The sequence below is a fragment of the Bacillus sp. MUM 13 genome, from assembly GCF_001866725.1.
In the GTDB taxonomy this organism is placed as follows: Bacteria; Bacillota; Bacilli; order Bacillales; family DSM-1321; genus Peribacillus.
In genome coordinates, this window is sequence record NZ_MLYQ01000017.1 from 1 (window position 1) to 57,671 (window position 57,671).

Sequence of the window (57,671 nt, forward strand, 5' to 3'; positions counted from 1 at the left end):
GAGTGTAAGGTGCGAGACTCCTGTGGGATTAGCGGGAAGGTGAGACCCCGCAGGCGAAGCCGAGGAGGCTCACCGCCCGCCCCACGGAAAGCGAGCATCCTGGAACGGAAATCAACCCCCTTGTTCCAAAGCAGAAAAATTTATGAAAACAGCCTTATTTAAAAATATCCATTATTAATGGATTATGTGTTTTAAGAGGGCTGTTTTTTGGTATATATACTATAGAAAAAATATTCCGCTATAACGGAGGTGTAACAAGTGATCGAAATAACAGTTAAACTGGATTATCAGGGAAAGTGCTACCAGACAAATGTAATAGCACGCAGGGAAACAGCACAGGAGGAAATTTACCAAACCGCACTGGAACAGATACAGAAACAAGTTGCTAATTAACTTAAAGCAGGCATCCAAGAGATACCTGCTTTTTCATTGGTATATACTATTTAGTTTTATGAAATAATTATTTTCTTTCCATATTATAGAGAAATTTCAATTGCAGAGTATGGCTTCCTTTGATTCAGCCATGCCAGGAAATTAGAATGCCGTTTGATGATATTCATTATTTTCTAAAAAGTTGGATAATTTAATCATTTCAGTTATATCAGAATATTGATTTACAAAATATCAATACTAAACAACCATCATATTTTACTTACTTAAATATATCCAGCATTTAGTTTCTGCTTCCAATTGTTCACCAATAATAAATGAACTTTTTGTGACACTCCGTAACTTTAGATTGTATTTTTTCTCCTATGGGAATAAGATAGATACGTCAGTTTGTGAAATGTTTAACACTTTTTCTGAATAACTAACAAATTGTTTTAACCATTATATAAGAAAGGGGTACATTATGAAAATGAAATGGGCTTTCCTGTTTATAATTTTCACTATTGCCACAGTGCTTTCAGGCTGCGAAAATTCTTTACTAATCTTTGATCCAAAGGGTCCGGTCGCTAAAACGCAATCTGACACGATTATTTTCTCCATCTTAGTCATGATTTTCATCTTACTTGTCGTGTATGTACTTTTTGTAATTATGTTAACCAAATATCGCGCTTCTAAAGCGGATAAAGATTATGAGCCTCCGCATGACGAGGGCAGCAAGGTTCTTGAAACAATCTGGATTGCAATTCCGGTTATCATCGTTGCTGTACTGTCAGTTGTAACGGTCCGTACGACGAATGCAGTTGAAACGACTCCTAAGGGTTATGAATCACAAAAACCTGTTGTTATCTATGCTGCATCATCTAACTGGAAATGGCACTTCAGCTATCCGGAAGAAAATATCGAGACAGTTAACTATGTAAACATTCCTACAAACCGACCAATTGAATTCCGTCTCTATTCTTATGGTCCGATCTCAAGCTTCTGGATTCCACAGCTTGCCGGACAAAAATATGCAATGAGCGATATGGTGAATAAACTTCGTTTAGTTGCTAATGCACCAGGCTCTTTCATGGGCAGAAACTCCAACTTCTCAGGACGGGGATTTGCTGACATGGATTTCGAAGCACAGTCACTTTCACCGAAAGATTATAAGAAATGGGTTGCTGATGTGAAAAGTACAGCCCCTAAACTGACTGAATCTAAATTTAACAAACTTCTTAAGGCTGAGCACGTTGGCCGTGAGACTTTCACTTCTACTCACTTAAAATTCAACCCGGCACCTGAGGGTAAAAATGCCAGCCACCACCATGGCGGAGATGCAGATATGAAGTCTTCTGACATGGATGGAATGGACATGGGCAACGACAAATAAATAATGTGGCTTAATATGAACCACTATTCTAGCAACAATAAGAAAGGAGTCACAAACGTATGAAATGGGACGAATTTTTCGTAACCGGTGAACCGATGATTTACGGAGCCATGGTCAGTATCGTTGTCGTTTCAATCGCTATTCTTGCAGGATTAACCTATTTTAAGAAATGGGGATATCTTTGGCGCGAGTGGCTGACAACTGTCGATCATAAACGTATCGGTGTCATGTACATTTTAGCCGCCTTGCTTATGCTTTTCCGCGGAGGCGTCGACGCACTATTGATGCGTGCTCAAACTGCTATGCCAGATAATGGCCTGCTTGATGCACAGCATTATAATGAAATCTTTACAACTCATGGGGTCATCATGATCCTGTTCATGGCTATGCCATTTATTATTGGGTTAATGAACGTTGTTACTCCGCTTCAAATCGGAGCGCGTGACGTTGCATTCCCTCGTTTGAACGCTGTAAGCTTCTGGTTTTTCTTTGCCGGAGCTATGTTATTCAATATTTCCTTTGTTATCGGCGGTTCTCCTGACGCAGGCTGGTCTGCATACTTCCCGCTTGCAAGCAAAGAGTTCAGCCCTACAGTAGGAAATAACTATTACTCTCTATCACTTCAGATTGCCGGTATCGGTACATTGCTGACAGGTATTAACTTCCTTGTCACCATTCTGAAAATGAGAGCACCTGGCATGACTTTAATGAAAATGCCAATGTTTACTTGGTCTATCCTTGTTACAAACGTAATTATCGTTTTCGCTTTCCCTGTATTGACTGTAGCACTTGCTCTTATGATGTTTGACCGTCAATTTGGCACACAGTTCTTTACAATGCAAAACGGCGGTATGGATATGCTTTGGGCCAACCTATTCTGGGTATGGGGACATCCTGAGGTTTATATCGTTATCCTGCCTGCTTTCGGTATTTACAGTGAAATTATTTCAGCATTTTCACGCAAAAACCTTTATGGCTACAAATCCATGGTAATAAGCATGGTTGCCATTTCATTGCTTTCTTTCGTAGTATGGGCTCACCATTTCTATACAATGGGGCACGGAGCAATGGTTAATGGATTCTTCTCCATTACAACAATGGCTATCGCGGTTCCTACCGGGGTTAAGATATTCAACTGGCTCTTCACCCTTCGCAAAGGGAAAATCACTTTCACTACACCGATGCTTTATTCATTGGCATTCATTCCGATTTTCACAATCGGCGGTGTTACAGGCGTCATGCTAGCAATGGCAAGTGCCGATTATCAGTATCACAACACAATGTTCCTTGTAGCGCATTTCCACTACGTATTAATTCCAGGAGCAGTGTTTGCGGTAATCGCCGGGTTCCACTTCTGGTTCCCTAAAGTTTTTGGTTTCAAATTGAACGAACGACTTGGAAAGCTTGCTTTCTGGTTTATCGCAATCAGCTTCAACGTGGCATTCTTCCCGCTATTCATTCTTGGGCTTAACGGAATGGCACGCCGTATGTACACTTACTCAGCAAGCACAGGCTATGGCCCGTTAAATATGGTATCTTTCGTGGGTGCACTTGGACTTGCGATCGGTTTCTGTATCCTTGTTTACAATATCTATTACAGTATCCGCAAGAGCCCAAGAGAAACTACTGGTGACCCTTGGGATGCAAGATCTTTGGAATGGGCTACTCACAGTCCGATTCCGGTTTACAACTTTGCCATTACACCAACAATTGAAAAATTGGATGCGTTCTGGTTCTCTAAAAAAGGTGAGACACCTATTTTCCAAGGCAAATATGAGCCAATTCATATGCCGAACAACACAGGCGTTCCTTTCGTCATGGGTGTAGCAATCTTCTTCGGCGGATTCTTTGCAGTATTCAGCTGGTGGATTCCAGCAATCGTTGCTGTAGCAGTAATCTTCGGTACTATGATCCACCGTTCATTCGAACGTGACCATGGCTACCATATCTCTGTAGAAGAAATTGAAAGAACAGAAAATGCACTGCGAGGTGACAGAGCATGAAAATAGATAACTCACTTCCTCTTGAGTACAGCACAGAGGAAAACAGGTTAAAGGTACTGGGGTTTTGGATCTTCTTAGGGGCTGAAATTGCCCTCTTCTCCACCCTTTTCTCCGTATATTTCACGCTTTCAAACCGTTTTGGTAATGGTCCAAGCGCACATGAATTATTCGAGATTAAAGGTGTACTAATTGAAACTGCCTTGCTTCTTACAAGCAGTTTCACCATCGGCCTTGGAATTAACGCCATGCGCCATGGTTCCAAGAAAGCCATGATGACTTTCTTTATCATCACATTGCTGTTGGGCCTTGGGTTCTTAAGCACTGAGATCACTGAATTTGTCACATATGTCCATGATGGTGCAACAATTCAAACAAGCGGTTTCCTTTCTGCATTATTTACATTGCTTGGAACACACGGACTTCACGTTACTTTGGGTGTATTCTGGGGCCTTGCCATTCTGATTCAGGTGAAAAGGGAAGGCTTCACGGCAGGTACAGCCAACAAAGCGTTTATCTTCTCTCTTTACTGGCACTTCTTAGACGTTGTCTGGATCTTCATCTACAGCTTCGTCTATTTGAAAGGAATGATGTAATATGAAACAATTATTCCCTGCTCACCATGTAATGGGATTTGTTTTCTCATTAATCCTATCAATTGTTGCCTTGGCGGTTTACTATTTTGACCTTTCTTTTACAGCTGGCATGATTATCTTGCTTATCACTGCTATTGCACAGGCAAGCGTCCAGCTTCTTATGTTCATGCACGTAGGTGAATCACGTGATAAGTCTCATATCTACTTGAATGTCGCTTATGCTTTATTCGTAGGTATTGTAACGATCCTTGGTACACTATTCGCCATGATCTGGGGATACAAGTACTAAACTACAACTAAAAAGCTGCAGGGCCTTGCGCCCTGCAGCTTGATGCTAAAAGAAAAAACCCTGAACGGGCCGTTCCCGTTCAGGGTTTTTTTACATATTGCTTATCTTTATTCATTACTTTATTCTTTGCTTAAATGGTCCGCCCTCACTGATTAGCAAAATCATAAGAGCTCCTCCAAAGACAAAAACAGAGCTAAGTGCGATCATAATTCCCGTAATGGATACTATGTGGTTGTAATTGAAACCGCTTGCAAACATGCCAATTACAAATAAACCAAAACCTAATAAGCAGCCAAGGATTGCAGCAGTTCTCACAATATTCAGCGCTTTCATTTTGTTTTCATCCATATTTTCCATCTCCTTTGTACTTTCTATTTTACTTCTGTTCACAAATTTGTCAAATAGTTTTCATATATAATTCATTATATGCTATTGCATTTATTTTATTATTGTGCATCAGTTTATTTTTTCAAAAAAATTAATTACCCTATATATATTTGAAACATGAAGTGTACAAGCAGGCCTGGTATTGTTTACAGATAATTCAGATTTAAGATCGTTGGAATAATACTATTTCAAAGGAATGAATTTTTCCTTAATCACCATAAAAAAATTTTTTTCGCAGGGCTCTGCCACACTTCACATTGCTGCTTTCCGTTCCAATTAGCAAGGTACTATAGTAAATCTTGCAGCCGCCCCTATGCGGACCTCAAAGCTTTATTAATTCCTGATATCTAAATAACAGCAAAAAGAGAGCAAATTACTTCTGCTCTCTTTGTTTATGGTAATTTAATTTCCAAGCTGCACAGTTACAGTTTTTTTAATATCGCCCCGGTAAACACCCAGGGTTACTTTATCATTTGAACCAACCTTCGTGTACAGATATTTTCTTAGCTCCGACGAATTCGCGACTTTCTTTCCATTGATTGAAACAATGATATCCTGCTCAAGGATACCGCTTCTCGCAGCAGCTGATTTAGGATCGACTCCTGTAACCATTACACCGCTTTTCAAGTTCTTAGGTGCATTCTGGAGATAATACTGCGGCAGTTCATCCAAGTTTGACAAGCTCACACCGATATATGGACGCTTCACCTTTCCGTCTTTAATCAATTGATTAACAATTGGAAGCACATCGTTGCTCGGCAGTGCAAATCCTAAGCCCTCCACGCCGCTTTCTGAGATCTTCATGCTGTTGATGCCAATTACCTCTCCATTTGAATTAATTAAGGCTCCTCCGCTATTTCCAGGGTTAATGGCTGCATCTGTCTGTATAACGTTCAATTCCCATTCACCCTGTGAGGTGGAAACGGGTACTGTCCTTCCTACGGCGCTTACAATACCTTCTGTAACTGTACGAGATAAATCAAGTCCAAGAGGATTGCCGATTGCAATCACTTGGTCCCCTGCTCGCAGGGAATCGGAGTCCCCAAAGCTGAGCGCATCAGGAGCCTTGCTTCCGTCGATTTTTAATACGGCTAAATCGGATAAAGGATCTGCTCCAACAATCTTCGCTTTAGTTTTTACTCCATTAGAGAGTGCAACCTGCACTTCCTTGGCATCCTCAATAACATGGTTATTGGTAACAATATATGCACTTCCATTTTCTTTTTTATAAATGACACCTGAACCTGAACCAGCTTCAACGTTTTGGCTTGTTGTATCCTGTGAAAAAAGGTCTCCATTATTCCCAGCCTGCAAGTTAACAACACCGACTACTGCCTTTGATGATTTCTCTACCATATCTGCAATATTTGATGATCCTTTATTATATGAGGTATTTTGGACATTTAGTTTTGAATTTTGGCTGCTGCTTTGTACTGCCGTTTTCGGCTGTGCTGCATTAGAGGCTGTATGCGTATCATGAAAATAGTTACCTCCAGCCAAGAAAACCGTACTTGTCACAAGTGAGCCGACAATACTTGAAACGCCTGAGTAAAACCATATTGACCGCCCATTTTTAGGCTTCTGCCTTTGCTGCTGAGTATAATTTTCTTCTTCGTGCAAATTGTTTTCCATGATTTATTCCTCCCCTGATTACCGATTATATTTTTATCATAACCAGTAATTATGACCAAATTATTAACAAAGAATGAAACGATTATTAATAATTCAGGAGATCACGCATAATGAAAGGCATCCATTTTCCAGACAAAAATAAGCAGGCTGCCTATACTGAGCAGCCTGCCTTTACATTTATGAAAGAATAGAAGAAATGACATCGACGATCAAGACAATATTAAGCGTTAGAATGACAGCCGCAAAAATGCAGGCAATAACCGTAGTCGTTTTTTTGTTGACAAGATTGCCCATCAGTTCCTTTTTCCTTGTAAAGTAAATTAGCAGGACCAATGGAAGCGGAAGCACTATGCTTAGTATAACCTGGCTCACAACCAGCGTTTGTGTAGGATCTAGTCCAAGTGTAACAACTATGGCAGCAGGGACCATTGTAATGACTCTGCGGAGCCACACAGGAATGGTGAAATTAACGAATCCCTGCATAATCACCTGGCCTGCCATCGTTCCAACCACTGAGCTCGAAACCCCGGAAACGAGCAAGGAAACAATAAATACAGAGGCGGCAGCATGCCCAAGCAGAGGAATTAGAGTTACATAGGCCGTTTCAATGCTTCCTACAGAAGTATGGCCTGATTCGTAGAAAACGGATGCTGCCATGACCATCATTGCCAGATTCACAACACCAGCAAGGCCCATTGCCAGGAATATTTCAATTGTGCTGTATTTTTGAAGTTTTAATTTTTGTGCATCATTTTTAGGTACAACACGTTTTTGCGTTAAGCTGGAATGAAGGAATACCGCATGAGGCATAATCGTGGCCCCGATGATTCCAACTGCAAGCATGATGCTTTGGCTGTTTCCAATCCATGGTACAATGCTATGGTACGCCACCTGGTCTATCGGGGGCTTGGAATAAAACATTTCTACAATATAGCATAAGCCGATTAGAAGTGCGAATGCTGTAATAATCTTTTCCAACGGCCGGAAACCATAGCGCTCCATGGCCACAATAACATACGTTATAATTCCGTTAATAATAACGGCGATAATCATCGGAATATCAAACAGCAGATTCAGTGCAAGGGTCGCACCAAGAAACTCAGCTAATTCTGTTGCCATGGAGGCAAGCTCGGACAATATCCACATGATGATAGCCGACTTTTTCGGAAAGGTTTCCCTGCAAAGCTCCGGCAGGTTTTTTCCGGTGGCAATGCCAAGCTTCGCCGACATATTTTGAAATAAAATCCCCATGATATTGGCAATGACTATGACCCATAATAATTTAAACCCAAATTGGGCACCACCCGAAATGTTCGTCGCGTAGTTGCCCGGATCGAGATAAGCAATCGACGCTACAAAGGCGGGCCCGATAAAAGGCAATAGAGCAAACAGCCCTTTTCGATTTCCTGAAATGGAGTCATCTGCGGCAGAGTAAGTTTTCTTATTAGACATGGCCTTTTGCTGCGTATTCATGTTTGTTCACCTCATCCCAAAGCTTTTATTTAACCTGTACTATATTTCTTTCCTATACCCAACTTTTAGTTCATTATACAACTTCCACTTGAAAAAGGTGAATAATCCTGATTAAATAAAAAAATATTTATTATCATTTCATTATTATTCAGAATGCCTGCCTTCTTTATGCTCTCTACAGGCAAAACAAAAGCGGCCGGAATATATCCGGACGCGGGGTGGTATTTATTCAGGCAGGCGAATAACAAACTTTGTGCCTTTTCCTTTTTCGCTTGTCACATCAATTTCGCCGTTATGGAGCTGGACCAGCTGTTTGACAATGGATAGGCCGAGCCCAAATTCTCCATAGGGGGTGCTGCTTCTCGAAAGGTCTGCTTTATAGAAACGCCTCCAGATAGACTCAATTTCTTTCGGATCAATTCCCTTTCCAGTATCTTCAATCTCAATGACTGTCTGATTCATTTCTGATTTCCCTCTGAACCAAATGGTTCCATTTTCAGTAAACTGGATGCTATTTTTCGCAATATTAATTAAAATCTGCGTTAAACGGTCATAATCGGCATAAACCTTGGCATTACTGTCTGCTTCTGCTAAAAGCACGTTATTTTTTTCTTCAGCCTGAAACAAAAGCTGTTCCTTGATTATTTCAAGCATTTCGGAAAGCTCGATATGCTCCTTATTCAGCTTGATTTGGTTAGATCGGATTTTTTCATAATCCAAATTCTCATTCACAAGCCGAATCAGCCTCTTTGTTTCCTTGCTTGCGAGCTTGATTCCTTTTTCCCTGTCTTCCTCGGGAATGATGCCATCCTGTAATCCCTCGATCATTCCCCTGATTGTAGCAAGAGGCGTCCTAAGTTCATGAGAAACATCCGCCATAAACTGCCTTCTCCTGTTTTCCAGCACCTCGATTTCTTCATACGAAGCCTTCAGTCTTTCAGCCATTTTGTTAAAGTCATTTCCAAGATCGCCAATCTCATCCAGCGCTGATGAAGGTACATGGACATCATACTTTCCTGAAGAAATCATTGAAGTCGCCTCCCTGATTCTTTTGATCCGGGAAACATGGATTCTAGAGAGAACCCAGCTGAACAAAAAGGAAACGGCGAGCGCTATCAGCACTGTATAAAGCAGGTAATGGTTGATTTCACTGATCATTTCCGCAGAACCGCTGATAGGGGAAATCAGCAGGATTCCACCCAGGAGGTTTCCATTTCTTATATAAGGAAGCACAACCATTGAAACCTCCTGTCCGAAGCGCTGGTTTTCCCTTTTAATGACAACGGTCCTTCCTTCAGAAATCTGTTTCCACTCATTGCGGGTCGGAACAAATTTAGATAGCCTTCCAGTAAAAGGGTACACAATGTTTTGATTTTCATCGAAGATGCTGAAGTTGATATTACGGGCATTCAGGACGGTATAAAATTGCTCAAGCGTCGCTACAGGGCCTTGTGGATTTTTCTCAAATTTATCAAGAATGCTCCTCCCATAGGTGATCAATTCATCCGTCTTATTCTGATAAACCAGTCTTTCTACATAATTTGCAAAAAGAAGACTCAGCACAATAAACGCTACGAGCAAGACACTGATATGGCTTCCAAGCATTTGATAGATATAATTAACCCTTAGTTTCTGAAGCAGCAAGATCATTCTATTCTTCATGGGCATCCGCAGCTTCATCGAATTTATATCCCACTCCCCACACCGTATGAAGCATAGGCTTTCGTTGGGACCCTATTTTATTGCGAAGCCTCTTTATATGTACATCCACTGTTCTTTCATCTCCATAAAACTGGTAGCCCCAAACCCGTTCCAGCAGCTGTTCTCTTGAAAAAACCTGCCGCGGGTTGGTAATCAGATAATACAAGAGATCGAATTCCTTGGGGGTGAGGTTCGAAACAGGGGCTCCGTCTAAAAAGACTTCTCTTGTTTCTTTGCTTATTTTAAAATGGCGGGTCTTTATATAATGGCCCTCCCTGTCCCCCTCATTGCTTTCCTTTTCATATCTTCGTGAAACGGCCTTGATTCTTGCCATTAAGGCAAGCGGGCTGAAGGGTTTGGTAACATAATCATCTGCCCCAAGCTCAAGCCCCAGCACCTGGTCTGATTCACTGTCTTTAGCGGTCAGCATGATAATAGGAATCCTGCTGCCTTCCTCTCTGATCTTGCGGCAAATGGTGACCCCGTCCATTCCAGGCAGCATCCAGTCAAGGATAAGCAAATCCCAAGATCCGGATTTATAACGCTCATATCCATCCTTTCCGTTTGTAATAAATTCCCCGTTCAGCCCCTCTTTAGCAAAAAACATTTCCAGCATGGAACTAACACTTTCATTATCTTCTATTACAAGGATATCCATCTTGCATTCTCCTTTAGATTGTAGTTCTTTATCTTAAATTAAGACTATCATCGAAGATTAGCAAATAATTTATTCTTTGCAGCGCATAAAAAAAGAGACAGGAATGTCTCTTTCAAATTGCCGGCATTATTCATGTAATGTCTGACTGCAGACTTTTTCTATAAAGGCCAGTGACTCTTCAATAATCAGGGTCTGGTCAAAGTCCAGTGTTGCCACATGATAGCTGTTTTGAAGAGTCACAATCTTCTTCTCCTCAGAAGAAATGCCTTCATAAATCACCTCAGCATTATCCGGTGGCACTACATGGTCTTCCTCGGATACAAAAATAAGTGCGGGACATGATATACGGCTAAGTTCAGCTCTCACTTCATCTGTTAAAGAAACCAGCTCCATCAGTGATTTTACAGGTGTTTTCTCATAAGCGAGCTCTGAAACAGCCGGATTCTTAATATCCGAACCAATAGCATCCATATATCTTGTATTGCTTAAATCCTTCCCTGCGCCCATTTTTTCCAAATCTATTGCTGCATTGATTGGTATCACAGCCTCAATTTCAGGATGTTTTTCTGCAAGATAAAGAATCAATGTGCCTCCCATGGAAAGACCAGTGACTGCAATCCTGTCACAGCGCTTTTTCAGCCATTGATACCCTTCTTCCACCGAAGCCATCCAGTCGCCGCGTGCAGTTGACTCCAGTTCTTCATAATGGGTGCCATGTCCTTTAAGCCTTGGCAAGCATACCGTATATCCCTTGGCAGCATAAGCCTCCGCAATTGGCCGCATACTTTGCGCCGTACCTGTAAAACCATGGGATATGAGAATGCCCGTCCTGTTTCCTTCAAAATAAAATGGCTCTGCTCCTTTTAAGATCGGATATTGTTCAGCCATATTTCTGTCTCCTTTCTGATTAAAGTAGCAATCATAATAGAAGTTCGCCGATCTGCCCTTTATTTCCTGCAAAACTCATCTGTGCCGGGGCACTTGGTATTTATATTAGCAGGGGGGCTGTTTTCTTAAAATTTGTATTAGCTGATCGTTTAACAAAAATTGTGTCAGGCTATCAAGGATTATTTAAGCTATTTAAATGGCCTCATAAACCTTTTTAGTCTTTGGGTTCACTCCATACCATCCCCATGTGGCTGTATGCCCTTCCTTGGTTTTAGGATTATCGATGACTACTTCAAATACATGGATGATATAATCTCCATTGTCTGCATCATGATCATACTGTGCTTTGATGTTTGAAGAATTCTCCATGTGCAAAAAGCTTTTCACAAGCTTTTCTGCTTCGCTGTGTGTCAGGCTTTTAGCCGTTTGGCCATGCTTGTCATCGTTTTTCTTGCCTGCGGAGGGTTTAGGCTCATTCGGTTTTGGCGCTGATTCTTCCTTTTCCTTAGGGACCTCCGCTGCCGGCTCCTTTTGTTCTTCTTCTTCTTTAGAACCGTCCTGTTCCTTTACTGAGTCATTCTTTTCTTTTGAACCGGCCTGTTCTACTGAGTCATTCTTTTCTTCTGAAGGCTTGATGGATGCTGTTTTACTGTAAGCCTGTTTTTGGTCAGCGGCCTGTTTGATCAGAGCATTGGCTTCTTCTTTAAGAGAAGGATCCGCTGATTTTTCAGCAACCTCCTGAAACTGTTTGCTTGCTTCATCGAATTTTTTTTGATTCAGGGCTGTTAGCCCATCACTTAATTTGGCTTTCAGTTCAGTGCTTTGTCTGTCTGCAAGTACACCTTTTTCCATCCATTCTTTTGCTTTCTTCTTAAGGTCCTTGTCTTCCTGCTGCTCTGCCTTCATATCCAGAACCTTTTTAAAAAAAGAAACCGAGACCTTAAAGTCTCCTTCATTAAAAGCTTTTGTGCCTTCTTCCATATATTTTGAAGCCTTCATAAGCTCTTTTGCCTCATTTGTCCGATTATCCTTAAATGCTTTGCTGAAGGCTTCAGAAGCTTCCTGATAATGTCCATCCTTCAGCTGGTCTTTCCCAAGCTCCATATTGCTGCTGTATACTTTTGATGTGCAGCCTGTCAATAGAGCCAGTGAAACCAATAATAAACCTGCTTTTTTCATGCGATGTCCTCCCGATTATGTGTCCCGCTCCTTGATTTAAATCTGCTAGTGTTAGGGATTATTAATAAATAAAGGCTCTTTTCTTAAAGATTGTTGTTTCTTAATGAGTTCTGTGAAGGCCGTCTTATTATTAAATAAGGTCGGGTGCGGGACTCCTGCTTAGATTAGCGGAAATCAGCACCTTGCTCCATAGCAACAATGTTTACGAAAACAGCCTAAATAAATTATATCATGTAAATTAACCCTATTTTATCCATTATTTTATAATCTTTTGCCTTTGGCTGATTTAGGGTTATCTTGATTTAATTTGTGGTAGAGAACAGGTAAGAAAAGGAAAAAGGAGATGGATGTAATGGATTCCGAAAAAAGAACATACTATGTGGATCTTGTTGGGGGAGATGTGCTTCTTGAGTCTATCAAAGAAGAAAATCCGAGTTTTGTCATTGAAGCAAACGACAGTGAAGTAAATGAACTAAAAAGCTATCTCGAAAAAAATCATACGGCTGACATGAAAACATATGTCCGTTCACATATTCCTTATGAGGAATATCACAAGGATTCTCAAAACGGGAAATATGACCGGACGATTCAGAATATCTACGCCATGATTTATAAATTGGGAAATGAACAATCGCGGAGGTTCATTGAAGAAATGGGAATACTCGAAGATGACAATTATCAGGAAAGAAAGGATATGCAGCGCTTTAAACAATAGTATTATCTTGAAGCAAGCCCATTGCTGAGTACCAAAGACTATTACTGGAAAAGGCTGGCTGATTAATAGTGGAGTTATGACAATACGGTCATCCCAAAAAAAATGTTTCCGCGATTTGCGGAAACATTTTTTTCTATTTGCCTGCATTCATCATCCATTCATATTGACGCAGTTTAACCTCATATAATGTAATGGGATCCAGATATACTTCAGGGTTTTCCCTCATTTTATCAAGTGCTTCCTGGCTTTCCTTGATTTCTTTATGAGAGGCGGTAACCGCTTGGTTTAATACATTCAAAGGGTATCTGAAGAATAGGGAAATATCACGGTCTAACGATTTTTCAAACAAATCAAACTGTGATAAATATTTTTTTGCAATGCTCTCTGCTACATCGTCATAGTCCATCGTTTCAAGGAATTTTTTATACCTTGTATACAGCGCAGACTTATTTTGGGCAATGGCCCCTAACAGCTTCCCTGCTCCTTTAAGAAGAAGCTGTGAAGGAGTATGCCGCATCAGAATATTGACTTCATCGCTATAAACCCCGCTTGTCATCCGGTCTGCATCGCGTCTCCAGTCATCCAGAACTTTGAAATCACACTCCAGCTGAATCCGGTCATCTCCATACAAGGTGTTAAAGCCATCTGACATTTCCTCAAGATAAAACTGGCTTTGAGAAAACTCTTCCTGCGAAACAGCAATCCAATCCTGCAGACTGCGATAAAATTTAGGAGATACCGTCTGATTAATAAATTCCTGGATTTTCGAGTTCATGGCATCATTCAAATCAATATGCACACGGCGGAAATCACTGTCTTCATTCAAAAGATTTGCACACTTGCGCAGTATTTTCGGAATTTCAGTTGTCAGGTCATTTTTCACTTCTTCTTTAATTGCCCTGTAGGATGATTTAAGTATTCTCATTTTTTCTTTTTCATTATCATGAAGCTGATTAATGGCACCATTAAGCTTTACGGCCATTTCTTCATTCCATTGGATAGAATCTATATAGCCATTCTCCATGTCCCTTCGTCCTTCCAGCAGGTCAGATAATGTTTTTCTGGTAAAGTATAAAATCCGTTCTGTCCGCTCCTCTGCCAGATTTCCCTTAGGGAATCCATAGGCAAGGAACTCTGCAAGATCATTCAGCTGTTTTTGACCCTGGTAATTTGCGGACCACGCAAAAACAGATGCTGCAGGAAAATACTCGCGAATTCGGGCTGTGGTTTCTTCCAGTACACGAATTGCATCTTGTTCATTATAAATCTTCTCCATCCTGTTTAGGATAAAGTGGATGTGCTGATAAGGGGACTCTTTCTTAATATCAAGCAAAATCGTTCGTTCTCTTTCCGTAAACGGAGCACTTGCATCAAGTACATAAAGTATTCCATCTGCGGCATGTGTGCTTTCCAGCAATTCTTCTCTTATCCCTGCCTGCCCGTTTAATACGGGTGTATCAATCAGACCAATTGATTGGCTCTGCAGAAATTCAGAAGGGAATTTCACTTCAAATACAGAATCCCGCTGGCGCCGGCTGAGAGAGATCGCTTCTAATTCATCCAGCGGTATAATGCCGCTTGGAGATATCTCGGTGATTTGTGCTATGTCGCTATCACTTATTGAAGTGAAAACAGATGTGTCTGGTTTTGTAATTTCTTCGCCGCTCAGAAAATTAACAAACAGCGATTTATCTGACTCTCCAGTTCCTGCAACAAGAATCTGTTGGATTTGAATATTCGATAGGAGATCTGCCATCCACTTGGTTTTCTCCCCGATTTGCAGTTCATGCCTGCTCGCCCAATGGAGGATGCTTTCAAAGAGAGCTTTGCTCTCGCGAAGCGAATCCGGGTGTTTTCTTGACTTCATCAATACCGTTTCGGCATCATTGGCCACGCTGTCTGGGATGCTGCCTTGAAAATTCTCGCTCCATGAGAGAACAGCAGCAGCTGCGAATAATGCGTTTTGGTCTTCTGAAAGCTTCAGCCAATTCATTAATACCTGAGGAACTGCAAACTGTATGTCTTTAATCAAATAGCTTCCGTCAATCAGCTCCAGGTATGTTCTTTGATAAACCTGCGATAAATCTGTCCATGAATCAAATTGATTGATTTCAGCTTCGGATATAAGAGAGTTAATAGATGCAAGCCATGCAAAGTACGTATCCTGTTTCCTGTATATACCCCATAGTGAGAGCACAACTTTTTCAAATCGGTTCCTGTCTGCATCATAAAGCGACTTCAGCATAGGGATGAAATAATCAGGAGGCAGATCTTCCGTATATCCGCTGTCGATATACCCTAGAAGCACATCGAACCAATGAAGATATCCTGTACGCATACTTTCGCTCATCGCAAGCTCGATGCCGCTGTTCCAATCCTGCTGCTCCTCAAAAAAGGCACGCGCCACTTCTGATACATTGGGATAATCCGGATAAAACGAGACAACATCTTTAATTGTTTTTGAAGCCAGATCGAACCTTTTTTCTTCTATGTATAGTGAAAAAAGCTGAAGAGCGACTTCTGCCCTTAGCACAAGATCGTCTGTTGAAATGGACTTATACTTTTCTTCAGCCATGGAAAGCATTTCAAGCTCATAATAAGCATCAGCTATATTTTTGTTTGCCCATGAACTTAATTCAGAGTCAATGTTCTCCCATTTAAAAACTGCCGTTTCATAGTCCTTAGAGTGAAAATAAACCTCCCCCTGAGCAAACCGTATGGAAGCAAGCTCCGGAACATCACTTTTTTGCCGTTCAAGATACGCCTCTCCCAATATCTGAATGGGATGTGCTGTTTCGCTTTCCCCAATCAATGTTTCATAAAATTTCTTATTTATTAATAAATTTTCTGAAATCATTTCTGTCCCCCGCCATGTTAATGTAATATATTTTTGCAGCTCCCCGCCATATACTGCAGTGAACTGTCCTTACCAATCCATTACCTTCTTTAACTGTAAAATAAACACCAATTTTATAAACTAAAAAGATAGACTCCTAACATATTATTTTAGCAAAATAAACAGCTCTATAGATTTCATTTACCTTACAATTTAGCGTCAATGTTTTCCTGTAATGGAAATACATCAAAGGATTTTTACATGTAAAAAGAAAATCAATAAGTTATTCCAGCAATAATATTATTACAGCGCAGGAGCCCTCTGCAGGAGAATGGACAGCGAAAGTAGATGCCAAACCGGGACTATGGTTCTGAACCTTACAGAAACGGCCATTAATCACCCTTCAACGGACTTAATGATATGCTCGTAAATTTCCCTTGATTGATTAACCATAGTTTCAGCGGCTTTCCGTGCCGCCTCTTTAGATTCATATCGTTCAGTGGACAGAAATTGGCGGCCAGCCGCTTCTTCCCATAGTGACCACTTTTTCGTTCCGGCTATCTGCGCTATGCAAATGGTAGTTTCTTCTCCATGAATAGGGACTGTTTTTCCCGCTTCTTCTTTTGTGTCAATTGCAATATTAAAGTCACCCATCTTTATAATTTCGTGATCCTTTACATGGCTGTACCTGACAATATTTTTTTGCTTTTTCTTTTTACTATTCTTCCCCATGAATTTAAAACTCCTTATTTTATAGTTTGGTTCCTTCTATTTTAACAATAAGACTTTAGAAAAGAACAAAATGAGGCTCACCGCTCTCACATACCATTATCTATTAGTATCCAAACTGTTTGCCTTTTAGCCAAATGCATTGCTTTGCCAGACAGGCAACCCGGAATACGCCCGCCTTCTTATACTTGTTTCTGCTTCAAAATATAAGGCTGTTTTTCGTGCTATGAAAAAAGACACTCTGATTTCCGTTCAAGGATACCCGCTCCAATCAACCAGACTTAACGGGGAATAATAAAACACATTGGCAATAAGAGGCGGACTGCACGTGAAAGTCTGATTGAAAAAGCCAGCCATCGGAAATGGCTGGCTCATCTTTACAATTTACTACCCTTGCTTTTGCGGCTCCATTTCATAACAGGGGGGTCATCAATCTTCATCTCCTGCTTATGCTCCCAGTCCGTTTCTTCGGGACCAAAGGGTTCTTTGTCCTCTAGGTCATCAATAAGCCATTTTTTGTTTTCAGGGTCATATTGCAGAGAGTAGCTGCGGATTGATTTATAAGACAAATCCTGAACCCTGGCATTTTTGTATTTCATGCCGCTATTATAGGAAACCAAGGCTTTCGCACTAGCGCTCCACTTATTGTCAAAATATGAGATATCCAAATCATCTAAATTAACAACAGCCCCTAAATATTGAGAGTGTATTTCGTCCACATAATTCTTTACCAGTTCGAAATTATTCTTTAAATAGGCGCTACCCTCTTTAATGGTATTCGTCACATTTGTCAGCTTGGAAGTATCAAAGTTTGATGTTTCATAAATGGTCAGATCCCTATTAAACTGGTCCAATGCCTCCAGGATATCTTTTTGGACTCCTTTATCGTTCTGAACCAGCTTATCTTCATCAATAATAACACTAACCTCTGAATTGCCCCAGGCATCCGTCTTTTTCTTTTCTATAAACGTGCCCAGCTTGTTATTTACGGTTATTACAAGCGGATAATTACCAGGAAGAACCGGACCATAAAGGCTGTCTTTCTTCTTTTCAAGTGTCATGCTTCCTTTATCGGCTGCCATGCTGATCTTATCTTCTTCATTCTGTCCGGTCACCTTGATGCGGACGGTTTTAGCCTTCAGTTTGTAATCATCAAAAATGCCCCATGTTTTCCCTTGCTTCACAAGGCTGATTTGCTGGCTTGCATCTGTAAAATCCTTATCCTCTGCTTGCTTGTTCAGACTATCTTTGATAGTTTCGTAGCTATCATTGTTCTTCTTCAGATAATCCGTCATTGCCTTAAGAGATCTGTCGTCTACTTTAGCGCTGTTTTTGTCTGCTATAATAATCCCTTTAAGCTGATCAGGCTTATTCTGCTCCACTGCAGACTCAAACTGCTCAACAATCTTTCCCGGCTTGCCGGATTGCTGTATAAAAACGACTGCAATTGCAATAATGATAATAACCGCCGCAGCTGCTATAGCTGCAATTCCCCGCTTTTTACCAGGCATGTTCATTGCTCCTTAATAAATATATCCTTTTGCAAATACATCTACCAATGAATCGGAAAACTCATCAGATCTATCGATTGTCCACTTTCCATCTTTTTTCACCATTTTGACATCAACTGGATTCCTGTTTGATTCAATATCGAGCGAATTAAGCACAAGGTCCAGCTTAGAAAGTGCATACTGGTCGCCTTTATCAGTATCATAGATGCCTGTTTTTTCACGGAAGGCACTTTTGTATTTATAAACTTCTTTATAGAGGTCTTCCAGGGAGACGGATGAATAATCCAATTTTACGATTGCTTTTCCATTTGCATTCCCAGTGGTTGTTGCCTTCATTTTAGCCTTTTGAGCCAAAATTGATTTAAATGTAGCATAATGCTTATCCGCTTCACTGTCCGAAATACTATCACCTACACCATCCTTCACTTCATTTCTGAAAGTTTTTTGTGCTTCGTCCTGCAGAGCTGCTTTATCTGCAGTGACATATTTTTCATAATCCGCATTATCTTTGTCAAGATAAATGGTATCAATATAAGCAATTAAGGCTTTTTCAGGATCCTGGAGAGCATCAAAGCTGTCTGCGTATTTTTTTGTATTAAGCTTCAGCAGAACTTCATTCGCTTCCTTCATTGAATCAGAAAGGCGGGGCTTCAGTCCGATTTTATATTCCTTATCCTTTTCTACATCAAAGAAATAAGTTACTTTTTGTACCTTCCCAGGACCAATTTCGCCGCTTGAAGTGTCGTAACTTAAGTCTAGATTGGAGTTGGCCACACTATCTTTAGGTTTTAACTGCTCATCTCCATCATAGAATTTAACACCGTCATATGAAGAAAGCCGAATAGATGATTTAGAAACATTCTTTATTTTTAAATTCACTTGAAGAATTCCGCTTTTTTGGTCACCTTCAGATATGCCGTCTTCTTTTCCAGGCAATATGTATGAAGCACCTTCAATACCCGCTTCTATTACATCACTTTTACCGTCTGCCTCTGCTTTTTCACCGTTCCCGCTGCATGCTGCAAGCGAAAGCAGCAATGCCACGAATAAAATAGTAATACTCCACTTTTTTAACACAAAGTTTCCTCCCTAATACTAAGTTTTCAATTCCAGCCAGGTCAGCATTGAACATTCTTAGATATGTATACCGCAGCCGGAATTCCAGTTTAAGAACCGGACAAATTTCAATTACCCTATTTAATTTTCCTCAAAACCCAAATTATTACTTTTATGTGTGATTGAGTCATTTTTTGACTCTCCATAAATAGGAAGGGTCCAATGCGTTTTTAAATCTGCCAGGCGGGAAAGAAAAGAAGTAGCAGTCAAATCTGCGGGAGGAGAATGATAATGATAGGCATCCATTCAAAGGCTGATGCAAAATATCATGCTAAAAAAACCGCTCATCACATGAAACCTTGGGCGAGAAAAGCCGCCAGAGCAGGTTTTATGGCAAAGGGCACTAATTTTATCTTAGTCGGAGCATTATCTCTTCTGGCAGCATGCGGGGCTGGATCAAAAGCTAAAGGAACGAATGGGGCAATGGCTGCTGTTGCCGCGAAGCCATATGGAGAAGTTCTTCTTTGGCTAATCGGCATTGGGTTAGCCGGATACATCCTTTGGCTTCTCATCCAAATTTTCGAACTTCAAACGATTAAAGAGGACCCAATGAAAGGCAGCCTCAGAAAAGCCGGGAATGTAATTTCATGTATCATCTACATCGGATTGGCAGCAAAAGCAATTAAGCTTGCCATTCACGCCGGTCAGTCAAGCAGCGCACAAAAGGCCTGGACGGCGAGAATTCTGGCACAGGATTATGGTCCCTTGCTGATCGGCCTGATTGGGGCAGGCATTATTATTTACGGAATATACTCGATTTTCTCAGGAATAAAAGGAAGTTTTATGAAGCAATTTAAACTTCAGGAAATGAGTAAAGAGGAAATTCAGGCAACGAGAAAATCCGGACAGATCGGCATGGTTTCAAGAGGAGCGGTATTTGGTTTTCTGGGTTACTTCGTAATCAGGATGGCCATCACTGCCAATCCGCATAATCCTACGAATTTAGATGGAGCGCTTCAGAAAATTCTGCAGCAAAGCTATGGCCCCTGGATGCTGGGCATAGTTTCTATAGGCTTCGCACTATATGGCATATTCCAGATATCAAAAGGAAAAAATAAACATATAAATCTTTAAAAGTGTAATCTCCCCGTTCGGAATAAGGCTTTAACCAGCTGTAAAATTATGTTAATGTTATAGTATTCTTTTACACGGGGAGGAATATCATGAAAGTCCTGCTTGAGATTTTAAGGATTATCATTATATTTTTATTGGGCGGAGGCCTCCTGTACGCCTTGCTGAACTCTTTCTATTCTTCGTTAGGGACAGAAAAGCCCTATGATGTTTGGTTTATATGGGCGGCAGTTTTGATTTTCTTATTCGTTTTATACAGAAACAAACTGCAATTTACAGGATGGACACCGGGATACAGCCTCAGAAAGCTATCAAAAAAAACGACTCTTATTTCGTATGCCCTGTGTGTTCTGCTATGCATGGAACCGGTCATTGCCCGCCATTTTTGAGCCTAATTCCTTTAAAGAGAAGAATGGCTTTTCGGGCCTTCCTCTCTTATTTTATTAAAAAGCTTCCGCCATCCACAATTTCAACCTCTTCGTAATTCTCCAGATCCTTCATTAAATGAAATAGGGCGCCGTCCTTTTGTTTTGCCTCAATCATACAGTCAAGCTGGGGGACGCTCCCTTTTATTTTTCTCAGAAAATCCATGAACATGCTGCTGTCTACATATTCTGCATGCGCACGGAATTGACTGGGTGATCGCGGACTTGATATATGCATCTTTGGAGGCAGTCTGGAATGGCTCCACGTGCCTATAACCCTGCCCCATTGATCCTCCCATCTTTCATCCTCATTGTGATGTGCCAGGAAATGATGATAATCAAATGCCATGGGTATGCCCAGCTTTTCACAAAGATAAAGGGTTTCTGAAAGGCTGAAGGTTGTATCATCATTTTCAAGTATGACCATCTCCTGCAGTCTCTCTGATATCAGTCCCCAATTATGAATAAACTGTTCAAGTGCCTTTTCATGATTGTTATATCCGCCCCCTACATGCAGGACACAGCGATGCTCCGGGTCAATCCCCATACCTTTTAGCAATAGCCGGTGCATCTTCAGTGTTTTTACAGCTGACATAAGCACATTTTTATCCTCAGAATTCAATAAAACAAAATGATCAGGATGAAAATCCACTCTAGTTTCAGGATGCTCTTCAAGAAAACTCCGGATTTCTCTTAACTCATCCATCAGAGGATTCATATAATTCCACTCAGGTATTTCCGGGTGGTTCACAAGCGGTATAAGCTTAGAGCTTAATCGAAAAAAAGAAATATCATGTACTTGGTTATGCCTTAATAATCTCAGGCAATTGCGTAGATTAGAATTGGCGATCCTCTCAAGCTTTTCTACAGCAGCCTCTATATTTTTGATCTTTGAGAATTGTGAAAATGTCATCGTCTGCGAAGGGGAACAATTTTTAACATGCATGCTCATGGCTACGTACCCTAATCGTATAAGCGTCAATTTCTGCACCTCCAAAAACTAGCTTGCCCCATATCACGCTAAAAAAATGAAAAATGGTGCCATTTTTCCTGGTACAGCATATCATGCAATAAAACAATATTGCTGCTGAATGTCCGTAAATATGAAAGCGCTTTATTTATTTTGAACTGATGTAAACAGCGTCTTGATGATTTGATTTTCTTCTCCTTTTGCTCATACAGCATGAAGTAAATTTGCCAAAGCATGGTTTTTGCAGATTTGGAGATAATTAAAAAGAAGTCAGGATGATGGGGTGAAAGAGTGAAGAATAAATTGATCCTTATTTTAAGTTTGGTTTTCAGCTTATTCATGCTCATTTTGTTTATCGTTTACCTTATTAAGGACGATTCTTCAAGGTGGCAGGTAGCTCTTGGAGGTATTGCAGTCAGCGCCCTTCCGCTTTTCATGCTTTTCGTGAAAAAAAATCCCTTTTCTGTTCTCATTTACATCAGTTATTATATTTTTCTGTTCTGCACTACCTGCCTTGGCTCAATTTTATCCTTTTATATGAAATATAAGTGGTGGGACTCCACCCTTCATTTTTATAAAGGACTGCTTATGGGGTTTATTGCAATATCTCTTTTCAAATTCCTTGTTCCCGTGCGAAGTCAGAGAGATGTATCTAAATGGATTCCGTTTATATTCATTTTTTCATTGGCAGTCACAGCAAGCGTAATTTGGGAGATTTATGAATTTACAGGAGACCTTTTTTTCACCCATACGATGCAAAGAGGCGGTAATCGGGATACGATGTATGATTTGCTTTGCGGTACAGCTGGGGGCCTTCTGACAGCGATTTATTTCAGCATAAAAACCAAAAAACCGGGGTGAAAAGAATGAATCGAAAGCTCGTATTGGTGCTAAGTTTATTGTATGTTCTGTTCATGGCCATTTTATTTTTCCATTACTATCAAAGCGGAGAATCATTTAAATATTTAGTTGCAATCGGAGGAATAGTCTGCGGGGCCATTCCGCTCCTTTTATCATTATTCACAAAGCTGAAATTCAACTTGCCCATTACAGTCTCCTATCTGATTTTCTTATTCGGATCCCAATTTTTAGGATCCATTTCAGGGTGGTACGGCCTGGGTTGGTGGGACACCTTCTTGCATTTTATCAGCGGGGGAATTCTCGCTTTTGCAGGAATCGCTTTATACGAGAGGCTTCTGCACAGAGGCGCAGGAGAAAGCATTTCAGCCTGGTTCGTCTTTTTATATACTGTATCCTTTGCTGCACTCGGCGGGGTTGTATGGGAAATATACGAATTTAGCTCTGATCAGTTTTTCGGGATGTCCCTGCAGGGCGGCGGAAATACAGATACAATGACAGATTTGATTGCGGACACACTTGGCGGCCTGATAATTGCTATATATGCCGGCTGGCGCACAGCCCGTAAATTAAAAAAATAAAGCATTCTTCTGCTATGATGCGAGAAAAAAAACGCCAGGAAATATGTATTGCATCCCATTCTCAGATAAGAATTAACAATGGGATGCAATACATATCCGGCGTTTCATTCTGCACCTTTTGATGCCAAGGTCCGGCATTCTATATTTTGACAGCATGATGCAGCTCTAATGCAGCTTCCTCCAGCGCCACTTTTGCCTCTGGCACCACCGGGGCAAAGTTTGCATATCCATGAATCAGGCCACTGTAACTTTTATAAAACACAGGTACTCCGCTGGCCCTGAGCTTTTCTGCATATGCCTTGCCAACATCACGAAGAGGATCATACTCTGCCGTAAATATGGATGCAGGCGGCAATCCGCTCAAATCAGGATATAACACCGGAGAAGCGTAAGGATTATTGATTTCTCCATCGCGGGTGAAGTAATGGTTTCTGAACCACTGCATCATTTCCCCTGTCAATAAATATCCTTCCCCGTTTTCCTGAATGGAAGGCGGCTCTTCCTCATATCCTGTAGAAGGATAAATAAGCAGCTGATGTATGATGCTCGGACCCCTGCGTTCTTTTGACATAATACACGCTACAGCGGCCAGATTTCCGCCAGCGCTGTCTCCGCCTACTGCAATCCGCGCAGAATCAATTCCAAATTCTTTATGTTCAGAAGCAATCCTAACAAGCGAATCATACGCATCATTTACTGCAGCCGGAAATTTATTTTCAGGAGCTAATCGGTAGTCAACAGAAATAATCTTGCATCCTGAACAGTTAGCCAGTGTTCGGCAGATAGAATCATGGCTATCTAAACTGCCGATTACCCATCCGCCTCCGTGAAAGAATACTAATGCAGGATACGGCGCCTGTCCTTCTGGAGTATATATCCTTATCGGAAGTTCACGCCCATTAAGAGGAAGTACCATATCTTCCACATCATGGACCTGTTCTTTAGGCTGCTGAAAATCAAGCCCCCGGTTCTCCTTTTTCCGATAATCTTCGGGAGATACTTTATCCAGTTGCATTTGCGGCATCTCTTTCATCTTATCTAAGAAATACTTTATTTTGGCATTAACAGGCATTAAGGAAATCCTCCTTATTAAAAGAATATTTCAATTATTATTATAATTCTCTTTGCGGGAATATCTCAAATTTAATACCTATGCTAAATAAAGTTTTAGACAGCTGGCTATTTTAACTTTTTATTACTACAAGCCCTTCCTCTCTTGACCGTGTCTCATACTTTCACCATTTCTTCTTCCATTTCCATTGGCTAAAGAGTATTTACTGAACCGATAATAAAAAGGATTGACACATTTAAGAAACCCGCATATAATTACACTATATTCGAGATAATTAAATTCAAGATATATCTCAAGACTGAAATTATATGTTTGTCTAGTCCTATTTCTTATAGTCATATCTTTTTTATTCATTTATCTCGAATTAAAGATTATTTAATAAAAAATAATATTGGAGGAAAATATCATGATAAATTTAGGGTTATTGCTGATTCGATTAGTGATTGGTTTATCCTTTATCGGACATGGCGCGCAAAAATTATTTGGATGGTTCGGCGGCCATGGATTAAAAGGAACAGGCGGATGGTTTGACTCAATCGGTATGAAGCCTGGTGTAACAATAGCTCTTTTTGCAGGCCTTGCAGAATTTGCAGGAGGATTACTCTTCGCTGCGGGATTCCTTACACCTATAGCAGGCATTTTGATTGCTCTCACTATGGTAATTGCAATCGTTAAAGTCCATGGAACAAACGGTTATTGGTCTACACAAAATGGCTATGAGTATAATCTTTCCATCCTGGTTACAGCAATTGCTGTCGCCATATCCGGTGCAGGCGCATATTCTATTGATGCACTAATATTTTAATGTAAGGCAACTAATGTGCGTGCCTGCTGATTTCGGATACAGATGAAAGACCGGTACAGAAATCAGCGATGCACTGCAGCAACAGCCTAATGTAAAACATGCCTTGAGGAATCCCTCAAGGCATGTTTACATTAACCAGATTAACGAAATAGGGGATTTGCTTCCCATTCCTCACGCAGAAGACCCATCCTGATTGAATCATAATATTCTCCATTATAATACCGGCATTTTCTTAGTCTTGCTTCTAAAGTCATGCCAAGTTTCTCCCCCACCTTAACCATCCGTTCATTACCCGACCAAGTCGTATAACCGACCCGAACAAGCGGCATGGCAGTGAATAAATGATTGATCCAAAGGCGGAGCACCCTTGTACCATAACCGCCGCCCCAGGATAAAGGGTTATATAGGACAATTCCCATTTCCAGCCATCCGGAAGGCTCGTGTTCCCAATAATAACTGACTGTCCCTACAATTTCCCCATTAACTTCAATTGCCCAAAGACGGTCACTATTGATGATATTCCCCTTATTAGCTTCATAGTCTTCAAAAGAAACCTTCTTGTGTTCAAAATAAGGAGCATCCCATTTCTTCCATTCGGGAGATTCTTCACTATAAATCATTTGCCATAATACCGGTATGTCTTCTTCAGCAATAGGCCGAATGATTAATTCATGATCTTTGCAGTGCATACTTTCCCACCTTTTTCATTGCTTCGCGTTATTTTGCCATAGCTGCAGAACCACTATTTTTATTCGGCATCAACAGCACCTTTTCCTTTAATATCCTTTTGAAACAAAAAATTTCTAGTTTGCGTTATATTTCATATGACAACATTGTAATATCCTGTAAAATCTTTTATATATAAATGAAAGGACCCGCTGTGTTTAGTGCGGTTCACCCTGTGGTAAATAAATAATAACTATCAAGGAGGGATAAAGTTATGTTTAAAAAGAATTTATTAGCTGCCGCCGTCTTGACCGGGTCTGTTCTGGGAACAAGCGGAGCCGTCATCCCCGCATTTAATGAAACGGCACACGCACAAACGGTAAAGCCTGCTTCCGCTGATCAGAAAAAGGCTGAAGATGTATTGATGAAGCTTTATAAATCAGCACATACAGGAAAAATGCCTGTTCTTGTCCACAATTTTAAAATCAATGTCACTACTAGAGCAGAGGTATATAAAAAAATCGGAAAGCCTGAAATTCCGGCAAGCAAAAAAAATCATTTTGATACATACCATGCTACCATGGGCCAGGGAGGATATGCATTTTCTTACCATGCAAACGGCAAGATAGCTGAGATCCGCTATTTTGGGACTAACGTGGAAAGACAGCAGAATCTTGGAGGCATCACAAATAAGACATTGGCTAAAAAGCTTGGCAGGGCCGACCGAATTCTTACCATCCCTAAAACAAAGGAAAAAGATTATATATACAAAACCGGCGGCTATGAAATCCATTTTGTAGTCGGCAAGGATCATACCGTATCACATGTTAATTTAAAAGCATCTAAATAAAAGTTTTAACAGCAGCAGTATCAACTGCTGCTGTATTTTTGCGGCTGCTATTGCAAAGCACAATCCAATATTTCCTGGTAGAGAATGTGCCAATCGTGATAATAAGAAGAAACATCATGAGGACTAACAAACACACGCTGAGCGGATTCATATTTACCCTCGAATGGGTGGAGATTTGTGATCGTCATTTTGTAAAAAACTTGATAACCAATTTTGGGATATGGGCTGTTTTCTTTCCATAAAGGATTTTCACTGTGGTCAACGATTATATGCCCTAACTGTTTACATTCTCCTTCTACATAAGCCTCTTCCATAGCTTCCCGTTTAAAGCAATCCTCCGGAGTTTCACCAGGTTCGATATGGCCGCCTGGAAAATCCCATCCTCTATGGTTTAAATCCGCCAATACTAATTCATCTTCATAGAAACAAAAGCCGTGTACACTTGTGATTAAATGATTTTGAGGAAGTAAGCTGTTTTCTTCCCAAGTTAATTTAACTCTGGATTCTCCCAAATTTGCATAGACAGTAGTCAAATTTCCCCCTCCAATCAGAAAAGCGATTCACATATATGAATCGCCCAGTATTACAGATTATTTTCCTTACTGATTGCTTTGATTAATTGATCCAGTTTATCATTTCTGTCACGATCCAGCCGTGTTTTTTCATTCATAAACTTCAATACTTTTATGATGAAGTAAATACTGAATACCAATATGGCCAGATACAATAAAATAGGAATGATTGCGAATAAACCGAAAATATTATCTCCTGCTGACATTGTTTCACCTCCCGCGCTGTATTTGGCTATTCTTCATCTTGCCTCTAGTAACCCTGAGCATATGAAGAGTAATTGCGGGTCTAGTTCCGTCCTCCGCAAATGAAGCCTCTGATTAAGTTTGAAATAAATTCCATTTAAAAGAATTATATTTATCTTATTACGAATCCGCCCCTTACACAAGACACTTTTACATACTAGGATATTCGTATTGTTTATTATAAAAATGGCAGATAGCAATTGAATAAAATCTTATATATGGTAGCTTAGTATAGTATTGGAATTTTCCAGGTGTTTATTTAGCATCTGCGTGATTAGGAGGAAATATTTTGCTGCACAAAAAGGCAAGCTGCATTTCAGCAATCTTGATGATTTTCATTATGTTTTTTGGCTTCACTCCGCCTGTAAGTATTTTGGCTGAAGCAATTCCGGATGCTTCAATTGAAAGTGATTCCATTCTTCTCGGAGAAGGTGCTGATGTATCAGGGTTATTTGAAAAACCTGCAGTGAAATGGTACAAAATATCACCGTCAAAAGATGACAGTGAAAAGTACTCTCATGGGAAGATTATAGTAAAAAGCGAAAAAATGCTGAATGTTTCGGTTTATCCAAGTCTCAAAAAAGCCGCACAGGACAGCACATTTGATTTGTATAGAGGTGCCGCCGGGAAGGACGCTCCTGCAGAGATTCACTTTCCGTATGCCTGGGACAATCCCTATTATGTAAAAGTGGAATATTTGGGAGCAGCAGAATCAGACGTGCCTGCACTTGATTCTTCGGAAAATGAAGGAGCCGGAACAGCGGAATTTTCCATTTCCTACAAACCTGAAAATCTAGCTCCATCCGAGCAGCCTGCACAACCCGAATGCCCAGTTGAGCTCAGCAGCTCACAGAAAAAGTCAGGGGGCAGCCTGCTTGCTGCCATTCGTTTGTTCCGTGACGGTACGCTTGCAAAAACGGCGGAAGGCAGAAAACTATCTTCTCTTTATTACAAAGCTTCCCCATTTTTGGCTGCAAAGCTAATCGTAAGCAAAGATAAAAGAAATGAAGTTTATGAAAATCTGATTATACTAAAGCCAATCATTGATGATCTTAATAAGAATGGTGCTGACAGCACTCACGTTATTTCTAAGAATGAACAAAAAGCTATACAAAATTTGTATGACAATACTTATGAGGCAGCTCCGGAATCATTGGAAAAACAAATGGATGAAGCCGCCCAAAAGGTTGACATTTCAGGTCTTGCTGGAGAACGTATTACAGATGTTATGAAAGACGGGGATATATCCCTTCCTGAAACGTCTATCAGCGGAAAATACATCATTAAGATAAAGGATGGAAAAGAGCTGGGCGATATCAAGAGTACAAGCGGGTATGCCGCTCAATCTGTTGTGTCTTCCATTAACAGCAGCGATCGGCTATTCGGCAACATGTATGAGCTAAATATAAAAGACACAGCTGCTCAAAATGGACTTCAGGCTAGTTCAGCTTCAGCCCTGACTGCATCACAGCTCGAAAAGCTGCCGGGAGTCGAATTTGTCGAGCCTGTCCAAAAATTCCGCGCCCTGTCTGCAGATGTACAATTTCCCTATCAATGGTCTCTCCAAAACAAGGGATTACATGAAGGAAAAGCCCATGCAGATATTCACTATGATGATCTGCAAAATCTGATTCACCACCGCACACTTAAAAACACAGTAATCGCCGTAGTGGATTCCGGTACAGATTCTTCTTTGGCTGATCTTAGAGAACATGTGAGAACAGATTTAGGGAAAAATATGATCGATCAAAGCACAAACACCATGGATGACAACGGACACGGCACCCATGTATCAGGAATTATCGCTGCTTCACAGGATAATGGCTTTTCCATGAGCGGGATTAATCCTAAAGCGCAAATTATGCCAGTCAAAGTCCTGGATGCCTCTGGACAGGGAGACACAGAAAACGTCGCTTATGGAATAATTTACGCTGTTGATCATGGAGCAAAAGCTATCAATCTAAGTTTAGGCGGTAAATACAGCAGAGTTCTTGAATATGCGCTTAAATATGCCTACTCTAAGAATGTCCCCGTTATCGTTGCCAGCGGAAACGACGGGCTTCCGCAATTATCTTATCCTGCATCGTCCAGATATGTCATTTCGGTAGGTGCTACCAATAGGCTCGACCTTGTATCGGATTATTCAAATTACGGAGACGGACTGGATTTGGTTGCACCGGGCTCCGGCATACCAAGTCTGCTTCATGATGGAAATGTTACGTATATGGACGGGACTTCTATGGCCGCTCCACATGTAACAGCAACTGTCGGCTTGCTATTAGCGGAAAATCCGTCTCTAAAAATAAGCGAAATCGAAAAAATACTGCATGAAACATCGGATCATGTTGCATTTATTGAAAAAGATAACCAGGACTCGATGGATTATTCAGAAGACGGCGAAGAACCTCCGGCTAAGCCTAATCCAGCCGGCTGGGATGTTGTTTCAGGCTACGGAAGACTAAATGCATTCAGTGCGCTCAGTGATCTCGATCTGCATGCAAAAATCAAAATCATAAAAGATAATGAAAACCATCTTACAGGAACGGCCGCCAAGTATTCCCTGATTGAAGTGAGAAATGGCATGAAATTGCTTGGAAAATCAGCGGCATCCGCTAACGGAAGCTTCACTGTAAATATACCAGTCCAAAAAGCAAATCAGCAGCTTTCTGTCACGATCTCTTCTAAGGATCACGCTGCGAAAACAACCCTTAAAGTTTACGTGCAAAAAGGAGCTGCTCCCTCTGTCCCAACAGTTGCATCTGTCACTGACAAAAGCAGCTATATCACTGGAAAAGCGCAGCCTGGACTGGCTGTCAAGGCTATCAATACATCCAAAAGACTTATTGGCGAGGCCGTCAGCGACAGCAAAGGGTCCTACAAGATTAAGATAGCAAGGCAAAAAGCATACTCTGCTTTGTATGTACACACTACTGATCTGGCAAAAAGAAACAGTAAATCCGTCAAAGTCATCGTAAAGGATAAAACGGCCCCGTCTGCACCAAAGGCAAGCTTCCATGACAATAAGATCACCGGAAGGGCTGAACCTTTATCTTCTGTAAAAGCAGTCAATAAAGGAAAAACTTCTGGAACAGCCAGGGCTGGGAAAAAGGGGCAATTCACCATATACATGAGCAAGAAAGCAACAGGCCCCATATACCTCTATGCAAGAGATAAAGCAGGAAACGTAAGCAAACCAACAAAAATCATAGTGAAGAAATAAATTTCAGCATAAGAAAAAGCAGCTCATCGAGATGAGGCTGCTTTTTTCTTTCTATCTAAAAGTAACGGTTTCCTTCATTGTCCTGATCATTTCGGGCTGGATAGACCGTATTCCGTTTCTTGATTTCCATTGACAAGGAATTCCTGCAGTGCTTCTTTATTTTTGGCTAAATCAGGCTCTAAAACCTGTCCAGCATTAGGATATCTGGTTTCTTTAAAGCCATCTTTAACCGGAATGACCATCGTTTGAATATTACTTTTATTGATAATAATATCCTTTGCAATGCCAATTGCCGTCAAAGTCTTCATATTTGTATCAATGTAAGGCTGGATGGTTCCGACCATTTTAGGAAGCTTGACCACTCCGCTTACGCTCAAAAATTTTTCCTTAAGAGCTCCAATTACCTTCTGCTGGCGTTCTACACGCCCAAAGTCCCCTCTTGCATCGTGGCGGAATCTTGCATATCCAAGCAATTCTTTCCCATGAAGTTTTTGGACTCCCTGTTTCAGATTAACACCGATGTTCTTGGACATAGCTTTCTCCACATCAATCTGAATGCCTTCAGGTGATAGTGCATCTACAATTTTTTCAAAGCCTTTAAAATCAACCAATGCATAATAATTTACATCAATGCCAAAGTTTTGTTCAATTGTTTTACGAAGCAGTTCAGGTCCGCCAAATGAAAATGCTGCATTGATTTTATTCTTGCCGTGCCCCGGAATGTCAACGTAATTATCTCTCATAATCGAAACAAGTTTAAGCTGTTCGGTATCTGTATCATATTGCCCGACCATGATGCTGTCCGTACGTGATACTTCACCCTTTTTGCGGGCATCAATACCCAGCAGAAGCACATTTTGTATACCCTCAATTTTATCGGCAGCCTGAAAATCATCATAGTGTTTTTCCAGCTGAGCTGCAGGCTTGGCCTGTTTTAAGCCCTCATAATATTGAAAACCCGCATATCCTCCTGCTGCTAAAAAAATAAGGAAAACAAAAGTTAATATGCCCTTTAAAACAGATTTCTTTTTCTTTTTTTGCTGCTTTCTGCCTGTACGTGTTTCCACAGCATGCACCACCCATATGTTATAAAAACGTTCATTTTATTAATGACTTTTGAGAAAAAATCCTGCTATCCTTCAATATACCATAATTTAACACGTTTACGTCAATATTTTATTGAAGGAAACTTTTTAGCTATTTTTTAATCCCTTTTCACTTGCTTATAAGTCCGCTGCCCAGCAATGAAGAGAGCTTCTTGATAAGAAGGCCTATTTTAATCAGAGGTAAAAATCCAATCTCAGCAAGTGAAGGTTTGAGAGGAGTACTCAGAGAATACCATGGCTAAAAATTCTCCAAATTAAAAGACGATGCCGAAAGCGGCATCGCCTCATCCTGGTCTGTCTGTATAGTCAGCCCGCCTTTTTCACTGGCTGCTGAAGCCGTTTTTTCCTAAGGCTTCCGCTCCTTTTTCCTACATGGATATAGGTTACGGCCAGGGCAAGCACAAGAACCGTGCCTTTCACAATTTCAAATGCGTAATAAGGAAGATTCAGCATGGTTAAACCATTTAACAAAACACCTATCAAAGCAGCTCCGAAAAATGTGCCGAGCGCATTCGGCTTGCCTGCACCAAGAACGGAAAAACCGACGAATACAGCTGCAACAGCTTCCATAAGCATGGATGAACCTGCATCGATCTGCCCTGATCCAACACGGGCGGCAAAAAGAATCCCTGCCAATGAAGCAAATATTCCAGAAACAATGTAAGACAGCAGCTTCACTTTATTGACATTTATGCCAGACAGGCGTGCAGCTTCAGCATTTCCGCCTGTCATATACAAAATTCTGCCCCATCTGGTATGGGTCAGAATAATGAACACAGCAGCCACAAACACCAGCATGATAATAACAGGAACAGGCACTCCACCCAGTTCCCCCTGTCCTACCCACAGAAAGCTTTTATAAAATTCGCCTGGGGCTTTTCCTCCTGTTGTCATTTCCATATGGCTATAAATAGAGTACCCCTCTGTATATGTCCGGTGAAAGCCTGAAACAATATACATGACTCCAAGTGTTGCAAGAAGATCCGGAATCCTGATTTTCACTATCAGCAAGGCATTAAATAACCCTACGAGCACACCTGTAATGATTGGAAGGATGATAACGAGCCAAAGGGGAAGCTGAAACCATACCATGAGCGACGATGTCAAAACTGTAGACAAGCTCATCGTCGAACCGACAGATAAATCAAAGCCATCCACAATCAGCGTAAATGTGACTCCTAAAGCAAGCAGTGTAACGATGGATATGGACCTCAGAATGTCCGATATATTTCCATAAGAAAGAAATGCGCCATTCACCAAGCTAAAATAAATTAATATCAGCACCATTAAAAGGATGGCTCCATATTTAAATAAAAACCCGATGAATTTCCCGTTCATTTCCATCTTCCTTTCCTCCGCTTGCATACAGCAGGATTTCCTCCTGTGTCGCCTCAGCCGCTGTCAGTTCCTTCACAATTGCTCCATCATACATAACCAGAAGCCGATCGGATACCGCAAGAATTTCAGTAATATCACATGAAAAGTAAAGAACTCCCTTTCCGCTGCCGGCCAGGCGGTGTATGAGCTGAAAAATATCCTTCTTTGCTCCTATATCCACACCCTTGGCTGGCTCATCAAACAGATAAATTTCTGCTTGTCCGGACATCCACTTTCCGATAGCTACCTTTTGCTGATTTCCGCCGCTTAAGTTCATTACGGGAGTTTGGCTGCTATGCGTTTTTATTCCAAGTGTATCAATCATTTCTTCTGTATATTTTTGTTCCGCCTTTTTCTTTAAAAATGAATAGCTGGAGAATCTCCTCAGATGAGGAAAAGTGATATTGGCCTGGACAGATTCCCCGATAAACAGCCCCTCTTTCCGCCTTTCTTCCGGTACAAGGGCAAAGCCAGCCTTAATTGCCTGAGAGGGATGCTTAAATCTAAAATGTTCCCCGTGTACAACGACCTCCCCGCTCTTCCAGGGACTCAGGCCAAACAGAGCTTTGGCCAGTTCTGTCTTCCCTGCTCCGACAAGACCCACTACACCGACAACTTCTCCTTTTGAAACAGAGAAAGAAATATCTCTAAGCATCTCATCATCGTCCAAATGCCTGACCTCAAGCAGCACATCTCCTATTTTGCTCCCGGGTCTTAATAGCTCCATGCTCAGCTGGCTGCCAAGCATCTTGTCTACCACTTGCTGCTGGGTGATTTCCGGGGAAAGGAACGTTCCTACTGCTTCTCCATCCCTCATTACCGTAATGCGGTCACAAATTTCAAAAACCTCCGGGAGCCTGTGAGAGATAAAAATGCTTGCTACCCCCCTCTTTTTCAGCTTCTGGATAATTTCAAATAAATGCCGTGTTTCTTCAAGCGAAAGAGGGGCTGTCGGCTCATCAAAAATAATGATTTTTGCCTCCCTGACAAGGGCACGTGCTATCAGGACCATTTGTTTTTCTGCCAGGGTGAGAGCAGACGCCGGCTTATCAGGTGAAATCCCCCCTGCATGAAGCTGAATCAAAGCGTCATGTGCCTGTTTGAGCATCTTTTTCCTTGATACAAACCATTTTCTTTCCGCGGCAAATGAATCCAGCAAAATATTTTCAGCAACTGACAATTGCGGAACAATGGCTGTATCCACCTCCTGGTACACGCAATGAATTCCACAGTCTTTGGCTTCCTTAGGAGAGCGGAAGCTGACGGTTCTGCCGTCCAATACAATTTCACCGTTGTCCTCAGTGAACACCCCTGAAAGAATTTTAATCAGTGTGCTTTTACCGGCACCATTTGCTCCGAGCAGCGCATGCACTTCTCCTGCTCTCAGCTCTAATTTTGCCTTATTCAAGGCCTTCACTTGGCCGAATGATTTCGAAATGCTTTTCATCTCCAGCAATTTAGCACTCAATTTATGCTCCCCCTTCCATAAGCCTGGGGCTGGGCTTTACAATTCATTACTTCCCATTTTCCAGGTCTTTGAGTTTTTCTGTGTATCCCTGCTCGCTGTGTCCCCAGCCTTTCACATATTTATTGAGCTCTGCTGTCGTAATTTGTTCTGCCGGCAATTCTTCCTTGGTGACGAACACCGGATTTAACTTTACTTTATCAGGCGCGGATCCGGAGCTGAGTTTTTGATAAGCATAACGAACCTGAATTCTTCCGATATCCTTTGGATCAACTGCAGCTGAAGCCACCCATGGGCTGTTTTTATCCTGGATCATTTGAAGATCCTCATCGCTCATGTCGATTCCATAAACTTTGATATCCGTTCTGCCCGCCTGTTTAATGGCCCGCACCGCCCCTTTGGCAAATTCATCCCAAGAAGCCCATACTGCTGTGATTTGGCCTTTTTTAGGATACTGTTTTAAAATAGCTTCCATTTGCGATTGGGTGTCAAGAGCCGTATTTTGAGTAGCTGCCCCAAAAGCAGAAACCTCTTTGATTCCTGTATTTTTGGCTAAAAAGTCTTTATAGGCAATTTGCCTTCTTTCCATCGGTGCAAATCCCGCAACCCAAATTTTCACGATATTGGCTTTGCCTCCCGAATCCTTTGCCAGTTTTTCAAGCGTAGCCTCTGCCATCTGCTGATCCCCTTGCTCAAGAACTGTTACACCCGGTACACTGACTTCAGCATCGAATGCGATAACGGGAATTTTTTTATCAATGGCCTTTTTCACGCCGGCTGTTAGTGCTTCTTTTGTGCCATGGTCAATTAAAATGGCATCAAAGCCCTGATTAATCGCTGCATCAACATTAGAGGACATTTTTGCAAGGTCTCCATCAGAGGTGAATACTGTAACCTTCCCCCCAAATTTTGCAGCCTGTTCCTTCACACCATCGATATATTGTGCAGAGAATGTACCAAGATTCTGCTGCATAATAAGTGCCACTTTCTTATTTGCAAGCGGATTTTTATCACTTGCTTTTGAATCAGCAGCTGTTTGCTTCCCTACATGCGGCTGGCAGCCTGCCAGCAGCATTAAAATAAAAATTAAGGCCATTGATGATTTCCATATATTTTTCTTCATTGATTTCTCTCCCTCGTTATATTTGAGTTTTTCTGACTCCTGGAATTTCTCTTTTAGCCGAATACCCTCCTGTTTTCCATTTTTAAAGGCTCTTTTTTTAGATTGTTGTTTCTTAATGAGTTCTGTGAGACGAAAGCATAACTGCTTCCGGAAACTGCGCACCTGAAAACGGAAGTCTGGCAGCAAGATTAAACAAAGCAAAAAAATAAAAGCCCCTTTCTGTAAAAGAAAGAGGCTTGAAGAATACAAAAATAGATCTTCTAACCTCTTATCTCTCAGAAAGAATAATCTTTCTGCTGGAATTAGCACCGTGCCCTCTGGTATAAATACCGGCGCATTTTATCACGCGCCCCGTCTCACAACGGAATTACAGTCGGTTGCTGGGCATCATCGGGCCAAATCCCTCCGCCTACTCTGGATAAGAGTTTTAAAGCAAAACATTATTCAATTTTTTTCCTGTGGTGAATATACCATCATCTGATTCTTATTGCAACAGTTTTTAGAAAAATCTTTATTGTCGATAAATTAAAATCAAACTTCTATATATCATTCATATAAAGCAATTAATTCATCAACAAGGGAGCCAACATAGGATACTGCCTGTTTGATGCACTCCGGCTTCGACATATCTACTCCAGCATGCTTCAGAAGTTCCAGCGGTTTTTTTGTTCCGCCTGCGCGCAGGACTTCCAGCCACCTGTCAACAGCCGGCTGGCCCTCTTCCTGGATCATTTGGGCAGCTGCTGTGGATGCGGTCAATCCTGCAGAGTAGGTATACGGATATAAACCCATATAATAATGCGGCTGGCGCATCCAGGTTAAGCTTGCATCTTCATCTATTTCTACAGCATCTCCCCAAAAGCCGGCAAGAACGTTTCCTTTTATTTCAGACAAGGTTTTTGCAGTTAGGGGATGGCCATTTTCAGCATGCATGTATACTCTTCGCTGATATTCCCCCTCGAGCAAATGTGTCACAAAATTATGGTAATAGGTTCCAAGCAGCTGCAGGATGATCCAGCGCCTCATCTGCTTATCTTCCGTATTAGCAAGGAGATGCTTCGCCAAAAGAAGCTCATTTAGTGTGGACGGGGCTTCAACGAAATAGGTTGATGGCCTTGTATTGAATAGCCGCTGATTTTTGTTAGCCAGGTAAAAATGTCCGGCATGTCCCAGCTCATGTGCTAATACAAATGCGCCGCGCATAGTATCCTGCCAGGTAATTAAAATATATGGATGAACTCCATACGGGCTTGAACAGAAAGCCCCCGTTCCTTTTCCGACATTGTCTGTACGGTCAACCCATCTTTCTGTCAGCCCCTTTTTCATGATTTCACTATACTCGGGTCCCATTACCTTTAGTGCTTCAAGAATGACTTCGCACGCATCTTCATACGTTGTTGCTGGATTAAATTCAGGATCAAGCGGCGCTTTCAAATCACAGAAAAGCATCTTATCAAGCCCCATCACCTTTTTTTTCAGCTGGGCGTAGCGGCGCATATGAGGAGCAAGCTCACCCTGGATGATATCGAGCTGATTATTATACATGCCAGCTGTTACCTGCTGGGGCTCAAGCAGCATTTCCGTGACAGATTCATAGCTGCGCAGCCGTGAAAGTGCGACCTGCTTCGAAACCTCTGCCGAATATGCTTGGGCAAAGGTATTTTTATATTGTTTTAATGTATTCACGAATGATCCGTATGCTTTCCTGCGAAGAGCCGTATCCGGTGAGAATTCATAACGGTCTTCAAATAAAGAAAAAGAAACCGGATATTCATTTCCCTCTTCATCATGTATCGGCTGAAACTGCATATCGGCCAATTTGCCCATTTCATATACTTTATAAGGTGAGCTGTGCACATCTCCTAATGCAGCAAGAGCCTTTTCTGTTTCTGGTGAAAGCTTATGTTTTTTCGTCTCCAGCAATTCTAATAAATTCTTCTCAAATACCTTAAGGTTTGGTTCTGATGCTACGTATTCTCTTAAGTCTGACTCTGGCAATTCAAGAATTTCAGAATCAATAAATGAAAGGGCAGCATTCACCTTAGTCATCAGCGCAGAAAATTGTGCATAATCTGCCTGATTGACAGAGTCTGTTCCATCTGCCGATCTTCTCAATGATGCATATGTCCCTGCCCTGGTCAATTTCATATGAAGCTGCTCCCGAAGCTCCAAGCATTGCACAAGCTTATCCCTGTTACTTAGCTGCCCCTGATATTCACATAGCGCAGGAATTTCCTGATTAATATTCTCTAATTGTGCTTTCCAGTCTTCTCTGGAAGAAAATAAATCCTCAAGATTCCAGGTCTGCTCCACAGGTACTTCAGAACGGAAAAGCCGCTTTTCCATTGTTTTTTCCATCATTGTCTCCTCCAATAAAAACTTAGTGACTTCTCAACTAAATGTTATCAGAAAATTTAATCAAATCATAATATTTGTTTTGTAATTGTACAATCAATCTTTCTGTTTTCAGTTTCTTCCACATGGGGGACAAAATAGGCGTTGCACTCTAATCAAACATGAAACTTGCTTACTAATTGCTATTTATTGGTTCTGAAGTATTAGGAGAATACCAGGGGTGATTCACAATAGCTATGAGAGGCAGCCCTCTGATATAACTGAAGTGCATCCTATTCAGCGGAAGAAAATGGAGAGAAAATAAAAAAATGCAGCCGGCTTTTGAAGGGAGGCCGGCTGCATCTCAATGAATAAAAAGAAAACAATCACCGCAATATGATTGCTTCCTACCCCATTATAGGAAATTTGTCGAATTTTGTCGATAGTAAATATTCCTCAAATTTCACTAGGTCCCATTTCCCGTACCCGACATTCTATTTTGTGCTGATTTTCTTAATTCAGATACTCCAGACACATGTACGTTCCAGCTTGTCGCATTTCACAATTTAAGGTATTTTGTCGGATAAGGAAGAATTATCTTGTTTATAGAATAAAAGACCTGGGTAAAAAAACCGAAAATAGAGGTTAACATGCAAACTTGCCCATTATCCAACGAAAAGCCGTTTGCATCAAGATATAAGAATACTCCGAAGAAGGTGGAACAGGTATGATGAGCAAAAGTCCAGCCCAAGAGCAAGACAATCTGAAGGTGAATCACCACAAATTAAAGCTAAAAGAAAAAATTGCATATGGAATTGGAGATGTCGGCAACAACTTTTTGCTGGATATGGGCCAGATTTATTTGCTGAAATTTTACACCGATACACTAGGACTGCCCTCTGCTGTAGCTGCCTTTGTATTCCTGATTTCAAAAATTTGGGACGCTTTAGCTGATATTACTGTAGGAACATGGATAGATAACCGGCGAAATATCGGACCTAAAGGCAAGTTCCGGCCATTTATCTTATATACTGCTGTTCCCCTGGCCCTGATCGCCGTCGTCAACTTCATAAATCCGGATTTTACGATAACCGGGAAAACCATTTGGGCATATGCATCTTATATGGCTTTTGGAACCATTTATAGTATTTCCAATATTCCTTTTGGTTCTATGATTCCTGCCATGACAAAGGATCCTGGAGAACGCGCAGAATTGGCTTCGTTTAGGCAAGCCGGCTCCAATCTGGGACTGCTGATTTCAACGGTAGGCTTTATGCCTCTAGTGCTGAGCATTCATAATGAATCTATTGGCTACCCAATAGCAGTTGCAGTTTTTGCCATCGCCGGTGTTTTGCTGCAGATGTATTGCTATGCCAACATTAAAGAGAGATTTGTAGAACACAAACCAAAAGAAACAAAAGTGCCATTAAGAGAAAGCTATAAAGGTCTCTTTAAAAATGCCCCGCTTTTGATTTTGTGCCTGGTCAATTTGTTTACCTTCTCTGCATTTAATGTAAAGCTTGCAGTACAAGTTTATTATTGCCAATATGTCCTTAATAAAATTTCCATCGTACCATATATGGGATTTTTCAGTATTGGGTGCGTGTTCATTGGTGTAGCATTCGTTCCTTTTCTTGTCAGGAAGATCGGCAAAAAGTATACATACATGCTTGGTGCCGCCATTTGGGCGGCTGGCGATGCTCTTGCATACATGCTGGCAAAGGATGCTCTTCTTTTTATCATATTTGCCTGCCTGGCTTTCTTTGGAAGCTCTTTTATAAACAGCCTGAACTGGGCTCTTGTATCTGATGCTGTTGAATATGGAGAATGGAGGACCGGAAGAAGATCAGAAGGTGTCGTATACTCATTCTTTACCTTCTTCCGCAAGCTGTCACAGGCCATCGCAGGGTTCATCCCGGGCATGGTTTTAGGAATGGTCGGCTATGTGCCGAATGCCGTTCAAAGTGCAGGCGTCATTGCCGGAATTAAAGGATTGATGTTTATCTATCCGGGTGTTCTGGCCCTGGCTACCTTTATTGTCATGGGTATTTTTTATAAGCTCTCCGATAATAAATATAATGAAATTGTAGCAGAACTGGACACCCGAAAAAAAACAATGAATGGGAACTTCTCTAAACCAGCCGTAACACTCGGAAAACATGAAATTACTCCTCTCTCATAAGCCGGGCGGTTCGTCCACTTCTCTAACCAAAAATTAGCCTGCTCCCTATATGGGAGCAGGCCATTTTTCATTCGTTCAGCATATGCCCAAATTAATGGCCGCTTATCTTATCCACGTGCTGGATATGTTTACGCCCCAATGCTACTACAATCATCGCAAGAAAGACAAATCCTGCTCCTGTTATAAACGGAACATGCGGGTTATAGGTTTCAGCAAGCTTATTTGCCAGCCAAGGACCAATGGCTCCGCCAATGAAGCGGACAAAGCTATATGCTGCCGATGCAGTCGCTCTCTCTACAGGTGCTACCTGCATGACCGCTGTTGTGATAAGCGTATTGTTTGTGCCCAGGAAAAGACCTGCCACAATAACACATATAATGACGATTGATGAAGAATTCGTCCAAATGCCCATAGATAAAAGTGTTAACGCAAATAATATCAGCATCATACACATGGACTTGATGGTACCGAATTTCGCCTGAAGTTTTGGTGCTGCAAAAACAGAAGTGATGGCAAGGCATAATCCCCATCCAAGGAATACATAACCTAAGCCATGTTCATCTAAATGCATGACAAATGGAGCGAATGCCATCAAGGTGAAAAATCCGATATTATAAAGAAAAGCGGTTAAACCAAGTCTTAATAGTCCAGGATATTTTAAAGCTTTAATAGGATCCAGGATGGAGCTTTTAACCTTTGGCTTCTCAACCTGAGGCATTTTCAGCAGCAATGCCAAAAAGGCAACCACCATCAAAACGCTGACTCCATAGAAAGGACCCCTCCATGATATGGAGCCAAGTTCCCCTCCTAATAACGGTCCTACCGATATGCCAAGGCCTATGGCAGCTTCGTACAGAATGATTGCCTTAGCGGTTCCTCCCAGTGCAAGACCTACTATCGCTGATAGTGCGGTAGCAATAAATAGTGAATTTCCCAGGCCCCAGCCTCCACGGAACCCTACAATCTGCCAAATACCATGAGATGACCCCGCTAAAGCAGAAAAGCAAATGGTAAACAAAATGCCTGTAAGCAAGGTCCATTTGATTCCGATTCTGCTTGAGACAACGCCGGTAATCAGCATGGCTACCCCGGTAATCAAGTTATAGCTGGAGAACAATAATGACACCTGACTTGGTGATGCATGAAGCTTCTCAGCAATCGCCGGCAAAATAGGATCGACCAGGCCAAGTCCCATAAAGGAAATAATCGTAGCTGCAAAAATCACCCAAACAACAAGCGGCTGTTTAACCTGCTGATTTTGGGCAGTGAGTAATTCTTCCCGTTTGCTCATATGTTTATCTGACTCCTTTATTCAGTTTTTTAAAAGTGCACAAACAAAAAATGTAAAATCCAATAATAATCCAATTATATTCCTCTTTAACCTTAACGTCAACGTTACATTTAAGGGATTATCTATTTATGGTATGATGAAAGAAAGATGAATAATTAACATCCTTCACAGAGGATATATATAGGAGCGTACACTTATGGATGGAATGAAGATTGACGATGTGGCAAAAAGAAGCGGCCTGACCAAGCGGACAATCCGGTACTACGAGCAAATAGGGCTTCTTCCCTCCCCTCCAAGAACAGAAGGCGGTACACGGTTATATACTCAGGATCATATTGACTTCCTGGAAAAAATCACGAACGCAAAAGAAGTTATGGGCTTTTCCCTGCAGGAACTGCAGCAATTCATCTCACTAAGCGATACACTTGAGCTTCAAAAATTAAATTACCGGCAAGTGAAGGGCACTGCTGAACAAACAGAAAAATTGAGAATGGTACTGCAGACCGTTGAAGAAAAACTGGAGCTGATTGAACAAAAGAAAAAAAACATGCTGGCAGTCGAGGAAGAGCTGATCACATTAAGAGACCGGGCAAAAGAAGCACTGATTCTATTTGGTGAACAGAAGAATACTGAAGGCCGCGGATAAGTCACCCGTCACCTGAAACTTTCAGGTTCAGCTTTCCCCGGGGTTTCTTCGGGATGATTTATTATTCCATATACATCGGAAACATAGTAAAGGGGGTCGCTCTTCTTTTTTAGTTCTCAGATCAATATACTAACTAATCCAAGCTGCCGATTAGTGAAGTCCCTTTCCTCATTAAGCGAATGGGACTATCTTAGGATTTTTTCGAATATAAGGCTGAAAAGGTTGAATTCCCCCAATAATACCCATACGATAAAACATGAATCTGGTTTTTCCATAATGGCTGATATGCCGTGAGGATAAAATCTCTTCAAGATTGCACGATCAAAATGTAACGTTAACGTAAATGTTATATTTTACTTATCACACTCACAGAAAGAGGGAATAAGCATGTGCGGAATAGCAGGATGGATTAATTGGAGGGAAGATCTCTCAGAACAGACAGAAATCCTTAAAAAGATGACAGATTCAATCATTCACAGAGGTCCAGATGCAGACGGATATTTCATGTCAAATAAGGCTGCTTTGGGACACCGCAGGCTGATAGTCATTGATCCAGATGGCGGGCGGCAGCCTATGTTATATCAGAAAAACAGTTATACAATTGCCTTGACATATAATGGAGAACTCTATAATTATCAGGAACTGCGGAAAGAGCTTGAAGAGAAAGGACATATATTCAGCACGGCATCTGATACAGAAGTACTGCTTCACTCTTATCTTGAATGGCAGGAAGACTGCCTAAACCGCCTGAATGGAATCTTCGCCTTTGGGATTTGGGATGAAGAAAAAGACCAGCTGCTGCTTGGACGTGATCATCTGGGTGTGAAACCCCTGTTTTATACACAAGTTGGCGACTCTATCATTTTTGGATCTGAAATAAAGGTTCTTCTTTCTCATCCTCAAGTAGAGGCGAAAGTGAATGCTGAAGGGCTTGCAGAGATTTTCGCACTCGGCCCGATGCGCACCCCAGGCAACGGGGTCTTCAAAAACATTAAAGAGGTTCGTGCCGGACACTACATTACTTTTAACTCGGCCGGTTCCAAAAATCAGCGCTACTGGCAGCTTGAAAGCAAGCTTCATGATGATGATGTAAAACAAACAGAAGAAAAAATAAGAAGCCTTCTGAAAGATACTGTTCATAAGCAGCTTGTTTCAGATGTCCCTCTTGTTTCCATGCTATCCGGGGGACTGGATTCATCGGGATTAACAGCTCTTGCTGGCACGGAATATAAAAAAGAAGGAAAAACACTCCATACCTACTCTATCGATTTCGTAAATAATGATAAAGACTTTGAAGAAGACTTCCTGAGGCGCGACCTGGATGAACCTTGGGTAAAAAAGGTTGCTGAATATGTCGGAACCGATCATCACTCCATTGTCTTTGGCGCAGATAAATTAATAGAGAATTTGCTGGTTCCCATGCGTGCGCGTGACCTGCCTGGCGTCGGAGAACTCGAAACATCCCTTTACCTTTTATTTACTGAGATGAAAAAAGAAGCGACGGTCGATCTTTCCGGTGAGTCTGCTGATGAAGTTTTTTCTGGTTATCCATGGTTTCATCAGGAGAAATTCCTGGATGCTGATGTTTTCCCTTGGCTTTTGAATCTTGGCTATTTAACAAATATCCTTTCACCTGAAATGAAGCAAAAAATACAGCCGGAAGAATACCGGAGAAGGCGTTTCCAAGAAGCGCTGGATGAAGTGCCATTCCTCGAAGGAGAAACTGGCATGCAAAGAAAACAGCGTCAAATGTCCTATATGTTCATCACCCGCTTCCTGCCATTTATGCTTGACCGCAAGGACCGGGCCAGCATGATGACTGGATTTGAAGTGCGTGTTCCCTTTTGTGATTACAGGCTCGTCGAATATTTATGGAATGTGCCTTATGAAGTAAAAAGCATTGATAACATTGAAAAAGGGATACTCCGCCGTGCCTTTGCGGGCATATTGCCGGATGATGTGCGCAACAGGAGAAAAAGTGCTTATCCAAGCACCAAGGACCAAGCCTATTTAAATGGCATCTCAAACCTGATGCTTCATGTGTTAGATGATCCAGAGTCGCCAATCCTTCCATTGATTGATGGAGCAGAAGTCAGGCTTGCTGCAGAAGGAAAAAACGAACACATAACCGGTACGGCGGCAAGAGGGCTTCTGGATTATCTCCTGCAAATTAATGCCTGGCTCAAGGAATATCATATTGTTATAGAATAAGCGCTATAAAAAAATCCCAACTAAAAAAACACATTTTTCCGAATTCGATCGTTTTTGTTTTACGGCCTAACTTGTTATGATATCTATATGTCTAATAAAAGGAGATGGAGTAAATCATGGCTGATCAAAAAACACGTATTGGAAAGACAGACTTGTATGTAAATCCGATTGGATTAGGAACAAATGCAGTGGGCGGACATAATATATATCCGAATTTAAATGAAGAAACGGGCAAAGAAGTTGTCCGCAATGCATTGGACCATGGAATCAACTTCCTGGATACAGCCTTTATATACGGACCGGAACGTTCAGAGGAACTGATCGGCGAGGTTCTCAAGCAAAGAGGAAGCCGTGATGAGGTTGTGATAGCAACAAAAGGCGCTCATAGATTTGAAGATGGCAAGATCGTCATAGATAACTCTCCTGCATTTTTAAAGGACTCTGTCGAAAGCAGTTTAAAAAGGCTTCAGACAGACTACATCGACTTATTTTATATTCATTTCCCAGACGAAAACACTCCTAAGGATGAAGCAGTAGGCGCTTTAAAGGAGTTGAAGGATGCTGGAAAAATCCGTGCAATCGGAGTATCCAATTTTTCTTTAGAGCAGTTAAAACAGGCAAATAAAGATGGATATGTAGATGTTCTTCAATCAGAATATAATCTGTTTAAACGCGGTGCAGAAAAAGATACTCTGCCTTACACTTCAAAGAATAACATTTCATTTGTTCCTTATTTCCCGCTTGCTGCAGGTCTTTTAGGAGGCAAATATACAAAAGATACCAAATTTGACGATGGCCGTGCGAAGAACCCGATGTTCCAGGGAGAAGCATTTGAACGGAATTTGGCAAAAGTCGAAGAGGTCTCAAAGATCGCCGACGCCAAGCATGCTGAAGTAGCAAATGTTGTGCTTGCCTGGTATCTTCACCAGGATTCGATTGACGCCTTAATACCTGGCGCCAAAGTGCCTGAGCAGGTTGTCAGAAACCTTAAGACGCTAGATGTGCACTTGACTCCGCAGGAAGTTGATAAAATCAGCAGTATTTTTAGCTAATGCTTTTTAAAGGAAAGGACCAGACTGGTCCTTTTTTGCTGTGAATGAATACGGGATATCAGTTAGCAGGATTCAGCTCCTGCAGCTTACATACATCCACCCACTCTTTTGCCCCGGATATTTGAAAAAGTTCTTCCTTTGTGAGCTCGATGGCTGAGTGAGAGCTTCCGCATGCCGGAAACAGGGTATCAAACTCCTTAACGGAAATATCAATGAAAACGTCACAATCATTTTTAAGCCCAAACGGGCAAACACCGCCGACCTCATGCCCTGTTTGTTCCAGCACTTCTGCAGGAGAAAGGAACCGTGCTTTAAATCCAAACGTCTTCTTAAACTTTTTATTATCAATTTTTGTATTTCCTGCAGATACAATCAGAAGAGCCCTTTCCCCTTCACCCCTGAAGGATAGGGTTTTGGCAATTCTTGCGGGTTCCACTCCAAGAGCAGCAGCTGCCAATTCCACTGTAGCACTAGACTGGTCAAACTCCAGGATATCCCCTTCCCTCCCAATTTTCCTAAAATGAGATTTAACACTATCAATCGTCAATGTCATTACCCCCCGGCCATTTTTTTCCCAAAAACGCCCTGCTTCACTGCCTCTATCGGCTTCTTGATCTCTGAACAAACTTCCAATTTTTTCAGGTTTTAAAAGGTTCATAGATTGGGAATACTCTTATTATAAATCATTAAATAATAGGAGGTAATCATGATGAACGAAAAGAATGAAGTGAGGTTTACTGAATTTATCAACGCAGAGGGATTTGAATTAACTACATACCTGACACACTTATTCAATCAATCTCAAAATTATGCTCCTGGTGAATTGGATAATGAACTATTAAACAACTAACTGCTCCATCATCAAAAAGAATTCAATCTTCCTTGTTGAATTCTTTTTTTGATGCACTAATTTCGCTGATTATGCACAAACTCTAATTAATTCATGCAAAAGGCAGATATTTCGAAAGGAGCGATGAATATAAATGAATATTTTCAAGGTGAATGGCCGGGTAAAAACCGGGAAATTGGCAGCACATATTTTAATTCCAGTTGTCGGAGGCTCACTGGCAGGAATCCTTGCTGCAAAAAATGCCAAGGAAATTTACCGCCATCTGAAAAAGCCCTCTTTTTCTCCTCCATCTTGGGTGTTTCCGGCTGTGTGGACAGGTTTGTATACCATCATGGGAATAGCAGACTATAGAATTTCTGCAGATAAAACAGCCGAAAAAGACCGAAAGCCTGCTCAAAACTTGTATAATGTACAGCTTGGGCTTAATTTTTTATGGTCTTTCTTATTCTTTAAGTGGGGGCTTAGAGGTACAGCCTTTGTGGAAATTGCCCTTTTTCTCAGCGTTCTGACATTGACCGTATATGAATTTTATCAGCACGACAAAATTGCAGGGCTTGCAATGATGCCTTACGCGGCCTGGGTTACCTTCGCCCTTGGCCTAAACTATTCCGTCTGGAAATTGAATAAATGATACAGCAGCCGGTTATTTGCGGATTATGTTCTTTCAATGCCGGCTTTTCTCATTTTCGTATCCCTGCTTACTGGTAAAGTGCAGAGTGCCGAAAATCTTCACCCTCCAATTTGGACCGTCCCCTACGGTGCATGCCACCGCTAAGGCTGCCCCTAATATCCCTTACATAATGGCCACCAGAATTTTTTCAATATTCGACAACTATTTCATTACTATTGTAAAATAAAGGTGAAACTCCCTATCTGATGGCTGGATGAACACTTCAATATATTCATCAGCCAAAGGACTCAAATTTTCGGGAAATGAAAGGAGCAGGCCATGATCAATTTGCTCCCGCTAATGATAGAAAGAGTAGGCATTATTTTAATTGCAGTATTCCTTCTTTCACAATTCAAGCCATTCCGGCGTATCATCCACAATGAACAAGGATTAAAGGAAAAAGGATTTCTCGTTCTTGTATTTGGCGCTTTTGCCGTCATTAGTAATTATACAGGCATAGAAATACATCATAGTTTAGTAGGCAAAGGCAATTGGCTTTATAATCTGGAGCCTGATAGTGCGATTGCCAATACGAGAATTATGGGGATTGCCATTGGTTCCCTGCTTGGCGGGCCGCTTGTCGGGCTTGGCATTGGCCTTATTGCAGGAATCCACAGACTTATGCTGGGAGGATTCACAGCGGAAGCATGTGCTGTCTCAGCCATTTTAGCCGGTGTGGCCGCAGGATACCTTGGAAAAAAAAATAAAGAAAATTCCTCAATACAGCCATGGTATGCGGCAGCCGCAGGCTGTTTAATGGAAATTGTCCAAATGGCAATTATCATTTTGGTGACCAGGCCCATTGAACGTGCCTGGGATCTTGTTCAAATGATCGGAATCCCTATGGTAGCCATTAATGGCTTTGGGACTCTGCTGTTCATGCTGATCATTCAATCCATCCTGCGGGAAGAAGAGCGTACAAAGGCCCTTCAGACAAATAAAGCCTTTGATATTGCTGACAAGACCCTTCCATATTTCCGGCAAGGCCTCAATTCTGTTTCATGTAAAGAAGTGGCCAAAATTATGCTGGACCTTACAGATGCAGATGCAATTGCAATTACAGATTCAAGCAGTGTTCTTGCCCATGCCGGCGCAGGCTCAGACCATCATGTTCCCACAAAAGGGTTTTCTACCGAACTGACAAAACAAGTACTTATGCAAGGCACCATCTTGACGGCCAAAAGCCGGGAGGAGATTCTCTGTCTCCATAATGACTGCCCTCTGAGGGCAGCAGTTGTCCTTCCTTTGAAAGTTCATGATAAAACAGCAGGCACACTCAAGCTGTATTTTAAAAACCCGAATTCCTTAGGGAAAGTCGAACATGAGCTGGCTGAAGGACTGGCCAAATTATTTTCTGCACAGCTGGAGCTTGCGGAAGCAGAACGGCAGAGCAAATTGCTGAAAAATGCAGAAATCAAGGCCTTGCAATCACAGGTACACCCTCATTTTCTCTTTAATGCCATTAATACCATCTCTGTTTTATGCAGGACAGATGCGGAGAAGGCAAGAAAGCTGCTCCTGGAACTCAGCCAGTTTTTCAGAAGCAACCTGCAGGGTGCCAGACAGATGTTTATCCCGCTTGATAAGGAGCTGGAGCATGTAAAGGCATATTTATCATTGGAGCAAGCCAGATTTCCGGATAAATACCATGTTGCTTTTGACATTGAACCCGGTCTCGAAAAGTGCCTGCTTCCGCCCTTCACCCTTCAGCCTCTTGTTGAAAATGCAATCCGCTATGGCTTTTTGCATTCCAATGCCCCAGGTGAAGTCCAGGTCACTGCCTGTGCAAAGGAAAACCGGCTGTATATAGATGTAACGGACAATGGGCAAGGAATATCCCCTGCCAAGCTTGAGGCTCTCGGAAAAAAGGAGGTACATTCCGAGCAGGGTTCAGGGACAGCACTGGTTAATATCAGGGAACGCCTGGAAGGAATGTACAACTATGACGCCAGCTTTGAAATAAAAAGCCTTGAAGGAACAGGAACCTCGGTCACGCTTAATATACCGCTTGAAATTTTGCAGAAAGGTGGAAATGAACGTTATGCTGAAAGCCCTCATCACGGATGACGAACCGCTGGCAAGAGATGAATTGAAATACCTCCTGCTTCAGACAGAACAAGTAGAAATAATCGGAGAGGCAGGCACGATAGATGAAGCATTAAAAAAGGCAGAAGCACTGACACCCGATCTTGTTTTCATCGATATCGAGCTCTCGGGGGAAAGCGGCATCACACTGGCTGAAAAGCTCAAGAAGATGGATCCGGCACCTGCTGTTGTTTTTGCTACAGCTTATGATGAATATGCGCTTCAGGCTTTTGACTTAGATGCAGCTGATTATCTGTTAAAGCCTTTCGATGAAAATAGAATAAAGAAAACGATAAATAAAATACTGGGCATAAAGACAATAGGCAGTTACACCGAAACAAACAAGCCAAAGTTAACTGCTGAAAAGGCCGGAAAGCTTGCCATCATGACTGCTGAAAAAATTGTCATGGCAGATATCGATTCCATTATCTATGTAGGGACTGATAATGGAACGATCATTAAGACTCTAAACATGGAATATAAGGTGTCCGAACCGCTGATCATTCTTGAGAAAAAACTCAGCCAGCCATACTTTGTAAGAGTTCACCGCAGTTACCTGGTGAATATGAATCATATTAAAGAAATAGAGCCATGGTTCAACTCAACCTATAACCTCATCATGTCAGACAAATCCAGAATTCCTGTGAGCCGCACCTATGTAAAGGAATTAAAAAGTCTGCTTGGATTTTAGATAGGATATTGTGCAAGAAAAATGTAACTCAGCAGAATCATTCTGCATTTCAGCCTTCATTTCCGGCATGTCACTTTGAAAACGCTGTCACACTCTATTTCATGGGGTATAGTTACCGTATAACAACGTTACGGGAGGCATAGAGATGAATGCAATTACTATGGTTATCGGTTCGATTTGTATATTAATGATTGCTTATCGTTTATACGGCACATTTATGGCTGCTAAAGTATTAAAACTGGATGATTCCAAGCAGACACCTGCACACGCCTTGGAAGACGGAAAGGATTATGTACCGACAAATCGCTGGGTAACATTCGGACATCACTTTGCAGCTATAGCTGCCGCCGGCCCTCTAGTCGGGCCCATCCTTGCCGCCCAATTCGGCTATCTCCCCGGCTTGCTTTGGCTGCTGATTGGCGCGGTCATCGGCGGTGCCGTTCACGATGCCGTTGTATTATTTGCATCGATGCGGCAGAATGGCCAATCACTTGCCGAAGTGGCAAAAAAAGAATTGGGACCTGTAGCCGGCTTCTGTACAGGACTTGCCATGCTTTTCATCATAACCATTACGATGGCAGGGCTTTCCATGGTCGTACTTCATGCACTGGAAAATAACCCTTGGGGTACTTTTTCCGTCGGTATCACGATTCCTATCGCAATGGGAGTCGGAATCTATCATAAGAAAACAGGAAACTTAAAAGGAGCTTCCATTGTTGGTTTTGTCCTGATTTTGGCCGCTGTTTTTTCCGGGCCATACATACAGCATTCTGCTCTTGGCGATTTTCTGACGCTGGATATTACCTCACTATCCATCATCCTGCCAATTTATGCATTTTTTGCGGCTGCGCTTCCTGTCTGGCTTCTTTTGGCACCTCGTGATTATTTAAGCAGCTTCATGAAAATTGGCGTCTTTATAGCACTTATCGCTGGTGTCTTTATTGTAAATCCTAGTCTGCACATGCCAGCATTCACGGAGTTCATAAAAGGCGGCGGCCCAGTTATGAATGGTCCGGTCTGGCCTTTCATCTCCATTACCATTGCCTGCGGGGCAATCTCGGGGTTTCATGCCTTTGTAGGTTCAGGAACGACACCAAAAATGCTTGACCGCTGGAGCGATATTAAACCAATCGGCTTTGGAGCGATGCTCGTAGAGTGCCTCGTCGGAATCATGGCCCTGGTTGCTGCCACAGCGCTGCATCCAGGTGACTATTTCGCCATTAACTCTGCACCGGAAGTTTTCAAGACACTCGGAATGAACACTGTCAGGCTCGGAACGTTAAGCAAAGAAATCGGCCTAAATCTCGAAGGGCGCACAGGCGGTGCTGTAACACTTGCTGTAGGAATGACATATATTTTCACGGATATTCCGTGGTTTTCAAAGCTTGCATCCTTCTTCTTTCAATTCGTCATTATGTTCGAAGCACTATTCATCCTTACTGCCATCGATTCCGGTACAAGGGTTGCCCGTTATATTATCCAGGACTTTGCAGGGGCATTTTATAAACCTATGAAAAACACAGACTGGCTTCCGGGGAACATATTCGCTAGTGCCTTAGCATGCTTATTATGGGGCTACCTGTTGTTTTCCGGAGATATCGGATCTGTTTGGGCATTATTTGGTGTTTCCAATCAGCTGATGGCATCCATTGGCCTGATTATCGGGGCTACCGTTATTCTCAAAGTGGCTGATAAGCGAAGATATATGCTGACATGCCTGATTCCGCTGGCATATTTGTATATAACCGTGAACTATGCAGGTTACTGGATGGTGAAAAATGTTTACTTAAACACAGAAGCAGCAGGTTACAGCGTGCTCAATGCCGTACTTTCCATCATCATGCTCGTATTGGGTGTGGTTATCATGATAGCGGCAGTGAAAAACTGGCTTCAATCGTGGAATGGGCAGAATCGTTTAGCAGAAGATCCCCCTCCTCAATACAGTAAAGCTTCTTCATGATCAAAGCGGGCAGAGCTATTCTGCCCGCTTTTTATTTATCTTTTTCAAAGCTCCGCTAAACCTTCAAAGGAAAAGTCGCGGATCAAGCAGCGTTCCTTTGGCCCGATGTATATCTTTTCCATCTTTTTTCTGTTAAAATATATATTTGAAATAATTTTTATTAGTACAAGTGTTTGGGAAATCGAGGGAAACAATCATGATTAAACATAACAATTTGCTTATCTATATCTTATTGGGTATTGCCGTTTTCCTGCTCTTTGACTTCTGTCTCCTCTTCTTTGTTCAACAGTTGAATGGGATAGCAATCATACAATTTATCCTCAGTGTTATATTCATAGTATTCTCTGGAATTATGCTGCATTTTTTTATTGCTGCCAGGAAAAAGTCGGACGGCCTTGATGAAGACCAGCAGCGATTGCAGACCTTAATAAACTCAATGGTCGATTTTGTCAATTTCAAAGATGGTAATGGCAGATGGATAGAAGCAAATGATTTTGGCAGAAGGCTATTTGAGCTGGAGCATGTTGATTATAAAGGGAAAAAGGATTCTGAGTTAGCCAATTATACAAGCTTTTATAATGAAGCATTGCTATATTGCGAGGTTTCTGATGAAGAAACCTGGAAAAAGGGCCATATAACACGCTGCGAAGAAAAGATCCCCCTTCCTGATGGAGAGATCAAAACCTTCGACACCATTAAGGTTCCCCTTTTCCATGAAGACGGTTCCAGAAGGGCTCTAGTGGTCATTGGAAGAGATATTACTGAGCGGGTAAAGGCTGAAAAAAGACTATCCGACAGCCAGCAGCAGTATAAATCCCTATTTGATTATAATCCTGACCCAGTTTTCATGATGGATCTGCATGGAAATATCACCAACGTCAATCCCAAATTCAGAAACATCACAGGACCTTTCCATAATCAGCTTTCCGGAGCCTGCATCAGCGATTTTATTGCAGATACCGAAGATAGAATTAATCTGAAGCGTTCAATTGATCAAGTAAAAGAAAGCAAAGCCGGCATTACAAGCGGGGACTTCCGGTTCAATTCTGTAAATGACGAGGTCTTCCTTTTATCCTGCACATTCGTCCCTATCCTGATTGATGGAGAAATGGCCGGGATTATCGGCTATGCCAAGGATGTCACAGCAATAAGGGAAACTGAAGCCATCCTAAGGAAAACAGAAAAGCTATCGGTTGTCGGCGAGCTTGCTGCGAGTGTAGCCCATGAGGTCCGGAACCCGTTAACTTCCCTGAAAGGCTTTGTTCAGCTATTGAAGGATAACGAAACACAATATCAAAACTATTACTCAATTATGTTAAGCGAGCTTGATCGAATCAACCAGATTGTCAGCGAACTGCTTGTTCTCGCCAAACCGCAGGAATCCCATTTTAAGAAGCACAATCTTATCCAGCTGCTTCGCGATGTGAATACCCTTCTTGAGCCGGAAGCCGCCTACTACAGTTCTGAGCTATTAATAAATGCAAAAAACAGCGTCCCGCCCATTTCCTGTGAAGCGAATGGTTTGAAGCAGGTTTTCATTAATATTATTAAAAATTCCATTGAAGCCTCTTCCCGGCATATCTGGATCGACTTCAACACCAAAGGCGGCTGGGTAATCATGACCATTAAGGATGATGGCTGCGGCATCGAGGAAGACAGGGTCAGGCATTTAGGAGAGCCTTTTTACTCTTCCAAAGAAAAAGGCACTGGCCTTGGATTGACTGTCAGCTACAGGATCATAGAGGCCCATAAAGGTAAGATGACCTTTCAAAGCGAAATCGGAAAAGGCACAGAAGTACAAATCTGTTTGCCTATTCATTAAACAGGCAGGCTTGGGTGAAATGCACGTTCCCCATTGTTAAAAAAATTGATAAACCAAAAGCCGGCTGCTTATCCCAGCCGGCTCCTCTTATATCAGCGAATGATAACATCTCATTTTTCATTTACAGGGATATTAATCTAAAGTGACCGGGCATACATTTCTGCAGTCGGACGCTGTGCAAAGCCGCCGGTATCAGTTCCAGCCTGTGCCGCACCTGAGATGCCGAATAATTTATATAAAAACATAATAACTACAACAGGTAATGTTTTTGTAAAACAAGAGCGGACAATGTACCTTTATATCAAACCAGGTAGATACCTTAATTGCCTGCCATGACAATCAGGAGCGGTTTACTGCCAAAAAAAAGTCCAATTTGTCAATACAAGCCACAGGAAACATATTCTAAACCGATGATGAATATTGGCTTTATCCCCATTTAAATGACGCGGAATATTTCTTATGCTCCTGTAAAACAGTTACTGATTATTCCCAGATTCTATCTTGCCTTTTGATTTAGGTTTCCCTATAAGAAGACTCATTAATTTGCGGTGAAAAACGCTCGTTTTCCTCAGCATTTCTAAAATGGCGCAGTGAGGGGGATCCACGCCCGCTCCGCTGAAAAGAAACACATTGTTACATAGCAGCATAGCTTAAAAAACAGCAAAAAAAAACCGCTCATTAATGATGGCTCATGAATGGTCAGTTTTTATGGCATTTTGCAAGCTGCTGCACAATCACATCGGCCGCTTCATGTTCGTCGAAACAATAGACCACTTGCTGCTTCTTTATAAGATTTAAATGATATATCGAAATGTTATTGTCATATGATACAGACACAATATCTTCTTGATTAAGTTTAAATGTATGGACAACTTCGCTCCCGGACAATGGTCTTTTGGATAGCTCCAATACCATGCCTCTTATCAGCTCTTTCATTAAATCCCCCTTTCTATTATTAGGAGGGACTCCGTTCGATAAAAGTAACCCGTAATAATATTTAGATTTTTCTTAATATTAACACCGCAGCTGCCAAGATGATATAAACAAAAACCGACGATAAGGACTGAAATTTGTCAAAAAGGAGAACAAGCAGCAGAAAGGAGGGGAATCATGCGTTATTTAATTATCTGTTTTTCATTAATGATCTAAAATACAGCTTTTATCAGCCCGCGCCTTTCTGGCCAGCCTGATTTTCCGGGCAGTTATCTCCAGCTTAATCTCCAGACAGCTTTCAAATATTAAACGGAAATCTGTTCCAGTTCGGGTTTTTTCGCAGTTGGCGGCACATGAAATAGGAAGGTTAAAATATCCTTTTTGTGGTATTTTTACAAATTTACACTTACCTTCTGCGCAAGTCTTTACTACCATTTTTTTATATCGCAATAATTCTGTAGCGAAATTTGATTGAATCTGCTGATACGGGGTATGGAAATATAAAGAAAATTAAAATATTTTAAAAATATGCTCTGAAAGAAGGAGACGGCAAATGGAGAAAAGGACATTCGACAGGTCTGGTTCCAATTTGACAACAAACGAGATGAAGGATTTGTTTACCCTCTATATTTCCCCGTTTAAAGAAATGGCTATTAAGGCAAATCGAAAGGAACATATAAAGATCAGCAAAACAAAGGCCATTAATTTGCTATTAACACATTTAAGCAAAGAACAGCTTAACGATCTGCTTGTTAACCTGCAGTATATCAGCAAAAAAAACTTAAATGACTGTATGTATCTTCAATATATTTTGACTGGCATCGTCTTCAAGGATCTTCATAATATCAAAAGAGAAGCTTAAGGGTACTGCACTAACATGATTTAATCCACAAGAACAGCTATGTATTTTTTTCAGGCATTTATCACATACTCTTAAATGATATTCATGCAATATCAAAGGTTTCCTGCTATCCAATCCTAATGATGAGGTGATCTTAGAATGAGTTATAGAGAACATCTAGATCCGCATTCACAGCAGTTTCACCATAATTGGACAAGACCTAAGCGTTCGAACTCTCAAGTAAATGGACATACTGCGATGTCGCAGACAAACATTATACTAAGAAGCAATGCAAAGGCTCACAGGTGGTAAAGGATAGTAAGAAACAGGAAAGAAGACAGCTTAATGTCTTCTTTCTTGCTTTCTTTAAAGGTTTCTTGTAATCCTGGAAGAGATATTAGCAATATAATCAATCACATTCTCAAAGAAGTTCGCAGCAGCAATAGAAGGATGCCTTCGTTTGAATCCTCCGGCACCAATGGTCCGCTCGCAAACAGGTTTTTTAATAGGCAGCAGAGATACGTACTTTTGGGGTGCTATATGCCAAATCAAGGCTGGAACAAAGGCAACTCCAAGCCCTTACTGAACCAGCCTTGCAATCACCATCGTTTCATCTTCCTAAAAGGAATTAACGGAACAAAGCCTGCTTCCCGGCAATAATAATCCGTAATATTTCTCACTCCCAATCCGCTATTTGAGCTGATGAATGCCTCATTTTTCACTTCCTCAAGATCAATACTTTCACTTCCTGCTAAATGATGATTTCCAGGAACCATTAAATAATCTCCTCCGTTAACAGCAGAATCCATTCAATGTCTGAGCCTTCAATCGGTGTAGAAGAAATGCACATATCTATTTCCCCTTTTTCCAGCAAATGGGCCATAAATTCATTTCCTGCTACCAGCTGCTGAAAATAGATATTTTTTTGCGGCGCTAAAAACGAGCTGATCAGATCTGGCTGCCAAGTTGGTAACCGTCCAAAGAGCAGCAAAAAAATATCCTTTTTAAATAGAATATCAAAAGCAGGTTCCTACTATGCACCGCTTACTTTCCGTAATATGCGGAATAAACAGGCCAGTCTTTGATTGTTGAGGACTGGTCTATTTCTTGCTCAACAACACTTCTCTTCCTTCCTCAGTATTGTTTCTAATATCATGAATTTTCTAACTGGCGGTTAGGCGTATAAAATTCAGGGTATATTTTCCTTGAAGGAACATTTGTGTTATACATATTTATTTTACGTTTATTTCTTAACACAGCTCTGTTTAAGCTCAAAGATAATTTTGCCAGCTGGCGATAGAGCGGAAATCAGTATTCATGATAGGAGGAGTTTATATGTATAAGAAAATTTTAGTAGGATTTGATGGTTCTGCGTCTTCATCACGGGCTTTGATGCATGCTGCATCACTTGCAAAAGCATTGAACTCGGAAAAATTGTCCATTCTTCATGTGACAAGAAACCTTCCGCTGCAGGAACCAGCGTACATGGATCTTGATCAATTAATGGATGAAGAAAATCAGGATATTCTAAAACCTGCTATACAATTTTTGTCTGAATCAGGCATTTCGTATGAAACACATAACTTTGAAGGAGATCCCTCACAGATTATCAGAGATTTTGCTGCAGAGCACCATTATGATGCCATTGTGATGGGCACCACCGGAAAAAGCATCATTAAGGAAGCCCTGCTTGGAAGCATAAGCCACCGTGTTGCCCAAAGTGCGGAGTGTCCGGTTATCATTGTAAAGTAAGCAGGTCTTGCTTAAATTTTGGTAAGTCTCCCCCCTGCATTTTTGCTGCAGGGTTTTTTTTATCTGTTCATTCTTCCATCAATCATCTATCGGAGCCCGGGGCATATACTCTTTACAACCTGCCATTTGAGGGAATCATCAATGTAGGAAGGCGGCACAATCATGATAAACATCCTGCTTATTCCATTGATAACTACGGTATTCACTACACTTTTACTTTATATAAAAGAGAACTCACAAGGAAAAAAATTAAAAAAACAAGTAATCAATGAACAAAAGCTAAAAGAGGTATATAACGAGCTCTTCAGCATCAGTTTGACTCATATGGAGAAGCTCAAGAACAGCTTTTATACCGCTTCAAAAGGAACCTTTGACGGGGCAATCATCCCTGAAAATGATATCCCTGTCATTCAGGATGCGGAAAAATGGAATGAGCTTATTAACAAGATCCGGGCAATCGTCCATAAAAACCTTC

The 57,671-nt window shown here is 41.4% G+C and carries 53 protein-coding genes and 1 riboswitch (1 of these 54 running past the window's edge); of the genes, 27 read left to right on the forward strand and 26 right to left on the reverse strand.

Annotated elements, in window-relative coordinates; all coding sequences use genetic code 11:
* Positions 1 to 258 precede the first annotated feature (258 nt).
* The 5 genes from BIV59_RS23175 (at position 259) to qoxD (ending at position 4,647) form a co-directional block, all read left to right on the forward strand.
* A complete protein-coding gene (locus BIV59_RS23175; protein WP_139194315.1) occupies positions 259 to 393 on the forward strand; it encodes a BA3454 family stress response protein in 135 nt (44 codons plus the stop codon).
* A 460-nt stretch (positions 394 to 853) separates the two neighbouring features.
* Positions 854 to 1,762, forward strand: coding sequence for a cytochrome aa3 quinol oxidase subunit II (gene qoxA / locus BIV59_RS05630; RefSeq protein ID WP_071350485.1), 909 nt, complete (start codon positions 854 to 856; stop codon positions 1,760 to 1,762).
* A gap of 59 nt (positions 1,763 to 1,821) precedes the next feature.
* A complete protein-coding gene (gene qoxB / locus BIV59_RS05635) occupies positions 1,822 to 3,765 on the forward strand; it encodes a cytochrome aa3 quinol oxidase subunit I (protein WP_071350486.1) in 1,944 nt (647 codons plus the stop codon).
* Entirely contained in the window at positions 3,762 to 4,358 is a 597-nt protein-coding gene (gene qoxC / locus BIV59_RS05640; RefSeq protein WP_071350487.1) for a cytochrome aa3 quinol oxidase subunit III, read from the forward strand. The genes qoxB and qoxC overlap by 4 nt, the downstream gene beginning before the upstream one ends.
* Position 4,359: 1 nt before the next feature.
* The gene (gene qoxD / locus BIV59_RS05645; RefSeq protein WP_071350488.1) at positions 4,360 to 4,647 is read left to right on the forward strand and encodes a cytochrome aa3 quinol oxidase subunit IV; all 288 of its coding nucleotides are present in this window, start codon (positions 4,360 to 4,362) and stop codon (positions 4,645 to 4,647) included.
* Positions 4,648 to 4,761: 114 nt separating this feature from the next.
* Here the strand turns inward: qoxD and BIV59_RS05650 are convergent, their stop codons facing one another.
* From BIV59_RS05650 to BIV59_RS05680, 7 genes are all read right to left on the reverse strand, one after another.
* Positions 4,762 to 4,995, reverse strand: coding sequence for a hypothetical protein (locus BIV59_RS05650; RefSeq protein WP_071350489.1), 234 nt, complete (start codon positions 4,993 to 4,995; stop codon positions 4,762 to 4,764).
* A 441-nt stretch (positions 4,996 to 5,436) separates the two neighbouring features.
* Positions 5,437 to 6,666 (reverse strand): S1C family serine protease, encoded by a 1,230-nt coding sequence (locus tag BIV59_RS05655; protein ID WP_071350490.1) that lies wholly within the window; start codon positions 6,664 to 6,666, stop codon positions 5,437 to 5,439.
* 177 nt (positions 6,667 to 6,843) lie between these two features.
* A complete protein-coding gene (locus BIV59_RS05660; RefSeq protein ID WP_071350491.1) occupies positions 6,844 to 8,139 on the reverse strand; it encodes an Nramp family divalent metal transporter in 1,296 nt (431 codons plus the stop codon).
* Between the two features lie 225 nt (positions 8,140 to 8,364).
* The gene (locus BIV59_RS05665) at positions 8,365 to 9,819 is read right to left on the reverse strand and encodes a sensor histidine kinase (RefSeq protein WP_240501857.1); all 1,455 of its coding nucleotides are present in this window, start codon (positions 9,817 to 9,819) and stop codon (positions 8,365 to 8,367) included.
* On the reverse strand, positions 9,791 to 10,498 hold the full coding sequence (locus BIV59_RS05670) for a response regulator transcription factor (RefSeq protein ID WP_071350492.1): 708 nt from the start codon (positions 10,496 to 10,498) through the stop codon (positions 9,791 to 9,793). The genes BIV59_RS05665 and BIV59_RS05670 overlap by 29 nt, the downstream gene beginning before the upstream one ends.
* 126 nt (positions 10,499 to 10,624) lie before the next feature.
* Complete coding sequence (locus BIV59_RS05675) at positions 10,625 to 11,386, reverse strand: alpha/beta hydrolase (RefSeq protein ID WP_071350493.1); 762 nt, start codon at positions 11,384 to 11,386, stop codon at positions 10,625 to 10,627.
* Between the two features lie 192 nt (positions 11,387 to 11,578).
* Complete coding sequence (locus tag BIV59_RS05680; protein WP_071350494.1) at positions 11,579 to 12,565, reverse strand: hypothetical protein; 987 nt, start codon at positions 12,563 to 12,565, stop codon at positions 11,579 to 11,581.
* Positions 12,566 to 12,917: 352 nt separating this feature from the next.
* Between BIV59_RS05680 and BIV59_RS05685 the strand changes: the two genes are divergently transcribed.
* Positions 12,918 to 13,280, forward strand: a complete 363-nt coding sequence (locus BIV59_RS05685; protein ID WP_083392058.1) for a hypothetical protein — start codon at positions 12,918 to 12,920, stop codon at positions 13,278 to 13,280.
* A gap of 133 nt (positions 13,281 to 13,413) precedes the next feature.
* Here BIV59_RS05685 and BIV59_RS05690 read toward each other — a convergent pair whose 3' ends face one another.
* The 4 genes from BIV59_RS05690 to BIV59_RS05705 form a co-directional block, all read right to left on the reverse strand.
* Positions 13,414 to 16,137 (reverse strand): P-loop NTPase family protein, encoded by a 2,724-nt coding sequence (locus BIV59_RS05690; RefSeq protein WP_071350496.1) that lies wholly within the window; start codon positions 16,135 to 16,137, stop codon positions 13,414 to 13,416.
* A gap of 375 nt (positions 16,138 to 16,512) precedes the next feature.
* A complete protein-coding gene (locus tag BIV59_RS05695) occupies positions 16,513 to 16,848 on the reverse strand; it encodes a hypothetical protein (RefSeq protein WP_071350497.1) in 336 nt (111 codons plus the stop codon).
* A gap of 374 nt (positions 16,849 to 17,222) precedes the next feature.
* On the reverse strand, positions 17,223 to 18,356 hold the full coding sequence (locus BIV59_RS22700; RefSeq protein WP_083392059.1) for a TcaA second domain-containing protein: 1,134 nt from the start codon (positions 18,354 to 18,356) through the stop codon (positions 17,223 to 17,225).
* A gap of 12 nt (positions 18,357 to 18,368) precedes the next feature.
* Positions 18,369 to 19,433, reverse strand: coding sequence for a DUF5105 domain-containing protein (locus BIV59_RS05705; RefSeq protein ID WP_071350498.1), 1,065 nt, complete (start codon positions 19,431 to 19,433; stop codon positions 18,369 to 18,371).
* 270 nt (positions 19,434 to 19,703) lie between these two features.
* On the opposite strand from BIV59_RS05705, the gene BIV59_RS05710 reads away from it, so the two are divergent.
* Both BIV59_RS05710 and BIV59_RS05715 read left to right on the forward strand, forming a co-directional pair.
* The gene (locus BIV59_RS05710; protein WP_170846091.1) at positions 19,704 to 20,546 is read left to right on the forward strand and encodes a DUF1206 domain-containing protein; all 843 of its coding nucleotides are present in this window, start codon (positions 19,704 to 19,706) and stop codon (positions 20,544 to 20,546) included.
* Between the two features lie 89 nt (positions 20,547 to 20,635).
* Entirely contained in the window at positions 20,636 to 20,932 is a 297-nt protein-coding gene (locus tag BIV59_RS05715) for a hypothetical protein (protein WP_071350499.1), read from the forward strand.
* 46 nt (positions 20,933 to 20,978) lie between these two features.
* Here the strand turns inward: BIV59_RS05715 and uvsE are convergent, their stop codons facing one another.
* On the reverse strand, positions 20,979 to 21,950 hold the full coding sequence (gene uvsE, locus BIV59_RS05720; protein WP_071350500.1) for a UV DNA damage repair endonuclease UvsE: 972 nt from the start codon (positions 21,948 to 21,950) through the stop codon (positions 20,979 to 20,981).
* Between the two features lie 279 nt (positions 21,951 to 22,229).
* Between uvsE and BIV59_RS05730 the strand changes: the two genes are divergently transcribed.
* Entirely contained in the window at positions 22,230 to 22,799 is a 570-nt protein-coding gene (locus BIV59_RS05730; protein WP_071350502.1) for a DUF2238 domain-containing protein, read from the forward strand.
* Positions 22,800 to 22,804: 5 nt separating this feature from the next.
* Complete coding sequence (locus BIV59_RS05735; protein WP_071350503.1) at positions 22,805 to 23,377, forward strand: DUF2238 domain-containing protein; 573 nt, start codon at positions 22,805 to 22,807, stop codon at positions 23,375 to 23,377.
* A gap of 139 nt (positions 23,378 to 23,516) precedes the next feature.
* Here the strand turns inward: BIV59_RS05735 and BIV59_RS05740 are convergent, their stop codons facing one another.
* On the reverse strand, positions 23,517 to 24,449 hold the full coding sequence (locus BIV59_RS05740) for an alpha/beta hydrolase (RefSeq protein WP_071350504.1): 933 nt from the start codon (positions 24,447 to 24,449) through the stop codon (positions 23,517 to 23,519).
* Positions 24,450 to 24,855: 406 nt separating this feature from the next.
* Between BIV59_RS05740 and BIV59_RS05745 the strand changes: the two genes are divergently transcribed.
* Positions 24,856 to 25,254: a DoxX family protein gene (locus tag BIV59_RS05745; protein ID WP_071350505.1), complete on the forward strand. Its 399-nt coding sequence runs from the start codon at positions 24,856 to 24,858 to the stop codon at positions 25,252 to 25,254.
* A 140-nt stretch (positions 25,255 to 25,394) separates the two neighbouring features.
* On the opposite strand, the gene BIV59_RS05750 is transcribed toward BIV59_RS05745, so the two are convergent.
* On the reverse strand, positions 25,395 to 25,943 hold the full coding sequence (locus BIV59_RS05750; RefSeq protein ID WP_071350506.1) for a GNAT family N-acetyltransferase: 549 nt from the start codon (positions 25,941 to 25,943) through the stop codon (positions 25,395 to 25,397).
* A gap of 251 nt (positions 25,944 to 26,194) precedes the next feature.
* Here BIV59_RS05750 and BIV59_RS05755 point away from each other — a divergent pair, with 251 nt between their 5' ends.
* On the forward strand, positions 26,195 to 26,770 hold the full coding sequence (locus BIV59_RS05755) for a YjgB family protein (protein ID WP_071350507.1): 576 nt from the start codon (positions 26,195 to 26,197) through the stop codon (positions 26,768 to 26,770).
* Positions 26,771 to 26,817: 47 nt separating this feature from the next.
* On the opposite strand, the gene BIV59_RS05760 is transcribed toward BIV59_RS05755, so the two are convergent.
* Positions 26,818 to 27,303: an NUDIX hydrolase gene (locus BIV59_RS05760; RefSeq protein ID WP_071350508.1), complete on the reverse strand. Its 486-nt coding sequence runs from the start codon at positions 27,301 to 27,303 to the stop codon at positions 26,818 to 26,820.
* A 50-nt stretch (positions 27,304 to 27,353) separates the two neighbouring features.
* Positions 27,354 to 27,548 (reverse strand): hypothetical protein, encoded by a 195-nt coding sequence (locus BIV59_RS05765; protein ID WP_071350509.1) that lies wholly within the window; start codon positions 27,546 to 27,548, stop codon positions 27,354 to 27,356.
* A gap of 326 nt (positions 27,549 to 27,874) precedes the next feature.
* Between BIV59_RS05765 and BIV59_RS05770 the strand changes: the two genes are divergently transcribed.
* Entirely contained in the window at positions 27,875 to 30,805 is a 2,931-nt protein-coding gene (locus tag BIV59_RS05770; protein ID WP_071350510.1) for a S8 family peptidase, read from the forward strand.
* Between the two features lie 86 nt (positions 30,806 to 30,891).
* Here BIV59_RS05770 and BIV59_RS05775 read toward each other — a convergent pair whose 3' ends face one another.
* The 5 genes from BIV59_RS05775 to pepF all read right to left on the reverse strand — a co-directional run bounded on the left by BIV59_RS05775 (position 30,892) and on the right by pepF (position 38,234).
* A complete protein-coding gene (locus BIV59_RS05775; RefSeq protein WP_071350511.1) occupies positions 30,892 to 31,872 on the reverse strand; it encodes an LCP family protein in 981 nt (326 codons plus the stop codon).
* A 345-nt stretch (positions 31,873 to 32,217) separates the two neighbouring features.
* Entirely contained in the window at positions 32,218 to 33,249 is a 1,032-nt protein-coding gene (locus BIV59_RS05780) for an ABC transporter permease (protein WP_139194316.1), read from the reverse strand.
* Positions 33,218 to 34,756 carry a sugar ABC transporter ATP-binding protein gene (locus tag BIV59_RS05785; protein WP_071350513.1) on the reverse strand — a complete coding sequence of 513 codons (1,539 nt, stop codon included), beginning with the start codon at positions 34,754 to 34,756 and terminating at the stop codon, positions 33,218 to 33,220. Before BIV59_RS05785 ends, BIV59_RS05780 begins: the two co-directional genes overlap by 32 nt.
* A 46-nt stretch (positions 34,757 to 34,802) precedes the next feature.
* Entirely contained in the window at positions 34,803 to 35,876 is a 1,074-nt protein-coding gene (locus BIV59_RS05790) for a sugar ABC transporter substrate-binding protein (RefSeq protein WP_071350537.1), read from the reverse strand.
* A 265-nt stretch (positions 35,877 to 36,141) separates the two neighbouring features.
* Positions 36,142 to 36,301, reverse strand: a riboswitch (SAM riboswitch).
* Between the two features lie 121 nt (positions 36,302 to 36,422).
* Positions 36,423 to 38,234, reverse strand: a complete 1,812-nt coding sequence (gene pepF, locus BIV59_RS05795) for an oligoendopeptidase F (protein ID WP_071350514.1) — start codon at positions 38,232 to 38,234, stop codon at positions 36,423 to 36,425.
* A 703-nt stretch (positions 38,235 to 38,937) separates the two neighbouring features.
* Between pepF and BIV59_RS05800 the strand changes: the two genes are divergently transcribed.
* Entirely contained in the window at positions 38,938 to 40,392 is a 1,455-nt protein-coding gene (locus BIV59_RS05800; RefSeq protein ID WP_083392061.1) for an MFS transporter, read from the forward strand.
* Positions 40,393 to 40,483: 91 nt separating this feature from the next.
* Here the strand turns inward: BIV59_RS05800 and BIV59_RS05805 are convergent, their stop codons facing one another.
* Positions 40,484 to 41,683, reverse strand: a complete 1,200-nt coding sequence (locus BIV59_RS05805) for an MFS transporter (RefSeq protein WP_071350515.1) — start codon at positions 41,681 to 41,683, stop codon at positions 40,484 to 40,486.
* 196 nt (positions 41,684 to 41,879) lie between these two features.
* Here BIV59_RS05805 and BIV59_RS05810 point away from each other — a divergent pair, with 196 nt between their 5' ends.
* The 3 genes from BIV59_RS05810 to BIV59_RS05820 all read left to right on the forward strand — a co-directional run bounded on the left by BIV59_RS05810 (position 41,880) and on the right by BIV59_RS05820 (position 45,592).
* Entirely contained in the window at positions 41,880 to 42,329 is a 450-nt protein-coding gene (locus tag BIV59_RS05810; protein ID WP_071350516.1) for a MerR family transcriptional regulator, read from the forward strand.
* A 387-nt stretch (positions 42,330 to 42,716) separates the two neighbouring features.
* Entirely contained in the window at positions 42,717 to 44,540 is a 1,824-nt protein-coding gene (gene asnB, locus BIV59_RS05815; protein ID WP_071350517.1) for an asparagine synthase (glutamine-hydrolyzing), read from the forward strand.
* A 116-nt stretch (positions 44,541 to 44,656) separates the two neighbouring features.
* Positions 44,657 to 45,592: an aldo/keto reductase gene (locus BIV59_RS05820; RefSeq protein WP_071350518.1), complete on the forward strand. Its 936-nt coding sequence runs from the start codon at positions 44,657 to 44,659 to the stop codon at positions 45,590 to 45,592.
* Positions 45,593 to 45,650: 58 nt separating this feature from the next.
* Here the strand turns inward: BIV59_RS05820 and BIV59_RS05825 are convergent, their stop codons facing one another.
* The gene (locus BIV59_RS05825) at positions 45,651 to 46,145 is read right to left on the reverse strand and encodes a YbaK/EbsC family protein (RefSeq protein ID WP_481747415.1); all 495 of its coding nucleotides are present in this window, start codon (positions 46,143 to 46,145) and stop codon (positions 45,651 to 45,653) included.
* A gap of 153 nt (positions 46,146 to 46,298) precedes the next feature.
* Between BIV59_RS05825 and BIV59_RS23535 the strand changes: the two genes are divergently transcribed.
* The 6 genes from BIV59_RS23535 to BIV59_RS05850 all read left to right on the forward strand — a co-directional run bounded on the left by BIV59_RS23535 (position 46,299) and on the right by BIV59_RS05850 (position 53,670).
* Positions 46,299 to 46,442 carry a hypothetical protein gene (locus BIV59_RS23535; protein WP_170846092.1) on the forward strand — a complete coding sequence of 48 codons (144 nt, stop codon included), beginning with the start codon at positions 46,299 to 46,301 and terminating at the stop codon, positions 46,440 to 46,442.
* A gap of 133 nt (positions 46,443 to 46,575) precedes the next feature.
* Positions 46,576 to 47,073 carry a TspO/MBR family protein gene (locus BIV59_RS05830; RefSeq protein WP_071350519.1) on the forward strand — a complete coding sequence of 166 codons (498 nt, stop codon included), beginning with the start codon at positions 46,576 to 46,578 and terminating at the stop codon, positions 47,071 to 47,073.
* Positions 47,074 to 47,391: 318 nt separating this feature from the next.
* On the forward strand, positions 47,392 to 49,179 hold the full coding sequence (locus BIV59_RS05835; RefSeq protein ID WP_071350520.1) for a sensor histidine kinase: 1,788 nt from the start codon (positions 47,392 to 47,394) through the stop codon (positions 49,177 to 49,179).
* Positions 49,154 to 49,888, forward strand: coding sequence for a LytR/AlgR family response regulator transcription factor (locus BIV59_RS05840; protein WP_071350521.1), 735 nt, complete (start codon positions 49,154 to 49,156; stop codon positions 49,886 to 49,888). The genes BIV59_RS05835 and BIV59_RS05840 overlap by 26 nt, the downstream gene beginning before the upstream one ends.
* A gap of 145 nt (positions 49,889 to 50,033) precedes the next feature.
* Complete coding sequence (gene cstA / locus BIV59_RS05845) at positions 50,034 to 51,848, forward strand: carbon starvation protein CstA (RefSeq protein ID WP_071350522.1); 1,815 nt, start codon at positions 50,034 to 50,036, stop codon at positions 51,846 to 51,848.
* Between the two features lie 196 nt (positions 51,849 to 52,044).
* Complete coding sequence (locus BIV59_RS05850) at positions 52,045 to 53,670, forward strand: PAS domain S-box protein (RefSeq protein ID WP_071350523.1); 1,626 nt, start codon at positions 52,045 to 52,047, stop codon at positions 53,668 to 53,670.
* A 699-nt stretch (positions 53,671 to 54,369) separates the two neighbouring features.
* Here BIV59_RS05850 and BIV59_RS05855 read toward each other — a convergent pair.
* The gene (locus BIV59_RS05855) at positions 54,370 to 54,606 is read right to left on the reverse strand and encodes a hypothetical protein (protein WP_071350524.1); all 237 of its coding nucleotides are present in this window, start codon (positions 54,604 to 54,606) and stop codon (positions 54,370 to 54,372) included.
* Positions 54,607 to 55,156: 550 nt separating this feature from the next.
* Between BIV59_RS05855 and BIV59_RS05865 the strand changes: the two genes are divergently transcribed.
* On the forward strand, positions 55,157 to 55,465 hold the full coding sequence (locus tag BIV59_RS05865) for a hypothetical protein (protein ID WP_071350526.1): 309 nt from the start codon (positions 55,157 to 55,159) through the stop codon (positions 55,463 to 55,465).
* A 138-nt stretch (positions 55,466 to 55,603) separates the two neighbouring features.
* Positions 55,604 to 55,756 carry a YpzG family protein gene (locus BIV59_RS22705; protein WP_083392062.1) on the forward strand — a complete coding sequence of 51 codons (153 nt, stop codon included), beginning with the start codon at positions 55,604 to 55,606 and terminating at the stop codon, positions 55,754 to 55,756.
* 287 nt (positions 55,757 to 56,043) lie between these two features.
* Here the strand turns inward: BIV59_RS22705 and BIV59_RS23540 are convergent, their stop codons facing one another.
* Positions 56,044 to 56,220, reverse strand: a complete 177-nt coding sequence (locus tag BIV59_RS23540; protein WP_170846093.1) for a type 2 periplasmic-binding domain-containing protein — start codon at positions 56,218 to 56,220, stop codon at positions 56,044 to 56,046.
* Positions 56,220 to 56,435 (reverse strand): type 2 periplasmic-binding domain-containing protein, encoded by a 216-nt coding sequence (locus BIV59_RS05870; protein ID WP_071350527.1) that lies wholly within the window; start codon positions 56,433 to 56,435, stop codon positions 56,220 to 56,222. The genes BIV59_RS23540 and BIV59_RS05870 overlap by 1 nt, the downstream gene beginning before the upstream one ends.
* A 344-nt stretch (positions 56,436 to 56,779) precedes the next feature.
* On the opposite strand from BIV59_RS05870, the gene BIV59_RS05875 reads away from it, so the two are divergent.
* Together BIV59_RS05875 and BIV59_RS05880 are read left to right on the forward strand one after the other, a co-directional pair.
* Positions 56,780 to 57,196 carry a universal stress protein gene (locus BIV59_RS05875; protein ID WP_071350528.1) on the forward strand — a complete coding sequence of 139 codons (417 nt, stop codon included), beginning with the start codon at positions 56,780 to 56,782 and terminating at the stop codon, positions 57,194 to 57,196.
* A gap of 162 nt (positions 57,197 to 57,358) precedes the next feature.
* Positions 57,359 to 57,671 carry the 5' portion of a hypothetical protein gene (locus tag BIV59_RS05880; protein ID WP_071350529.1) on the forward strand. 167 nt of this gene lie beyond the right edge of the window, so 313 of the gene's 480 nt are visible here — the first part of the coding sequence; it begins with the start codon at positions 57,359 to 57,361; its stop codon lies beyond the right edge, outside the window.

Excerpts from the sequence above, each read along its gene's own strand:
- qoxA (WP_071350485.1), top strand. The coding sequence starts at position 854 with ATGAAAATGAAATGGGCTTTCCTGTTTATAATTTTCACTATTGCCACA.
- qoxB (WP_071350486.1), top strand. The coding sequence starts at position 1,822 with ATGAAATGGGACGAATTTTTCGTAACCGGTGAACCGATGATTTACGGA.
- qoxC (WP_071350487.1), top strand. The coding sequence starts at position 3,762 with ATGAAAATAGATAACTCACTTCCTCTTGAGTACAGCACAGAGGAAAAC.
- qoxD (WP_071350488.1), top strand. The coding sequence starts at position 4,360 with ATGAAACAATTATTCCCTGCTCACCATGTAATGGGATTTGTTTTCTCA.
- BIV59_RS05650 (WP_071350489.1), bottom strand. The coding sequence starts at position 4,995 with ATGGATGAAAACAAAATGAAAGCGCTGAATATTGTGAGAACTGCTGCA.
- BIV59_RS05655 (WP_071350490.1), bottom strand. The coding sequence starts at position 6,666 with ATGGAAAACAATTTGCACGAAGAAGAAAATTATACTCAGCAGCAAAGG.
- BIV59_RS05660 (WP_071350491.1), bottom strand. The coding sequence starts at position 8,139 with ATGAATACGCAGCAAAAGGCCATGTCTAATAAGAAAACTTACTCTGCC.
- BIV59_RS05665 (WP_240501857.1), bottom strand. The coding sequence starts at position 9,819 with ATGAAGCTGCGGATGCCCATGAAGAATAGAATGATCTTGCTGCTTCAG.
- BIV59_RS05670 (WP_071350492.1), bottom strand. The coding sequence starts at position 10,498 with ATGGATATCCTTGTAATAGAAGATAATGAAAGTGTTAGTTCCATGCTG.
- BIV59_RS05675 (WP_071350493.1), bottom strand. The coding sequence starts at position 11,386 with ATGGCTGAACAATATCCGATCTTAAAAGGAGCAGAGCCATTTTATTTT.
- BIV59_RS05680 (WP_071350494.1), bottom strand. The coding sequence starts at position 12,565 with ATGAAAAAAGCAGGTTTATTATTGGTTTCACTGGCTCTATTGACAGGC.
- BIV59_RS05685 (WP_083392058.1), top strand. The coding sequence starts at position 12,918 with ATGGATTCCGAAAAAAGAACATACTATGTGGATCTTGTTGGGGGAGAT.
- BIV59_RS05690 (WP_071350496.1), bottom strand. The coding sequence starts at position 16,137 with ATGATTTCAGAAAATTTATTAATAAATAAGAAATTTTATGAAACATTG.
- BIV59_RS05695 (WP_071350497.1), bottom strand. The coding sequence starts at position 16,848 with ATGGGGAAGAATAGTAAAAAGAAAAAGCAAAAAAATATTGTCAGGTAC.
- BIV59_RS22700 (WP_083392059.1), bottom strand. The coding sequence starts at position 18,356 with ATGCCTGGTAAAAAGCGGGGAATTGCAGCTATAGCAGCTGCGGCGGTT.
- BIV59_RS05710 (WP_170846091.1), top strand. The coding sequence starts at position 19,704 with ATGATAGGCATCCATTCAAAGGCTGATGCAAAATATCATGCTAAAAAA.
- BIV59_RS05715 (WP_071350499.1), top strand. The coding sequence starts at position 20,636 with ATGAAAGTCCTGCTTGAGATTTTAAGGATTATCATTATATTTTTATTG.
- BIV59_RS05735 (WP_071350503.1), top strand. The coding sequence starts at position 22,805 with ATGAATCGAAAGCTCGTATTGGTGCTAAGTTTATTGTATGTTCTGTTC.
- BIV59_RS05740 (WP_071350504.1), bottom strand. The coding sequence starts at position 24,449 with ATGCCTGTTAATGCCAAAATAAAGTATTTCTTAGATAAGATGAAAGAG.
- BIV59_RS05745 (WP_071350505.1), top strand. The coding sequence starts at position 24,856 with ATGATAAATTTAGGGTTATTGCTGATTCGATTAGTGATTGGTTTATCC.
- BIV59_RS05750 (WP_071350506.1), bottom strand. The coding sequence starts at position 25,943 with ATGCACTGCAAAGATCATGAATTAATCATTCGGCCTATTGCTGAAGAA.
- BIV59_RS05755 (WP_071350507.1), top strand. The coding sequence starts at position 26,195 with ATGTTTAAAAAGAATTTATTAGCTGCCGCCGTCTTGACCGGGTCTGTT.
- BIV59_RS05765 (WP_071350509.1), bottom strand. The coding sequence starts at position 27,548 with ATGTCAGCAGGAGATAATATTTTCGGTTTATTCGCAATCATTCCTATT.
- BIV59_RS05780 (WP_139194316.1), bottom strand. The coding sequence starts at position 33,249 with ATGAACGGGAAATTCATCGGGTTTTTATTTAAATATGGAGCCATCCTT.
- BIV59_RS05790 (WP_071350537.1), bottom strand. The coding sequence starts at position 35,876 with ATGAAGAAAAATATATGGAAATCATCAATGGCCTTAATTTTTATTTTA.
- pepF (WP_071350514.1), bottom strand. The coding sequence starts at position 38,234 with ATGGAAAAAACAATGGAAAAGCGGCTTTTCCGTTCTGAAGTACCTGTG.
- BIV59_RS05800 (WP_083392061.1), top strand. The coding sequence starts at position 38,938 with ATGATGAGCAAAAGTCCAGCCCAAGAGCAAGACAATCTGAAGGTGAAT.
- BIV59_RS05805 (WP_071350515.1), bottom strand. The coding sequence starts at position 41,683 with ATGAGCAAACGGGAAGAATTACTCACTGCCCAAAATCAGCAGGTTAAA.
- BIV59_RS05810 (WP_071350516.1), top strand. The coding sequence starts at position 41,880 with ATGGATGGAATGAAGATTGACGATGTGGCAAAAAGAAGCGGCCTGACC.
- asnB (WP_071350517.1), top strand. The coding sequence starts at position 42,717 with ATGTGCGGAATAGCAGGATGGATTAATTGGAGGGAAGATCTCTCAGAA.
- BIV59_RS05820 (WP_071350518.1), top strand. The coding sequence starts at position 44,657 with ATGGCTGATCAAAAAACACGTATTGGAAAGACAGACTTGTATGTAAAT.
- BIV59_RS05825 (WP_481747415.1), bottom strand. The coding sequence starts at position 46,145 with ATGACATTGACGATTGATAGTGTTAAATCTCATTTTAGGAAAATTGGG.
- BIV59_RS23535 (WP_170846092.1), top strand. The coding sequence starts at position 46,299 with ATGATGAACGAAAAGAATGAAGTGAGGTTTACTGAATTTATCAACGCA.
- BIV59_RS05830 (WP_071350519.1), top strand. The coding sequence starts at position 46,576 with ATGAATATTTTCAAGGTGAATGGCCGGGTAAAAACCGGGAAATTGGCA.
- BIV59_RS05835 (WP_071350520.1), top strand. The coding sequence starts at position 47,392 with ATGATCAATTTGCTCCCGCTAATGATAGAAAGAGTAGGCATTATTTTA.
- BIV59_RS05840 (WP_071350521.1), top strand. The coding sequence starts at position 49,154 with ATGCTGAAAGCCCTCATCACGGATGACGAACCGCTGGCAAGAGATGAA.
- cstA (WP_071350522.1), top strand. The coding sequence starts at position 50,034 with ATGAATGCAATTACTATGGTTATCGGTTCGATTTGTATATTAATGATT.
- BIV59_RS05850 (WP_071350523.1), top strand. The coding sequence starts at position 52,045 with ATGATTAAACATAACAATTTGCTTATCTATATCTTATTGGGTATTGCC.
- BIV59_RS05855 (WP_071350524.1), bottom strand. The coding sequence starts at position 54,606 with ATGAAAGAGCTGATAAGAGGCATGGTATTGGAGCTATCCAAAAGACCA.
- BIV59_RS05865 (WP_071350526.1), top strand. The coding sequence starts at position 55,157 with ATGGAGAAAAGGACATTCGACAGGTCTGGTTCCAATTTGACAACAAAC.
- BIV59_RS22705 (WP_083392062.1), top strand. The coding sequence starts at position 55,604 with ATGAGTTATAGAGAACATCTAGATCCGCATTCACAGCAGTTTCACCAT.
- BIV59_RS23540 (WP_170846093.1), bottom strand. The coding sequence starts at position 56,220 with ATGGTTCCTGGAAATCATCATTTAGCAGGAAGTGAAAGTATTGATCTT.
- BIV59_RS05875 (WP_071350528.1), top strand. The coding sequence starts at position 56,780 with ATGTATAAGAAAATTTTAGTAGGATTTGATGGTTCTGCGTCTTCATCA.